This window comes from Streptomyces sp. PL-25 (assembly GCF_058344915.1).
This window is the reverse complement of sequence record NZ_CP136997.1, coordinates 7,408,468-7,465,469: the sequence shown is the minus strand read 5'-3', so window position 1 is coordinate 7,465,469 and position 57,002 is coordinate 7,408,468. Positions and strand designations below refer to the sequence as shown.

The 57,002-nt window shown below is 73.2% G+C and carries 46 protein-coding genes and 4 pseudogenes (2 of these 50 only partly in view); 17 read left to right on the top strand and 33 right to left on the bottom strand.

The window, feature by feature from the left end:
• From R4Z62_RS32915 to R4Z62_RS32900, 4 genes are all read right to left on the bottom strand, one after another.
• Positions 1-1,119, bottom strand: partial view of a RiPP maturation radical SAM C-methyltransferase gene (locus R4Z62_RS32915; protein ID WP_491521718.1) — the 5' portion only. It extends 795 nt beyond the left edge of the window; only the first 1,119 of its 1,914 coding nucleotides appear in the window; its start codon is at positions 1,117-1,119; the stop codon falls past the left edge of the window.
• 144 nt (positions 1,120-1,263) lie between these two features.
• Complete coding sequence (locus R4Z62_RS32910; RefSeq protein ID WP_385502353.1) at positions 1,264-3,138, bottom strand: alpha/beta hydrolase family protein; 1,875 nt, start codon at positions 3,136-3,138, stop codon at positions 1,264-1,266.
• Positions 3,135-3,962, bottom strand: coding sequence for an MFS transporter (locus R4Z62_RS32905; RefSeq protein ID WP_491521962.1), 828 nt, complete (start codon positions 3,960-3,962; stop codon positions 3,135-3,137). The genes R4Z62_RS32910 and R4Z62_RS32905 overlap by 4 nt, the downstream gene beginning before the upstream one ends.
• A gap of 814 nt (positions 3,963-4,776) precedes the next feature.
• The gene (locus tag R4Z62_RS32900) at positions 4,777-5,538 is read right to left on the bottom strand and encodes a CBS domain-containing protein (RefSeq protein ID WP_491521717.1); all 762 of its coding nucleotides are present in this window, start codon (positions 5,536-5,538) and stop codon (positions 4,777-4,779) included.
• A 228-nt stretch (positions 5,539-5,766) separates the two neighbouring features.
• On the opposite strand from R4Z62_RS32900, the gene R4Z62_RS32895 reads away from it, so the two are divergent.
• The 5 genes from R4Z62_RS32895 (at position 5,767) to R4Z62_RS32875 (ending at position 9,887) form a co-directional block, all read left to right on the top strand.
• Positions 5,767-6,363: an Rv1733c family protein gene (locus tag R4Z62_RS32895; protein ID WP_491521716.1), complete on the top strand. Its 597-nt coding sequence runs from the start codon at positions 5,767-5,769 to the stop codon at positions 6,361-6,363.
• 92 nt (positions 6,364-6,455) lie between these two features.
• Complete coding sequence (locus R4Z62_RS32890; protein ID WP_385502350.1) at positions 6,456-7,316, top strand: dienelactone hydrolase family protein; 861 nt, start codon at positions 6,456-6,458, stop codon at positions 7,314-7,316.
• Entirely contained in the window at positions 7,303-7,755 is a 453-nt protein-coding gene (locus tag R4Z62_RS32885) for a universal stress protein (RefSeq protein WP_064537014.1), read from the top strand. Before R4Z62_RS32890 ends, R4Z62_RS32885 begins: the two co-directional genes overlap by 14 nt.
• A gap of 71 nt (positions 7,756-7,826) precedes the next feature.
• Positions 7,827-8,492 carry a CBS domain-containing protein gene (locus tag R4Z62_RS32880; protein WP_385502347.1) on the top strand — a complete coding sequence of 222 codons (666 nt, stop codon included), beginning with the start codon at positions 7,827-7,829 and terminating at the stop codon, positions 8,490-8,492.
• Positions 8,493-8,663: 171 nt separating this feature from the next.
• Positions 8,664-9,887, top strand: a complete 1,224-nt coding sequence (locus R4Z62_RS32875; protein WP_491521715.1) for a serine hydrolase domain-containing protein — start codon at positions 8,664-8,666, stop codon at positions 9,885-9,887.
• Positions 9,888-9,938: 51 nt separating this feature from the next.
• On the opposite strand, the gene R4Z62_RS32870 is transcribed toward R4Z62_RS32875, so the two are convergent.
• The 6 genes from R4Z62_RS32870 to R4Z62_RS32845 form a co-directional block, all read right to left on the bottom strand.
• Positions 9,939-10,862 carry a class I SAM-dependent methyltransferase gene (locus R4Z62_RS32870; protein ID WP_491521714.1) on the bottom strand — a complete coding sequence of 308 codons (924 nt, stop codon included), beginning with the start codon at positions 10,860-10,862 and terminating at the stop codon, positions 9,939-9,941.
• A gap of 92 nt (positions 10,863-10,954) precedes the next feature.
• Positions 10,955-12,061: an NAD(P)-dependent alcohol dehydrogenase gene (locus R4Z62_RS32865; RefSeq protein ID WP_491521713.1), complete on the bottom strand. Its 1,107-nt coding sequence runs from the start codon at positions 12,059-12,061 to the stop codon at positions 10,955-10,957.
• Positions 12,058-13,467 carry an aldehyde dehydrogenase family protein gene (locus tag R4Z62_RS32860; RefSeq protein ID WP_491521712.1) on the bottom strand — a complete coding sequence of 470 codons (1,410 nt, stop codon included), beginning with the start codon at positions 13,465-13,467 and terminating at the stop codon, positions 12,058-12,060. The genes R4Z62_RS32865 and R4Z62_RS32860 overlap by 4 nt, the downstream gene beginning before the upstream one ends.
• 7 nt (positions 13,468-13,474) lie before the next feature.
• Complete coding sequence (locus tag R4Z62_RS32855) at positions 13,475-14,230, bottom strand: (5-formylfuran-3-yl)methyl phosphate synthase (RefSeq protein ID WP_385502340.1); 756 nt, start codon at positions 14,228-14,230, stop codon at positions 13,475-13,477.
• A gap of 231 nt (positions 14,231-14,461) precedes the next feature.
• Positions 14,462-17,185 (bottom strand): molybdopterin-dependent oxidoreductase, encoded by a 2,724-nt coding sequence (locus R4Z62_RS32850; RefSeq protein ID WP_064537009.1) that lies wholly within the window; start codon positions 17,183-17,185, stop codon positions 14,462-14,464.
• A complete protein-coding gene (locus R4Z62_RS32845) occupies positions 17,182-18,003 on the bottom strand; it encodes an FAD binding domain-containing protein (RefSeq protein ID WP_382850356.1) in 822 nt (273 codons plus the stop codon). Before R4Z62_RS32845 ends, R4Z62_RS32850 begins: the two co-directional genes overlap by 4 nt.
• Positions 18,004-18,216: 213 nt before the next feature.
• Between R4Z62_RS32845 and R4Z62_RS32840 the strand changes: the two genes are divergently transcribed.
• Positions 18,217-19,842: a helix-turn-helix domain-containing protein gene (locus R4Z62_RS32840; RefSeq protein WP_491521961.1), complete on the top strand. Its 1,626-nt coding sequence runs from the start codon at positions 18,217-18,219 to the stop codon at positions 19,840-19,842.
• On the opposite strand, the gene R4Z62_RS32835 is transcribed toward R4Z62_RS32840, so the two are convergent.
• The 3 genes from R4Z62_RS32835 to R4Z62_RS32825 all read right to left on the bottom strand — a co-directional run bounded on the left by R4Z62_RS32835 (position 19,790) and on the right by R4Z62_RS32825 (position 21,267).
• Positions 19,790-20,188, bottom strand: a complete 399-nt coding sequence (locus R4Z62_RS32835) for a TOBE domain-containing protein (RefSeq protein WP_491521711.1) — start codon at positions 20,186-20,188, stop codon at positions 19,790-19,792. The genes R4Z62_RS32840 and R4Z62_RS32835 overlap by 53 nt on opposite strands.
• Positions 20,189-20,297: 109 nt before the next feature.
• Positions 20,298-21,017, bottom strand: coding sequence for a type 1 glutamine amidotransferase (locus R4Z62_RS32830; RefSeq protein ID WP_064537006.1), 720 nt, complete (start codon positions 21,015-21,017; stop codon positions 20,298-20,300).
• Between the two features lie 64 nt (positions 21,018-21,081).
• Positions 21,082-21,267: a hypothetical protein gene (locus R4Z62_RS32825; protein WP_491521710.1), complete on the bottom strand. Its 186-nt coding sequence runs from the start codon at positions 21,265-21,267 to the stop codon at positions 21,082-21,084.
• Positions 21,268-21,545: 278 nt separating this feature from the next.
• On the opposite strand from R4Z62_RS32825, the gene R4Z62_RS32820 reads away from it, so the two are divergent.
• The gene (locus R4Z62_RS32820) at positions 21,546-25,583 is read left to right on the top strand and encodes an endo-alpha-N-acetylgalactosaminidase family protein (protein ID WP_491521960.1); all 4,038 of its coding nucleotides are present in this window, start codon (positions 21,546-21,548) and stop codon (positions 25,581-25,583) included.
• A 96-nt stretch (positions 25,584-25,679) separates the two neighbouring features.
• On the opposite strand, the gene R4Z62_RS32815 is transcribed toward R4Z62_RS32820, so the two are convergent.
• The 5 genes and pseudogenes from R4Z62_RS32815 to R4Z62_RS32795 form a co-directional block, all read right to left on the bottom strand.
• Positions 25,680-27,158: an eCIS core domain-containing protein gene (locus R4Z62_RS32815; RefSeq protein ID WP_491521709.1), complete on the bottom strand. Its 1,479-nt coding sequence runs from the start codon at positions 27,156-27,158 to the stop codon at positions 25,680-25,682.
• Positions 27,159-27,385: 227 nt separating this feature from the next.
• A complete protein-coding gene (locus R4Z62_RS32810; protein WP_107440745.1) occupies positions 27,386-28,657 on the bottom strand; it encodes a phosphatase PAP2 family protein in 1,272 nt (423 codons plus the stop codon).
• Positions 28,658-28,864: 207 nt separating this feature from the next.
• Entirely contained in the window at positions 28,865-30,094 is a 1,230-nt protein-coding gene (locus R4Z62_RS32805) for a UbiD family decarboxylase (RefSeq protein WP_491521959.1), read from the bottom strand.
• A 133-nt stretch (positions 30,095-30,227) separates the two neighbouring features.
• Positions 30,228-30,356 (bottom strand): annotated as a pseudogene (locus R4Z62_RS32800) (hypothetical protein); the annotation flags it as partial.
• A 27-nt stretch (positions 30,357-30,383) separates the two neighbouring features.
• Positions 30,384-31,052: a UbiX family flavin prenyltransferase gene (locus R4Z62_RS32795; protein WP_491521958.1), complete on the bottom strand. Its 669-nt coding sequence runs from the start codon at positions 31,050-31,052 to the stop codon at positions 30,384-30,386.
• Positions 31,053-31,126: 74 nt separating this feature from the next.
• Here R4Z62_RS32795 and R4Z62_RS32790 point away from each other — a divergent pair, with 74 nt between their 5' ends.
• Together R4Z62_RS32790 and R4Z62_RS32785 are read left to right on the top strand one after the other, a co-directional pair.
• Positions 31,127-31,594 carry a MarR family winged helix-turn-helix transcriptional regulator gene (locus R4Z62_RS32790; RefSeq protein ID WP_491521708.1) on the top strand — a complete coding sequence of 156 codons (468 nt, stop codon included), beginning with the start codon at positions 31,127-31,129 and terminating at the stop codon, positions 31,592-31,594.
• A 70-nt stretch (positions 31,595-31,664) separates the two neighbouring features.
• Positions 31,665-32,309, top strand: a complete 645-nt coding sequence (locus tag R4Z62_RS32785) for a dihydrofolate reductase family protein (protein ID WP_355481863.1) — start codon at positions 31,665-31,667, stop codon at positions 32,307-32,309.
• Positions 32,310-32,414: 105 nt separating this feature from the next.
• Here R4Z62_RS32785 and R4Z62_RS32780 read toward each other — a convergent pair whose 3' ends face one another.
• The 4 genes from R4Z62_RS32780 to R4Z62_RS32765 form a co-directional block, all read right to left on the bottom strand.
• Positions 32,415-33,005: a TetR/AcrR family transcriptional regulator gene (locus R4Z62_RS32780; RefSeq protein WP_385502323.1), complete on the bottom strand. Its 591-nt coding sequence runs from the start codon at positions 33,003-33,005 to the stop codon at positions 32,415-32,417.
• A gap of 153 nt (positions 33,006-33,158) precedes the next feature.
• Complete coding sequence (locus tag R4Z62_RS32775; RefSeq protein ID WP_491521707.1) at positions 33,159-33,575, bottom strand: hypothetical protein; 417 nt, start codon at positions 33,573-33,575, stop codon at positions 33,159-33,161.
• Between the two features lie 183 nt (positions 33,576-33,758).
• Positions 33,759-34,979, bottom strand: coding sequence for a PP2C family protein-serine/threonine phosphatase (locus tag R4Z62_RS32770; protein WP_491521706.1), 1,221 nt, complete (start codon positions 34,977-34,979; stop codon positions 33,759-33,761).
• Positions 34,976-36,607 carry a sensor histidine kinase gene (locus R4Z62_RS32765; protein WP_491521705.1) on the bottom strand — a complete coding sequence of 544 codons (1,632 nt, stop codon included), beginning with the start codon at positions 36,605-36,607 and terminating at the stop codon, positions 34,976-34,978. The genes R4Z62_RS32770 and R4Z62_RS32765 overlap by 4 nt, the downstream gene beginning before the upstream one ends.
• A 205-nt stretch (positions 36,608-36,812) precedes the next feature.
• Here R4Z62_RS32765 and R4Z62_RS32760 point away from each other — a divergent pair, with 205 nt between their 5' ends.
• Positions 36,813-37,244, top strand: coding sequence for a response regulator (locus tag R4Z62_RS32760; protein ID WP_064536994.1), 432 nt, complete (start codon positions 36,813-36,815; stop codon positions 37,242-37,244).
• Positions 37,245-37,376: 132 nt separating this feature from the next.
• Positions 37,377-37,499, top strand: a complete 123-nt coding sequence (locus tag R4Z62_RS32755; protein ID WP_018569737.1) for a hypothetical protein — start codon at positions 37,377-37,379, stop codon at positions 37,497-37,499.
• 123 nt (positions 37,500-37,622) lie between these two features.
• Here the strand turns inward: R4Z62_RS32755 and R4Z62_RS32750 are convergent, their stop codons facing one another.
• Complete coding sequence (locus tag R4Z62_RS32750) at positions 37,623-37,808, bottom strand: hypothetical protein (protein ID WP_382848656.1); 186 nt, start codon at positions 37,806-37,808, stop codon at positions 37,623-37,625.
• Between the two features lie 252 nt (positions 37,809-38,060).
• Between R4Z62_RS32750 and R4Z62_RS32745 the strand changes: the two genes are divergently transcribed.
• The 3 genes from R4Z62_RS32745 to R4Z62_RS32735 all read left to right on the top strand — a co-directional run bounded on the left by R4Z62_RS32745 (position 38,061) and on the right by R4Z62_RS32735 (position 39,934).
• Positions 38,061-38,387, top strand: a complete 327-nt coding sequence (locus tag R4Z62_RS32745) for a hypothetical protein (RefSeq protein WP_491521704.1) — start codon at positions 38,061-38,063, stop codon at positions 38,385-38,387.
• Positions 38,388-38,467: 80 nt separating this feature from the next.
• A complete protein-coding gene (locus R4Z62_RS32740; protein WP_491521703.1) occupies positions 38,468-38,629 on the top strand; it encodes a hypothetical protein in 162 nt (53 codons plus the stop codon).
• Positions 38,630-38,723: 94 nt separating this feature from the next.
• Positions 38,724-39,934, top strand: a protein-coding gene (locus tag R4Z62_RS32735) for an IS3 family transposase (protein WP_491521702.1) whose coding sequence is annotated in 2 segments (ribosomal slippage) — positions 38,724-39,009 and positions 39,009-39,934 — 1,212 coding nt in all. Because the reading frame shifts where the segments join, the coding sequence is not laid out codon by codon here.
• Between the two features lie 276 nt (positions 39,935-40,210).
• Here R4Z62_RS32735 and R4Z62_RS32730 read toward each other — a convergent pair.
• Both R4Z62_RS32730 and R4Z62_RS32725 read right to left on the bottom strand, forming a co-directional pair.
• On the bottom strand, positions 40,211-41,674 hold the full coding sequence (locus tag R4Z62_RS32730; RefSeq protein ID WP_491521701.1) for an alpha/beta hydrolase: 1,464 nt from the start codon (positions 41,672-41,674) through the stop codon (positions 40,211-40,213).
• A 55-nt stretch (positions 41,675-41,729) separates the two neighbouring features.
• Positions 41,730-42,209, bottom strand: a complete 480-nt coding sequence (locus R4Z62_RS32725) for a hypothetical protein (protein ID WP_491521700.1) — start codon at positions 42,207-42,209, stop codon at positions 41,730-41,732.
• A gap of 77 nt (positions 42,210-42,286) precedes the next feature.
• Between R4Z62_RS32725 and R4Z62_RS32720 the strand changes: the two genes are divergently transcribed.
• Entirely contained in the window at positions 42,287-42,778 is a 492-nt protein-coding gene (locus R4Z62_RS32720; RefSeq protein ID WP_491521699.1) for a hypothetical protein, read from the top strand.
• Between the two features lie 597 nt (positions 42,779-43,375).
• Here R4Z62_RS32720 and R4Z62_RS32715 read toward each other — a convergent pair.
• Positions 43,376-44,548, bottom strand: a complete 1,173-nt coding sequence (locus R4Z62_RS32715; protein WP_491521698.1) for a permease — start codon at positions 44,546-44,548, stop codon at positions 43,376-43,378.
• A gap of 173 nt (positions 44,549-44,721) precedes the next feature.
• Positions 44,722-44,920, bottom strand: a pseudogene (locus R4Z62_RS32710) (hypothetical protein); the annotation flags it as partial.
• Between R4Z62_RS32710 and R4Z62_RS32705 the strand changes: the two are divergent.
• A pseudogene (locus tag R4Z62_RS32705) lies at positions 44,919-45,053 on the top strand (Tn3 family transposase); the annotation flags it as partial. The pseudogenes R4Z62_RS32710 and R4Z62_RS32705 sit on opposite strands and share 2 nt — an antisense overlap.
• On the opposite strand, the pseudogene R4Z62_RS32700 reads toward R4Z62_RS32705, so the two are convergent.
• Positions 45,049-45,420 (bottom strand): annotated as a pseudogene (locus R4Z62_RS32700) (Tn3 family transposase); the annotation flags it as partial. The pseudogenes R4Z62_RS32705 and R4Z62_RS32700 sit on opposite strands and share 5 nt — an antisense overlap.
• 459 nt (positions 45,421-45,879) lie before the next feature.
• On the opposite strand from R4Z62_RS32700, the gene R4Z62_RS32695 reads away from it, so the two are divergent.
• Positions 45,880-46,194, top strand: a complete 315-nt coding sequence (locus tag R4Z62_RS32695) for an STAS domain-containing protein (RefSeq protein WP_491521697.1) — start codon at positions 45,880-45,882, stop codon at positions 46,192-46,194.
• A gap of 1,022 nt (positions 46,195-47,216) precedes the next feature.
• Here R4Z62_RS32695 and R4Z62_RS32690 read toward each other — a convergent pair.
• The 5 genes from R4Z62_RS32690 to R4Z62_RS32670 all read right to left on the bottom strand — a co-directional run.
• Positions 47,217-48,413 carry an outer membrane protein assembly factor BamB family protein gene (locus R4Z62_RS32690; RefSeq protein WP_382848670.1) on the bottom strand — a complete coding sequence of 399 codons (1,197 nt, stop codon included), beginning with the start codon at positions 48,411-48,413 and terminating at the stop codon, positions 47,217-47,219.
• 780 nt (positions 48,414-49,193) lie between these two features.
• Positions 49,194-49,535 carry a hypothetical protein gene (locus tag R4Z62_RS32685; RefSeq protein WP_382848672.1) on the bottom strand — a complete coding sequence of 114 codons (342 nt, stop codon included), beginning with the start codon at positions 49,533-49,535 and terminating at the stop codon, positions 49,194-49,196.
• 329 nt (positions 49,536-49,864) lie between these two features.
• Positions 49,865-51,286: a M1 family metallopeptidase gene (locus R4Z62_RS32680; protein ID WP_491521696.1), complete on the bottom strand. Its 1,422-nt coding sequence runs from the start codon at positions 51,284-51,286 to the stop codon at positions 49,865-49,867.
• A complete protein-coding gene (locus tag R4Z62_RS32675) occupies positions 51,283-55,212 on the bottom strand; it encodes a Pls/PosA family non-ribosomal peptide synthetase (protein WP_491521695.1) in 3,930 nt (1,309 codons plus the stop codon). Before R4Z62_RS32675 ends, R4Z62_RS32680 begins: the two co-directional genes overlap by 4 nt.
• 710 nt (positions 55,213-55,922) lie before the next feature.
• Positions 55,923-57,002, bottom strand: the 3' portion of a protein-coding gene (locus tag R4Z62_RS32670) for a sensor histidine kinase (protein ID WP_491521694.1). The gene runs 297 nt beyond the window's last position; the window shows 1,080 of its 1,377 coding nt (coding positions 298-1,377); its start codon lies beyond the right edge, outside the window — the gene reads right to left on this strand; it ends in the stop codon at positions 55,923-55,925.

Here is a 57,002-nt window from a genome sequence, read left to right as displayed (position 1 = left end):
CTCGATGCCGGGCTGGACGTAGATCATGCCCGCGTCGGCGAGGGTGCGCAGTTGGGCGCGGCGCATGTTGGCCTTGATCTCGATGTGCAGCCGCAGGTCGTACTCGCTGTCGATGATCCGGGGCAGTACGGTCGTCAGGTAGCCCATGTCGAGGATGTTGTCGACGACGTACATGTCCAGCACCCGGTGGCGGCGGGCCAGGTCGATGATCTCCTCGTAGAAGGTGTCGGGGCTCTTCGAACGGAACTGCATGAACGAGCCGTTGAGGCCGCAGAAGGTGCAGTGGTGCTTCTCGCCCCACCAGCAGCCGCGGGCGCCCTCGACGACCAGCTTGGGCTCGACCCAGTTGCGGGCGGCGGAGGACGCGAGCCGTTCGAAGTAGCCGCTGTAGTCGGGCGGCAGGATCGCGGCGGGCGGCAGCGGGCGGGTGGCCATGGGGTTGGCCACGCTCTCGCCGCCGGGGCCGCGGTGGCACAGACCGGGCACGTCGGCGAGGTCCGTGCCGTCGGCGAGCGCGGTGAGCAGCTGCGGGAAGGCGGCCTCGCCCTCGCCGCGCACGACGTGGTCGACGAAGGGGAAGTTGCGGTGCACGGCGGCGCCCTGCGCGCCGTCGCAGTTGGCTCCGCCCATCACGGTGACCAGGTGCGGGGCGAGCTGCTTGACGCGGCGGGCGGCGGCGAGCGCGGCGGTGTTCTGCTGGAAGGTGGAGGTGAAGCCGACGACGTCGGGGGCGTGGGCGACGATCCGGCGGGCGATCTCGTCGACGAACTCGGGGACCACGCGGTGCAGTTCGCGGGTCATCTCCATCCGCTGCTTCTTGAGCTTGCCGCGCATGACCTCGGTGAACTCCTTCTCGCGCCAGCCCGGGTCGTCGTAGAGGGCGGAGGAGAACACCCAGTCGCCGCAGCCCATGAAGTAGGACGAGAGGGAGTAGTACTCGTAGTCGTCGCCGGTGAACTCGGTCCGGGCGGTGACCCAGTCGACGAATTCGAGGTTGGCGTGCAGGACTTCGGCTCGGGCGCCGGGCACGCGCTCGTCCACGCTGCGTTTGAGTATTCCCAGCGCGAGGGACGGCAGGTCGATGGGCGACCAGGGCATGTTGACCAGCAGGACACGCATGTCGGCTCCTCGGGGGTGAGGTGCCGGCCGGCCCGGCGGCGCGCCGCCGGGCCGGCCGGGCGGGGTCAGTCCTCTTCCGCGTCCTCGGCGTTGCGGAACGGAATGGTGACGGTGATGCCGATGCCCGGCTTGCGGTTCTCCTCGTCACCCGCGAGCGGGTCGTTGTTGATGATGTCCTTCTGCATGGGGTTCTCTCCTCTCGGTGGTGTGTGCGGTGGTGCGGTGCTCCCCGCTCCGGGCGGAGCGGGGCGTCGGGGGGCGGCGGGGCGGTGGGCCGCCCGGGGCGCGGCCGGGGCCGCGCAGATGGCGGTCGAGGAAGACCACGGCGCGGCGCAGCACGGTGACGTGGTCGCCGCCGTCGTAGCCGTCGTGGCCGGAGTCGAGCCACAGCGACTCGTGCGGGACCTCGGCGGCGCGCAGCGCGTCGAGGTAGCCGCGGACCTGGCCGGGCGGGCACTTGGCGTCGTGGGTGGCCGCGACGACCAGCAGCGGGGCGCGGACGGCGGCCGCGTAGCGGATCGGGGAGCTGCGCGCGTAGCGTTCGGGCACCTCGTCGGGGGTGCCGCCGAAGAGGCGTTCGTCCAGGGCGCGCAGCGCGGGTGTGGTGGTGCGGTGGGCGGCGGCGCAGTCGGCGACCGGTTTGACCGCGACGCCGGCCTGCCACAGGCCGGGGCGGGTGCCGAGGGCGAGCAGGACGAGGTAGCCGCCCCAGGAGGTGCCCCACAGTCCGGTGGCGTCCGCGCGGACGAGTCCGCGCGCGACGAGGTCGGCCCGTACGGATGCCAGGTCCTCGGCCTGGGTGAGGCCGACGCCGCCGCCGAAGGCGTGCCGCCAGCGGGGTCCGTATCCCGTGGAGCCGCGGTAGTTGACGCGGGCGACGGCGAAGCCGGAGGCGAGCAGGGAGTGGACGACGCCGTCGTAGGCGTCGCGGTCGTGGTCGGCGGGGCCGCCGTGTACCAGGAACACCGCGGGGACCGGGCCGTGTGCGGTGTCGGGCAGGCTGAGCAGGGTGTGCACGGGTCCGTCGGGGCCGGTGGTCCACACGTCCCGGTGGGTGCCGGGGATCCGGTCGGTGACGGTGGGCTGCGGGGGCAGCGGGGTGTGCCGGGTGGAGGTCAGCCGGGGCGGGTGGGCGGTGTCGGTCCACAGGCAGTGCAGGTCGCCGCCGGGGCGGGTGGCGGCGTCCAGGACGGTGCCCGGCGGGGTGGGGACCGGGGTGAGGGTACGCCGGGTGAGGTCGGCGCGGTGCAGGGCGGAGCGGCCGTGGCGGTCCTGGCGTATCAGGACGGAGCGGCCGTCCGCGTCCCAGCGGGCGGTGATCTCGGTGTCGAAGGCGCACCAGGTGTGGGTGGCAAGGCCGGTGCCGGGACGCCAGGTCGCCAGGACGTACCGGTCGTCGTGTTCGCGGACGAGCAGAAGCTCCTCGCTGTCGGCGCCGGGGGCGAAGCCGAGGGACCACAGCCGGCCGCTCGCGCCGCCGGGCAGGACGGCGCGTACGGCTCCCGTGCCGGTGGTGAGGACGGTGACGGCCGCGGCGTCCGCGACGGCGAGGAGTCCGCCCGCGGGGGTGATGCCGGTGAGTGTGGCGTGGCCGTCGAAGCGGGCGAGGGTGCGGGCGGCGCCGCCGCGCGGGCCCGTGCGGACGGTGGTGGTACGGCCCTCGCCGACGGCGACGGCGACGGCGGCGTGGTCGCTCACCGCGAGGCCGCGCGGCAGGCCGGAGGGCACGTTCGTCAGTCCGGGCCGGTCGGGGCCGCCGGTGAAGGGCTGGAAGCGCCACTGCCCCGCCCCGCGCTCGTCCTCGTCGAACCACCACACGTGTGCGTCGCGGTCGACGGCGCAGTGCAGGGTGCCTCGCGGCCGGTGGGTGACCTGGCGGGCGCTGCGGCTGACGGCGTCCCAGGTGAACACCTCGCAGCGGCCCTCGGCGTCCGCGGTGAACACCATCTTCGCGGGGTCGGCCGCGCACACCTCGGGCAGGGCGGCCCGGTACACCTGGTATCCGCCGCCGCCCGTCATCCGGCGGCCCGCGCGGTGAGGGCCGCGCGCACGGGGCGCCGGCAGGTGTGGACGGCCAGGAGCGCCAGCAGGACGCCGCAGGCCACGGCGGGCGCGGCGGTGGACAGGCGCCCGGCGAGGGCGCCGGACAGGACGGGGGCCAGGGCCGCGGCGCCCGTGGCGGCGGTGGCCAGGACCGCTCCGGTACGGGCCTGGAGCGCGAGCGCGGTCGCCTGGAGGGCGCGGGCCTGGAGCACCACCGAGGCCAGCGGCATCAGCAGGCACACGAGGCTGAACAGCGCTCCGTACGCCCACGCGTCGGTGGTCAGGGCGAGCGCGGCGGCAAGGGGGACGAGCAGCCAGGTCACGCCGGTCACGGCCCGTACGGCGCCCAGGCGTCCGGCGACCCTGGGCGCGGCCAGCGCCCCGGCCAGGCCGGCGGCGCCCGAGGCGGCGAGCACGGCCCCGAGGACCGCGCCGCCGTGTCCGGCCCGCTGGAGGGAGAAGACGGCTCCGTAGTACAGCGCCACCACGACCAGGTTGACCGTGGTGCACCACACCAGGACCAGCCGCAGCAGCGGCGAGGAGCGCACCAGGCGCAGTCCCGCCGCGCTCTCGCGCAGCAGTCCCCCGCCGGGCTCGCGCGGCGGTGGTGCGGTGAGGTCGGCGCGCATGGCGGCCACGCACAGGGCGCTGACAAGGTAGGAGAGCGCGTCGGCGAGGAAGGGCAGCGCGCGGGCGGCCTGGTACAGCAGTCCGCCGAGGGCCGGGCCGGTGATCAGGGCCCCCTGGTCGGCGGCGGCGAGCCGGGCAAGGGCCCGCGGCTGCTCGGGGCCGGGGCAGATCAGTGCGACCGTCCCGCGGGACGCCGCCTCGAAGCAGGCGGTGGCGATCCGCTCGACCCAGGACGGCGGCGAGGATCAGCCACAGGGACGGCCGGCCGCCGGTCAGGGCGAGGGTCGCCGCTCCCATGGCGAGGGCGGCGACGAGAGCCGAGCCGAGCATGACGCGTTTGCGCGCGCCCCGGTCGGCGGGGACGGCGACGACCGGGCCGAGCAGGAGTCCGAGGGCGGTGGAGACTCCGGCGACCAGACCGACGGTCTGGGGCGGGTTGCCCAGTCCCAGCAGGAGCAGCGGGAGGACGGCACCGGATGCCTGGCTGCCGGCTCCGTCGGCGGCGTTGGCCCACCACAGAAGTCGGTAGTCCCGTGGGCCCGTCCGCTCGCGGGACGGTCGTGCGGTCGACACCGGCCGTTCCACTGACCACCTCACCGACGTGGCGAAACCATGGAGAAAGTGTGGAGAGAACGAAGCGAGCGGGAGCCTAATCCGGCCCGGACGAACGCGACAAGGGTGCGGCGGGGCTGGCCGGATCCGTCCGCCGGGGCGGCGTCAGGAGGGGTGCGGGGACCGGTCGTCCGCGCGGCGGAAGAGAAGGCGGGCATTCCGCGGGCGGAGCAGCGGAACGCCGCTTCTCCGGGCGGGGTGGGCGGGGTTCCGCGCACCGGGACGCGGTGGCGCGCGGGGGTCCGCCGGGAGCGGGGCGCCTTCCGCCGGGGCGGAGGGCGCGCGGGGCGTATTCGGCCGAGAACGTTCGCCCGCGCCGGTGCCGTGGAGTGGCCCGGGGGGTGTTTTCGGGCGGGAGCGTGAGTCGTGCGCTCAGGTGCGCGTGCCGTGCGCCGAGGGGTCCGTCCGTACGGTGCGGCCGGGCCCCGGATCCGGGCCGGACCGTGCCGGGGCGGCGTCGGGCCTCATCGGGTCGGCGCCGGTTCTCGGCGGGTCGGCGCCGGACGGTGGCGGGCCGGCGCCGGGCTCCGGCGGGTGCACGCCGGACGGAGGCGAGTCGGCGCCGGGCTCCGGCGGTGCACGCCGGATCGCGCCGGGACCGGTGCAGGGCCCCGGCGGGTTCGCTCCGGACCGCGCGGCAGCGGCGCCGGGCCCCGGCAGGTTCGCTCCGGACCGCCCAGGAGCGGCGCCGTGCCGCCCGGGTGCCGTGATCGCGGCCCGTACGTCCACCACGCTCTCCACCGAGCGGGCCAGGCGCAGCACGAGCGGCAGCGAGGAGGCGTCCGGCGTGTGGCCGGTGAGGAAGACCTCCACGAACACGGTGTCGAGCGGCACGGGGAACCGTCCGGCGACCAGCCGCCGGACCTCCTCCGCGATGTCCTCGTCGCTGCGCAGGAACACCTTGAGCAGGTCGGAGCGGCCGACGATGCCGATGAGCCGGCCCGCGTCGTCGACGACGGGGAGGTGTTCGACGCCGCGGCGTGCCATGAGCCGGGCGGCCCCGGCCACGGTGGCGCCGGCGCGGACGGTGACCGCCGGGGCGGTCGCCCGGCCGGGCGGCTCCGCCGCGCCCCCGGCCAGGGCGACGACGCTGCTGGTCATGACGTCGCTGACGGTGTACTGGACGCCTCGCATGACGTGCTCCTCGCGACCGCCGTGGCCGTCCTGGTCACGGGCACGTACCCGAGCCTGCACGGCGCGCGGGCGTCGGCGCGCGGGCCGGGCGGCCCCGTCCGCACGCCGACCGGCTCGTCCGCGCCCCGGCAGAAGGTCCCCGGGAAATGAGGGCTGTCCGGCCCAAGCGTCACGGCGGCCCGCCTGGCACCTTCGGAAGCGAGAGGCCGGGCAGGGAGGTGGCGCCCGATGAGCGGCATGACACATCCGAGGCACACCCGGCGTGCGAGGCGGCTGCTGTGGCGGTGGCACGGCAACCCGCTGCGGCGCCGCGAGGACGTCGCCGAGGGCTGGATCGCACTGCTGACATGGGTGCTGGTCCTGGTGGGCGGCGCGCTCGTGTGGACGGTCACGGCGCGGGCGGCCGGGCAGGAGTTCGCGGGTCAGCGTGCCGACCGGCAGGCCGCGGCGGCGGTGCTGCTCACCGACGCACCCCGCAGTCTGTCCCCGTCGACCGACGGCTCCGAGACACCGGCCCGGGTCCGCTGGACCGCCCCGGACGGCACGACGCGCACCGCGCGCACCCTGGTGCCGAGCGGGCTGCCCGCCGGGACGGCGATCACCGTCTGGCAGAACGGCCGGGGCGCCCTGACCACCGAGCCGCCCGGACCGGCCGAGGCGCACACCCAGGCCGCCCTGTTCGGCGGGGCGGCGGCCCTCTCCTTCGCCGGTCTCACCTACGGCACGGCCGCCCTCGCGCGCTGGTGCCTGGACCGGCGCCTGTACGAACGGTGGGGAACGGAGTGGGAGGTCGTCGGTCCGAAGTGGGACCAGAAGACGGGCTGACGGGCCGGGGACATGCTGAAGACGTGGTGCGCACACCGGGCCCGGCCCACCGCGGTCGGGTGTCCGCCGGAACGAGCGCCAGGAGGCGGCACATGCGCCACAGCGACCACACGGACACGGGACAGCGCCCCGCCCGGCGACCGGCGAAGGCACCGGTGCCCGGCAACGGGCCGCAACCGGGCAAGGGGCCGCAACCGGGCAGCGGATCGGCGCCGGGCAGGGCTGTGGAGGTGCCCGCGCGGCAGACACGTATGACCGGGTTCCTCGCGCTGCCCCCGCGGGCCCCCGCCGTGGTGGCCCTCGCGCACGCGGGCACCGGCGCGGCGCGCGATCCCCGCTACCGGCAGGTCGCCGCGGCGCTGCGGCGCGCGGGTCTGGGCACCCTGCTGCTCGACCTGCTGACCGAGGACGAGGGGCGCAGTCCGCACTGCGTCTTCGACGTCACGCTGCTGGCCCGGCGGCTGCGCGCCGCGACGGACTGGCTGCGCCGGGAGACCGGCCTGCCCGTGGGCTACTGGGCGACGGACACCGGCGCCGGGGCCGCCCTGGAGGCGGCGGCGGCCGACGACGGCGTCCGCGGTGTGGTCAGTGCCGGCGGCCGCCCCGAGCTGGCCGGCCCTGCGGCCCTGGCCCGCGTGCGCGCCCCCACGCTGTTCGTCGTCGGGGCGCTGGACACCCGGCTGATCGGCCCGACCCGGCTGGCGGCGGACTGGATGGGCTGCGCCCCGCGCGTCGACGTCGTACCGGACGCCGGGCATCGGTTCGCCGAACCGGGCGCGCTGGAACACCTCGCGGAGCGCAGCCGCGCCTGGTTCACCGCCCACCTGGCCGCGCCCGCCGCCCCGGCTGCCGTGCCCGGCGGCGCTCCCCGGCCGGCCGCCGGGCAGGAGGACTGGCAGCGTGGGGACGGGGAGCGCGACGTTCGAGCGGAGGGCGCTCATGGCATCGGCTGAGTCACGTCCCACGGTGGTCGTCGGGGTGGACGGTTCCCCCTCGTCCCGTGCGGCACTGCACTGGGCGGTCCGGTACGCGCGGCTGGTGGACGGTGCCGTGGAGGCGGTCCACGCCTGGAGCACGCCCACGGAGTTCAGCTGGAGCGGACTGGTCATCGACCCCGACTTCGACATGGACCACGCCCGCGAGCGCTTCGCCCGGGAACTGCGCACCGTCTTCGGCGACGAGCGCCCGGAGCGGCTGCGAGAGCGCCTCGTCGAGGGCGACCCCTCGGAGGTACTGATCCGTGCCTCGCAGGGGGCGGACGTCCTCGTCGTCGGCCGGCGCGGACACGGCGGTTTCGGCCGCGCGATGCTGGGCTCGGTCAGCCAGCGCTGCGCCCAGTACGCGGCCTGCCCGGTCGTCGTGGTGCGGGAGGAGCACGACGGGAGCACCTGACCCGCCGGGCGACAGCGGCGTACCGCCGGGAGCGGACCGAAGAGCCCGGAGAGGATCCGAGGAGAGAGAACATGCAGCACCGAACGGTCGAAGACCTCATGACGCAGGACGTCGTCCGGGTACGGCGGGACACCTCGTTCAAGGACGTGGCGCGGACGCTGGCCGAGCACGACGTGAGCGCCGTCCCCGTCGTCGACGACCTCGGCCACCCGCTGGGCGTGGTGTCGGAGGCCGATCTGCTGCACCGGGTGGCCTGCCGCCCCGACCCGGCGGGACTGCTCCCGCAGCGCGCCTCCGACCTCACTGACGAGGCATCGGAGGGGGCCGTCGCGGCGGAGGTGATGACCGCTCCCCCGGTGTGCGCCCGTCCCGGGTGGAGCGTGGTCGAGGCCGCGCGCACGATGGACGCCCACCGGGCCAAACGGCTGCCCGTGGTGGACGAGAGGGGCGTCCTGACCGGGATCGTCAGCCGGGGCGACCTCCTGCGGATCTTCCTGCGCCGCGACGAGGCGATCCGTGAGGAGATCGCCTCGGACGTCCTCGTGCGCACGCTGGGGCTCGCACCGGACGACTTCACGGTCACGGTGGAGGACGGCCGGGCCGCGCTCACGGGGTCCGTGCCGGAGCGAAGCCTCGTACCGGTGATCGAGCGGCTGTGCCGGGGTGTCGACGGGGTCGTCTCCGTCACCGTGGACGCCGGCGCCCCGAGCGGTACGGGTCCGGCCGGTCCGCGCTGAGGACGGCCGACGCGGCGCGGGCGGAAGAGCGGGAGCGGAGAACGGGAGAGCGGGAGAACGGCACGACGGGGCGTACGGCGGCGCGACGGCCCCGGCCTGTGGACAACCCGACCTCCGAACCTCCCGCTGGCAGGATGGCCCGGCCGCTCCGGCCGCTCCTAGGCTGCCCGCATGCCGACCGCCCGCCCCAGAGCCCCCTTCCGTACCTTTCGCCCCAGGGCCGCCTCACGTATCGCGGCCGTCCTCGCTCTGCTGTCCCTCGCCCCGCTGGTGCCGGCACAGGCGGGAGCGGCGGCCGCCGCGCGCACGTCCGTGCTGCAAGAGGACACCGACGCGCTGCGCGCCGATGGTGTCACAGGGGTGTCGGTCCGGCTGGAGACACCGCGAGGGACCACCACCGCACGCAGCGGGGTGGGTGATCTCCGCACGGGGCGGCCCGTGCCTCCGGACGGGTATGTGCGGATCGGCAGCACCACGAAGACGTTCGTGGCGACCGTGCTGCTCCAACTCGTCGGCGAGGGGCGGGTGTCGCTGGACGATCCGGTGGAGCGGTGGCTGCCGGGCGTGGTCCGCGGCCACGGCAACGACGGGCGCCGGATCACCCTGCGCGAGCTGCTCCAGCACACCAGCGGGCTGCCCGACTACGTCGGTGACGTGGTGCCGGAGCTGAGCGCCGCCGGGTACCGCGCGCACCGCTGGACCACGTACACCTCCGCGGAGCGCGTCGCGTTCGCCCTGCGGCACCCGCCGCTCTTCGCGCCCGGCCGGGGCTGGGCGTACTCCAACACGAACTACGTCCTCGCGGGGATGGTGATCGCGGCGGTCACGGGCCGGTCCTGGGAGCAGGAGGTGCGGGCCAGGATCGTGCGTCCGCTGCGGCTCGGGCACACCTTCGCCCCCGGCGACCGGCCGTTCCTGCCCGCTCCGCACGCCCGCGACTACCAGCAGTTCGAGCCGGGCGGGGCGCTGACCGACACCACCGTCGCCTATCTGCCCTTCGACGGGGACGCCGACGGGTCGATGGTGAGCACGGCGGCGGACACCGGCCGGTTCTTCGGGGCGCTGGCGCGCGGCGAGCTGCTGGCGCCCGCGCAACTGGCCGAGATGCGGCGCACGGTCGAGGTGCCGCCCGGTCACGGCTCGCCGCCCGGTACGCGCTACGGTCTCGGTCTGGAACGGATTCCGCTGTCCTGCGGCGGCGGCTCCTGGGGGCACAGCGGCGACGGGTTCGGCTATCTGGTGTGGCCCGCCGCGACCGCCGACGGGCGGGCCTCCGTCACCGTGGCGCTGCACAGCCGGCCCGGTGACGAGGAGAGCGCCGTGCGGCAGATCCAGGACGTCACCCGTCTCGTCGACCACGCGTTGTGCGCCGCGGGCCGCGGCGGGCAGCGGTGACCGCCACCGGGGGCGCACCGGGCCGCACCTCGACGGCCCGCCCGGTGGAGGTCACTCCCGCGTCCTGTGCGCGAACACCCAGCGGTTGCCCTCCAGCGCGTCGTTCGGCTCGGGGAGCGGGCCGCGGCCGTGCCTGCGGGTGAAGTCGAAGGGGGTGTGCGTCGCGGTGGACCAGCCCGTGGCGGCGAGGCGGCCCGCGGAGTCGGGGCGCTGTCCCTTGTCGAAGAGCTGGAGCAGGTCGATGCCGATCTGCTGCCTCGTCGCCGTGTAGATGGCGCTGTCGCGGTAGACCAGCAGGTCCTTCTCCAGCTTGGCCTCGAAGGCCAGTGCGCTGCCCCGGGCGCTCAGCCGGTCCACCGTGTCGACGAGATAGGTCTCGGCGGGGGCCGGCAGGTAGAACAGCAGGCCCTCGGCGAGCCAGGCGGTCGGTGCGGCCGGGTCGAAGCCGGCGCCGGTCAGCGCGGTGACCCAGTCGCCGCGCAGGTCGACCGGCACGGGGACGCGCTTGACCCGCGGGGTGGCCGAGAGTTCCGCCAGCACCCGGTGTTTGAAGGCCAGGACGCCGTCCCGGTCGACCTCGTAGACCGCGCAGTCGGACGGCCAGTCCAGCCGGTAGGCGCGGGTGTCCAGGCCCGCGCCGAGCAGGACCACTTGGCGGACGCCGGTGCGGACCGCGTCGAGGAGGAAGTCGTCGAGGACCCGGGTGCGCAGCCCGAAGTAGCGGGCGAAGCGGCCCCAGAGAGGGTTGCCGTCGCCGTCCGGGACCTGGTGGATGCGTACCGGCCAGTCGGCGCACGCGGGTGCGGCGCGCACGAAGTGCTCCGCGTAGACGTCCTGGGCCAGGCTGTCGTCGCGGTGGGTCTCGATGGCCCGTGCGGCGGCGACCAGGAGGGCGGTCAGACCCACTCCCCCGTCCACGCCCTCGGTCTCCCGGGTGTTCTCCGGTTCGGTGTGCTGCGGCGCCGTGCCGGTCATGTCGCCTCCGTGGGCGGGAGCGGCGCCCGTGAGGCGCCGGCCGGTCGGATACGGGCGCGGACCGGGTGAGTCCGCGGTGCTGCGTGCCTGGCTCATCGGCCTCTTCCCTCGGGGAGCAGGACGGGTTTGACCACCCGGCCCGCCTCGCAGTCGCGTTCGGCGTCGTTGACGGCGGCCAGCGGGTAGGTGCGGATCAGCTGGTCGAAGGGGAACCGCCCGGCCTGCCACAGTGTGGTGAGCCGGGGGATCAGCAGCCCCGGTACGGCGTCCCCCTCGCAGATGTGCCGGACGGAGCGGCCTCGGTCCAGCGTGCCCGTCTCCAGCGGCAGCGCGGTGCGCAGCCGCGCCACCAGGCCGAGGACGCCGGTGGGGCGCAGCGCCCGGAGCGCGTCGTTGATGAGCGGGGGCGAGGCCGTGGTGTCCAGCGCGTACCGCGCGCCGCCGTCGGTGAGCCGCCCGATCCGCTCGGGCAGGCCGGGTGTGTCGGCGTGCAGCGCGAGCGCGCCGAACCGCTCGGCGAGGGCCAGCCGCCCGGGGTGCCGGTCGAGGGCCACGGTCAGCGCGCCGGCGGCGGTGGCCGCCATCACCGCGGCCAGGCCGACCGCTCCGGCGCCGTACACCGCGAGGGTGTCGCCGGGGCCGGCGCGGAAGGTGTTCAGCACGGCTCCGGCGCCGGTGAGGAAGCCGCAGCCGAGCGGGCCGAGCAGTTCGAGGGGGAGCGCGGGGTCGACCCGGACGGCGTTGCGGGCCGACACGAGCGCGTACCGGGCGAACGAGGACTGGCCGAACCAGCGCGGGGCCAGCGCTCCCCCGGCCGCGTCGGTGAGCCGGGGGGTGTCCTCCTTGCGTCCGCCGAAGAGGTTGAGGGCGGCGAAGGAGTCGCAGTAGGCGGGGGCGGCGGCCCGGCAGTTGCGGCAGTGCCCGCAGGAGTCGAAGCTCAGGACGACGTGGTCGCCGACCCCGATCTCGGTGTCCGGACCGCCGCCGGTACGGACCACGACCCCGGCCCCCTCGTGGCCGAGAACCGCGGGCAGCGGGCTGCGCCCGGCCGAGCGGCGGACCGCCAGATCGGTCCGGCACATGCCGCTGCCCGCGATCTCGACCAGGATCTCGCCCGCGCCGGGCTCCTCCCGCAGGTCGACCTCCTCGACGGTGAACGGGCTGTCGCAGGAGCGCAGTACGGCCGCCTGGATCCTCATCGGCCGTCCTCGCGCGGGCGGTGGACGACGAACGGCCGGAGGTTTCCGTACAGCCCCCACGGTCCGCCGGCGACGCCGACGCCGCTGTCCTTGATGCCCGCGAAGGGCTGGGCGAGGGAGAGTTCGGCGTGGTGGTTGATCCAGGCGGTGCCGCATTCGAGGCGGTCGGCCACCGCCTCGGCGCGGTCGAGGTCGGTGCCCCACACCGAGCCGCCCAGTCCGTAGCCGGTGGAGTTGGCCGCCTCGACGGCCTCGTCCAGGTCGCGGTACGGCAGCACCGGCAGGACCGGGCCGAACTGCTCCTCGGTGACGACCGGGCTGCCGGGCGGGACGTCGGTGAGGACGGTGGGGGCGAAGAAGTGCCCCGGGCCCTCCAGCCGGTGGCCGCCCGCCGCGGCTCGGGCGCCGTCCGCCAGGGCCTGCCGGGTGACCTGCTCGACGCGGGCCAGTTGCGGGGCGTTGTTGACCGGGCCCAGCCGGGTGTCCGGGTCGAGGCCGGGGCCGACGGCGACGCTCTTCGCGCGCTCGGCGAGGGCCTCGACCACCCGGGAGTGGATGCGGGCCGGTGCGTAGACGCGCTTGACGGCCATGCAGACCTGCCCGCAGTTGCGGAACGCGGCCCAGAACAGCCGGTCGGCGAGGGCGTCCACGTCGGCGTCGTCGAGCAGGACGGCGGCGTCGTTGCCGCCCAGTTCCAGGGTGACCCGGGCCAGGGAGGCCGCCGCGCCCTGGGCGACGGCCCGTCCGGTGGGCACCGAACCGGTGAAGGTGACGTGGCGGATGCCCGGGTGGGAGACGAGGCGGGCGCCGAGGGGTTCGCGTCCGGTGACGACGGTCAGGACGTCCTCGGGCAGCACACCGGCGAGGACGGAGCCCAGCAGCGAGGTGGCGAGCGGGGTGAACGGGGAGGGCTTGAGGACGACGGTGTTCCCGGCGGCCAGCGCGGGCGCGAACTTCGCCGCCGCGAGCTGGAGCGGGAAGTTCCACGGCACGATCGCGGCGACCGGTCCCAGCGGGCGCCAGCGGAGCTCGCTGTGCACCGGCCGGCCGTCGGTGATCCGCCGGGTCCTGGGGGCCAGGCCGGCGAAGTAGCGCAGGCGGGCCGCGGTGCGGGCGGTCTCCGCGTACGACTCGGCCAGGGGCTTGCCCTGTTCGCGGGTGAGCAGCCGGGCGAGGTCGTCGGCCGCCCCTTCGACGGCGTCGGCCGCCGCGTGCAGCGCGGTGGTGCGGGCCGCGGCGTCGGAGCGCCAGCCGTGCCAGGCCCGGTGGGCGCGGCCGACGACGGCGTCCAGCTCGTCGGGGTGCTGGTCGGGGGCTTCGTCGACCGTCTCGCCGGTGGCGGGGTCGAGGACGGCGAAACGCTCGGCTCGGCGTCCCGGCGCGGTGTCGGCTCGGAGGTCCGGCATACCGGGGTCAGTTCGCGGCGGGGACGGCGGCGGCGTGCTCCCGGGCCTGCTGCTCCATCTCCGCCCGGAAGGCGGCCACCAGATGCGGCTGAATCCTTCCTGCGGTGCGGTCGCCGCCCTCGCAGACCGCGCCGCGCACCCCCACGATGTCCGTGCCGATCCGGGTGAGCGGACCGAGGTCGGCCTGTTTCACGCTGCCCGCGAGGGCGGCGAGCAGACCCATGTCGTGGGCGAGCCGTACGAACTCGGCGCAGACGTCCGGCGGGACGTGGTCGAACAGCCTGCTGCCGTCCTTGATCGCGGTGTCCAGCATGGCCGCGTCGGCGCCGGAGCGGGCGGCGATGTCGGGCAGGGCGAGCGGGTTGACGCAGCCGATGCGGTGGGCGTCCGCGTAGCCCGAGGCGACGACGAGTGCGTCGGGACGGTGGTCCTTCACCGCCCGGACCACGCCGCGCATCACCTCGACGGCCTGCTGGGGCGTGGTGCAGCCGTAGAGCCCGACCTTGATGTACGTGGCTCCGGAGACGACCGCGCCGAGCGCGGCCTGGGCCACCGTGCCGGGCTTGTAGGGGACGTCACCCACCGTGGCGGAGACCGGCTTGTCCGCCGGGACCGCCTCGCGGATCTCTCTGATGACCCAGGGGTAGTTGGCGCCGAGCGAGCCCTCGTCGGGCTTCTTGACGTCGACGATGTCGAGGTGTTCGGCGGCCTTCGCACAGTCGAGGGCCTCCTCGACGCTGTCCGGGGAGATGAGAAGCAACACCTTGGGCTCCTTCCGCCGCAGGTCCGCCTGCCGTGCGGGCAGGGGTGCGGATCGCCTGGTTCGTGCGCGGTGTGCTCATCATTTACTCCGTCCGTGAGCGCCGGTAGAGCGTGCGGAGTCCTCATGGGGCGCCTGTGACCACCCCCAGTGCGCCGTGCGCACCGGCGTGAACCGGGCCCGCCGGCGCGCACCCGGCAGGCCGGAGTGCGGCCGCCGGTCACAGACGGACCGTCAGCGCACACCCCGGTGGTGCAGCGCCAGCCACACCCGGTCGCGGGTCAGCGGGAGTTCGGTGAAGCGGACGCCGGTGGCGTCGCGCAGGGCGTTGGCGAAGGCGGGGGCGACCGGGTTGAACGGGCTCTCGCTCATCGACTTGGCGCCCAGCGGGCCGATGGTGTCGGCGGTCTCCATGAAGTGCACCTCGGTGCGCGGCACATCGGCGTACTGGGGCAGCCGGTAGCGGCGGAAGGCGGCCGTCTCCACCGCGCCGCGTCCGTCGATGCGGACGTTCTCGAAGAGGGTGGCGCCGAGCGCCTGGGCGACGCCGCCCTCGACCTGGCCGCGGCACTGCATCGGGTTCATGACCTGCCCGGCGTCGGCCGCGTGCACGCTGCGCAGGATGCGGATCTCACCGGTGCCGGGATCGACGGCCACCTTGAACCACTGCGCGTTGAAGGCGACCGAGCGCGGGGTGCCGCCGAAGTGGCCGTCGGCGGCGCACTCGACGCCGACCGCGCGGGCGCTCTCGTACAGTTCCTTGAGCGGGAGCCGCCCGCCGGGGTGGACCACGGCCTCCTCGGTGAGCCGGCAGTCGGCCCGCGGCACGCGCAGTTGGGCGGCGGCGAAGTCGAGGAGCACGTCGGCGAGGGCGCGGGCGGCGCGCAGGGTGGCCTTGCCCGCGACCACGGTGCCGGTGGAGGCGAAGGCGCCGGTGTCGTGGCGTACGACGTCCGTGTCGGACTGGCGGACGGTGATGCGCTCGACGGTGGTGCCCAGTTCGCCCGCGGCGATCTGCCGGTGCACGGTCGTGGTGCCGTTGCCGAACTCCGCCGTGCCCACGGCCAGGTCGAAGGTGCCGTCGGGGAGCAGGCGGGCGCGGGCGTCGGCGAGGTGGCCGCCGGGCGGACCGGTGGCGATCATCGCCAGGGCGGTGCCCTCGCCGACGAGCCAGCCGTCGGGGGCGGGCTGTCCCGCCCCGGTCTCCGCCTGGGCCCGCCGGACGACGGCGACGCACTGGTCGAGGCCGTAGCTGGCGATGTGCAGGTCCTCCTCGTGGCCGCCGGGGGTGACCATGGCCTCGCCGGGTCCGATGATGTTGCGGGCCTTGAACTCCAGCGGGTCGATGCCGAGCAGCCGGGCGAGTTCGTCCAGGGCCGACTCGACGGCGAACATCACCTGGCCGAGTCCGTAGCCGCGGAAGGCGCCCGCCGGGACGGTGTGCGTGTACACCGAATAGGCGTCGACCTTCTTGTGCGGGGCGCGGTAGACCGCCAGGGACTCGCCGACGCTGTGGAACATCACGGCCGGGCCGTGGTTGCCGTACGCGCCGGTGTCGGCCACGACGCGCAGCCGCAGCGCGGTGAGGGTGCCGTCGCGCCGGGCGCCCGCCTTGACGTGGACGGTGAACGGGTGCCGGGTGGTGGCGCCGTGGAACTGCTCGGCGCGGGTGTACTCCAGTTTCACCGGGCGGCGCAGCCGGAGCACGGCCAGGGCGACGATGTCCTCGACGAGCATCTCCTGCTTGCCGCCGAAGCCGCCGCCGACCCGGCCCGCGACGACCCGCACCTGTTCGGGCGGCAGGTCGTACAGGGCGCACAGGGCGCGGCGGGTGAGGAAGGGGGTCTGGGAGCTGGTGCGGACGGTGAGCCGGCCGTCCTCGTCGATCCAGGCGACGGCGCCGTGGGTCTCCAGGCTGGCGTGCTGGGCGCGCTGGGTGCGGTAGGTGGCCTCGTGGACGGCGTCGGCCGCGGCGAAGCCCGCCTCGACGTCGCCGATCTCGCCGTGCGCCTCGCCGACCACGTTGTCGCGGGGGCGGGCGATGCGTGCCGTCGCGGCGTCCTTGTCGTGCACGACGGGTGCGCCCGGCCGCATGGCCTCCTCCGGGTCGAGGACGGCCGGGAGGACCTCGTAGGTCACCTCCACCCGGCGGCAGCCCTCCTCGGCGGCGGCCTCGCTGTCGGCGACGACGGCGGCGACCCGCTGGCCGATGTACCGGACGGTGTCGTCCAGGACGCGGGTGTCGTCCGGGTCCTCCTCGGGGTGTTCGTGGCGGGCGGTGGAGAAGTGCCGTCCGGGGGCGTCGTGGTGGGTGAGCACGGCGTGGACGCCGGGCACGCGCAGCGCGGCGGAGGTGTCGATCGCGGTGATGCGGGCGTGGGCGTGCGGGGAGCGCAGCAGCTTCATGTGCAGCATTCCGGGCACCGTGATGTCGAAGGTGTAGCGGGCGGTGCCCGTCACGACCTGCGGTCCGGCGGGGGCGGGCAGGTTGCGCCCGACGGCCTCGCCGGGCGCCGGGGCCTCCACGTTCCGTACGCCGCGTACGGCGTCCTCGATGGCGCGGTAGCCGGTGCAGCGGCACAGGTTGCCCTTGAAGGCGCGGGGCAGGTCGGCGAGCTTGTCCTCGTCCAGGGCGGCCGTGGTCATCAGGAATCCGGCGGTGCAGAAGCCGCACTGGAAGCCCTGGGCGTCCAGGAACCGCTGCTGCACGGGATGGAGGTCGCCCTCGGGCGAGGCGAGGCCCTCGACGGTGGTGACGGCGGCGCCGTCGGCGCGGAAGGCCGGGTACAGACAGCTGTGGACCGGCCTGCCGTCGACGTGGACGGTGCAGGCGCCGCAGTCCCCGGCGTCGCAGCCCTTCTTGACACCGAACCAGCCCCGCTCGCGCAGATAGGTGCGCAGGCACTGGCCGGGCCGGGGTTCCTCCTCGTGGTGCCGTCCGTTGACGTCGATCCTCATCGTGCCGCCTCTCCCAGTTCCCGGCGGATCTCCTCCGCGTACCGGAACGTCATGTGGCGCCGCCACGCGGGCAGCCCGTGGATGTCGTCGAACCACTGGTCGTCGGCGACGGCCGAGCCGATCGCCTCGCGCAGGGCCGCCGCGGTCGGCGGCAGCGGGAACCACAGCCGCACCGGGCGGACGGTGGACGCGGTGACGGTGACGGCGAGGGAGCCGTCCAGCGGGTCCAGGGCGCCGATGACCAGGACGCCGGAGCGGCCGAGGCCGTACAGGGACGCCTGCCGGAAGGCCGTGCGGCAGGCCAGGGCGCGGGCGGGCAGGGTGACCGAGCGCAGCAGTTCGCCCTCGGCGAGGTCCTTGCGTCCCGCGCCGGTCACGAAGCCGGTGACGCGGCGCCTGCGCCGGGTGCCGTCCTGGGCGAGCAGCAGGCACTCGCCGTCGAGCGCGGCGGTGAGGGAGGTCATCGGGCCGGCCGGCAGGGCGTTGCACAGGTTGCCGCCGACGGTGGCCATGTTCCAGATCTTGAAGGAGGCGAGGAACGCCCGGCAGCACTGCTCGAACAGGGGCGCCGCCGGGTCCGTGAGCGTCTTCGCGTACTGCGAGAGCGTGGCGATGGTGCAGGTGGCGGCGATCTCCAGGGCGCCGTCCGGGTGCCGGTGGACTGGGGTCCAGCCGGTGCGGCCGAGGTCGACCAGGCGGCGCAGGTGCGGCTGCGGTTCGGAGAACAGGTAGGTGCCGCCGCCCAGCCAGGCGTCGCCCGGCCGCCAGGGCGCCGGGTGCCGGGCGTCGCGTATCTCCGTCACCGTGTTGAGGTCCATGGCGGCAGTGAAGCAAGCCACAGGGGCCTGGGACGACTGGTCCGGAGCACGGAAAACACCGCGGTGCCGCCGTGTTGTCTAGGTGATCCTCCAAGAGGCATTCCGCTGGTGTCGTCTGGCATTTACCATGCGATGACTCGCAGGCACCTGGTGAATGTGAGATGCCGGGTGTCAGGCACCCCCATCCGGCAGGCGGACGAGGAGCAGGAGCACATGCACGTCGAACACCTCCTGGAGGACGAGTCCCTCGGTCTGCGCCTGCTCTGGGCCGAGGACCCGCTGCTGCGGCGGGAGATCAGCGGGGTCACCGTCACGGATCTGGAGGACCCCGCCCGTTTCGTGCGGCCCGACGAGGTGGTGCTCAGCGGGCTCGTCTGGTGGAGCGCGGACGGCGGCACGGGCAAGGCAGAGCGTTTCGTCTCCGGGCTGAAGGACGCGGGCGCCGCGGCGCTGCTGGCCGGTGAGGAGACCCACGGGCTGGTCCCCGGCGAGCTGGTGGAGGCGTGCGCGCGGCACGGGCTGCCGGTCGCCGGGGTGCCGGCGCATGTGATGTTCCGTGCGATCACCGACACGGTGTACCTGCGGCAGTGGGGCGAACTGGGCCGCCACCGGGCCCTGCCCGAGCATGTGCGCGACCGGCTGGACCGGCTCGTCGCGCGGGGCGAGGGTCCCGCCGCGGTGCTCGCGGCCGCCTTCGCGCAGTGGGACGCGGCCCCGGCGTACGTCCTCACCGCTGCGGGCCGGACCGTGGCCGCCACGCCGGGCGCCGTCCCGCTCCCGCCGCGCGAGGCCGCCGCCCTGCCCGGGAGCGGCAGCGGCGCGACGGTGCCGGTGGAGGCGGACGCCGACGCGGTCGGCGGGTACGAGGGCTGGTGGCTGCATCTGCCGGACGCGGGCGCCGCGCCGCCGCGGCTGCTGCACGAGATCACCACGGTCCTGGGCCGCTGCCAGGAGGCGCTGGCCGCCCGCCGGGCCGCGGAGCGGGACGCGGCGGCCGGGCTCGGCCGGGTGCTGGCCGCGCCGGAGTCCGGGGATCTGCCCGCCGCCCTGCGGGCCTGCGGGCTGCCGGGGCGCGGACCGTACCGCCTGGTCGTGGCCGGCACCGGCACCCGGCACCCGGGGGCGGCCGAGAGCGCGCTGTCGGAGGCGGTGGCCGGAGCGCATGAGGCGGCGGGGCGGCCCGCGCCCGCGTGCGCCGCCGTGGGCCCGCTGCCCGACGGGGGCGCCTTCGCGGTGCTGCCCGAGGAGACAGCCGCCGCGCTGGCGGAGGTCTGGCCGCGGGTGGCCGGATGCGATCCGGGCCTCCTGCACGGCGGGCTCGCCGCGCCCACCGCCGAGGCGGCCGGGCTGCCCGGAGCCCTGGCCGAGGCCCGCTACGCCCTGGCGTCCGCCCGCACGAGCGCACCGGACGCCTCCGGGCTGACCGACGCCCGCGCCCTGACCACGCTCGGCTCGCTCCTGACCGGCATACCGGCCGAGGTGCGCACCGCCTACAGCCGTACGGTCCTCGGGCCGCTGCTCGGCCCGGCGGACGCCTCCGTCGCGCTGCTGCGCACGCTGGAGGTGTTCCTCGCCCACGACGGTTCCTGGGCGCGTACCGCCGAGGCCCTGCACCTGCACGTCAACACGGTGCACTACCGCATCGGGCGCATCGAGCACTTCACCGGCCGCGACCTGTCCAGCCTGCGCGACCGGCTGGACCTGTGGGCGGCGCTGCTGTGCCGCACGGGTCCGGACGGGGCGCCGGCCGCCCGGACCGCCGGGGCGCCGAAGGAGACCGAAGCGGCTAGGTCCGGTCGACGTGCACGCTCGTCGACTTCACGCGCGCGACGACCGTGACCCCGACCGCCAGGTCCAGTTCGTCCACCGCCTCCCGGGTCACCAGGGACACGACCTGGTGCGGGCCCGCCTGGACCACCACGCGGGCCACGACGTCGTCGGCGACGAGCGCGGTGACGATGCCGGTGAAGGCGTTGCGCACGGAGGTCGGCGGGCCGGACGCCGCCTCCCGGGCGTCCTCGGCGGCGCGCTCCTCGGCCAGCCGGGCGAGGCCCACGCCGTCGATCACCCGGTTGCCCGCGCCGTCCCGGCCCATCGGCAGCCGGCCCGCGTCCGCCCACCGCCGCACGGTCTCCGGGCTCACCCTCAGCAGGCGCGCGGCCTGGCCAATGCTGTACGTCGGCACCGTAGAACCCTAGCCCGTCGCCGGGCCGGTCACGGAACCGCGTCCGCGGGGCAGCTCCCGGTCCGGCGGTGCCGTCCGGCCCCGGTTGGGACCGCTCGTACGGCGCCGGTCAGGCGCGGCACACCTGCGCGAACCGCCGGGTGAACACGGACCAGGCGGCGGCCGACGCCGTCTCGTCGGCCACGGCCCGCGCGTGCAGCCGGTCCGCGTCGAGGCCGCGCTCGGCCAGGTACGCCCGGTCCCACGCGGCGACGGCGGCGGCGTCCGCCTCCGGGTGGAACTGCACGCCCCAGGCCCGCTCCCCCACCCGGAACGCCTGATGGGGGCAGTCCTCACTGGCCGCCAGCCAGACCGCCCGGGGCGGGAGTTCAGCGATGGCGTCGACATGCCGCTCGATCGCGGGCACGGTCTCGCCGAGCCCCGCGAGGAGCGGGTCGGCGGCGGCCTCGGGGCGCAGCCGGATGGTGGTGCTGCCGTACTCGGGCGTGCCGTGCGCGGCGCGCACCGTGCCGCCCGCGACCTGGGCCAGCATCTGCCCGCCGAGGCAGATCCCCAGCATCGGTGTGCCGTCGGCCAGGGCCTCGGCCACCAGATGCCGGGTCGCCGGGAGCCAGGGGGCGCGCTCGTCGTCGTCCGGGAGACAGCCGCCGCCGAGCACCAGCAGCGGACGTCCGTCCAGGGTCCCGGGCAGAGCCTCCCCGGCCCAGGGGTGCCGGATCTCCAGGCCGAGTCCGGCCGCGCGCAGCCAGGCACCGACACGGCCCGGACCGCCCCGCTCGGTGTGCTGCACGACCAGCACGGAGCCGGGACGCCGTCCTGCGAGTGCCATGCGCGACTCCCCTGCCGTACGGGTGCGGTGACCGCGTCAGCAGACCAGGGCGCGGTGCGCGGCGTCAACAGGGCGCGGGCGGGGCGACCGTGCGCCAGGTGACGCCGTGGTCGCCGCTGTAGGCGCTCACCGCGTGGCCCGCCCCGCCCGAGCGCAGCGCGTACCGCTGGAGCAGACGGCCCTTGTCGGTGCCGGGCCGCGGTCGGACGCCCTCGCCGGAGGCGGCGAACAGGGCGCGTGCTCGGCCCACTTGGGCCCGCCGGGGGTGCGCGCCGCCGCCCTCTGCCCGTTGAACCCGTGGACGCGCGGGTCCCTTGGCGCGCCGCCTGCTGCCGGCGGCGCCGAGCTTGCCGGAGCGGCCCGGACGCCACCATCTGTTATCGATAGCACCCACCTCATCTTCCCCACATCTCCCCCACTCCCCAAGGCGATTGGTCCGTGCCGAGACCTATTGTTATCGATAACTTTCCCTTACTGTCTTCCTCACCCCCCGTCTCAGAGTCACGAGGAAGCTCCCAGGTGGATCCCATGCCCCTGCACCACTCCCGGCGCTCCCGGCGCACCGGCCGGCCCAGATCCGGTGCCGCCGCCGCGACCGCCGCGCTCATCGCCCTGGGCACGCTGTCGGCCGGCGCCCTGCCGGCCCACGCGGGCCCGGACCGGCCGCCGGCCCCGGCCGCCCCCGCGTCCCCCGAGAACCCGGCCACCCCGGTCGCCCTGAGCGCCGGGGGCCTGACCGTCCGGGTGGCCAAGGAGTTCCCGCAGGTCATCTCGTACACGATGGACGGCAGGACGCTCGGCGGCCAGGCGCGGGTGCTGGACACCTTCACGGTCAACGGCACGGCGCACACCGCCACCACGACCATGAAGGCGTACCGCGCCCAGGCCGTCTACACCTCCACCTTCGCCGACCTGCCCGGCCTCACCATCACCTCGACGATCACCGTCACCGACCGGAAGACGGTCGTCTTCGCGGTCAAGAGCATCACCGGCCCCGCCGCGTCCACCGTCGACCAGCTGGCGATCCCCGACCAGTCGCTCGTCTCGGTCGACTCCTCCTCGGCGCACGCCACCCTGGCGCGCACCAGGATCTCGACGGACTCGACCACCACGGCTGACCAGTTCCTGCCGATCACCGCGGACACCGCCCCGGACAAGGCGGCCGTCGGCACCCCCTACGGCTTCGTCAGCAACGGCGCCCTGTCCGCCGGCATCCTCACCAACGCCACCGACGACTCCGCGCAGGACAACAACGACAACGGCAACAACCGCTTGAAGTCGCGGATCGTGGACGCCGGGAACGGCGCCCGCCGCGCGGAACTGTCCGTCGGCACCTACACCTACGCCCCCCGGGGCGCCACCGACGCGCGGGTGAAGACGTACGCGCTGCCGCAGGCCACCGTCGTGCTCGCCGCCGACGCCAACGGCGACGGACAGGTGGACTGGCAGGACGGCGCCATCGCCTACCGCGCCCGCATGACCCGGCCGCTCGGCGCGGAGCGGGTGCCCGAACGGGTCGTGCAGCACATCCCGTTCAACTTCGCCAGCCAGGCCACCAATCCGTTCCTGAAGACGCTCGACAACGTCAAGCGGATCTCCATGGCCACGGACGACCTCGGCCAGTGGGTGCTGGAGAAGGGCTACGCCGACGAGGGCCACGACTCGGCGCACCCCGACTACGGCGGCAACTACAACGACCGGGCGGGCGGCCTCACCGACCTGAACAAGCTCACCCGCACCGGCGCCGGCTACAACGCCGACATCGCCGTGCACGTGAACGCCACCGAGGCCTACCCGCAGGCCAAGACCTTCAGCGAGGCCCTGGTCAAGGGCCAGGTCAACGGCTGGGACTGGCTGAACCAGTCGTACCACATCGACCAGCGCACCGACCTGGGCAGCGGCGCGATCCTCGACCGGTTCAAGCAGCTCCGCAAGGAGGCGCCCGGCATCAGGACCGTCTACATCGACGCCTACTACTCCAGCGGCTGGCTGGCCGACGGACTCGCCGCGCAGCTGCGGAAGATGGGCTTCGAGGTCGCCACCGAGTGGGCGTACAAGTTCGAGGGCGACTCGGTGTGGTCGCACTGGGCGAGCGACAAGAACTACGGCGGCGTCACCAACAAGGGCATCAACTCCAACATCGTCCGGTTCCTCTCCAACACCGACCGCGACGTGTGGAACGTGGACCCGCTGCTCGGCGGCAGCAGCGTCAAGGAGTTCGAGGGCTGGACCGGCCACGACGACTACGACGCCTTCTACCGCAACATCTGGACCGACAACCTGCCGACCAAGTTCCTCCAGCACTACCAGGTCATGGACTGGGACTTCGGCAGGTCCGCCACGCTGAGCGGCGGGGTGCGGGTGGCGCTCCAGGACGGCCGGCGCCAGGTGTCGATGAACGGCGCCGTCGTGCTCGACGGCGACACCTACCTGCTGCCCTGGGGCGAGGCGAAGGGCGGCGACGGGACGTCCTCGCCGAGCCGCGCCGACAAGATGTACTACTACAGCGGCTCGGGCGGTACGCACACCTTCACGCTCACCGGGCAGTTCGCCTCCACCCGCTCCTTCACCCTCTACAAGCTGACCGACCAGGGCCGGGTGAAGGCCGGGCGGATCACCGCGCACGGCGGGAAGGTGACACTGACCGGCGACAAGGACCAGCCCTACGTCCTCGCGCCGAACGGCGACCGGGCCCCGCACACCGACGCCCGCTACGGCGAGGGCGGCCCGCTGGCCGACCCCGGTTTCAACTCCGGAAACCTGAAGGCGTGGAGCCCGCGCGGCGGCGCCGCCCTCGCCCGCACCGACACCGGTGACAACGTGCTGCGGCTCGGCACCGGCGGTGCCTCCGGCGTCTCCCAGCGCGTCAAGGGCCTCACCCCGGGCAAGCGCTACACGCTGAGCGCCGACGTCGAGGTCGCGGCCGGACAGCGCCGCACCGTCACCCTGGAGGCGAGCGGCCACCGCGTACAGGCGCGCAACGCGTTCGACACCACGCCGCTGCGCAACACCGTGGCGGCCGACGCCAAGCAGGGCACCTACGCGCAGCGCGCCTCGGTCGCCTTCACCGCCCCGGCGGACGGACAGGTCACCGTCGCGCTGGGCGCGGCGGCCGGGACCGCGGCCGTCACCCTGGACGACGTACGGGTCATGGCCGACACCTCGGCGCCCGCGCCCGGCGGTGCCGTCGTCGCCCAGGACGACTTCGAGGGCAACCAGCCCGGCTGGGGCCCCTTCGTGAAGGGCGACGCGGGCGGGGTCACCGACCCGCGCACCAGCATCAGCCGGCTGCACGCGCCGTACAGCCAGAAGAGCTGGAAGAACACCTACTCGCCGTACAACTCCGGCGCCCTGAAGGGCAAGGCGGTGGACGACGTCCTCGACGGCGGCCACTCGCTCAAGGCCCACGAGGAGAACACCGGTCTGGTGTACCGGACCGTGCCCGCGACGGTGCCGTTCGTCGCCGGTCACCGCTACAAGGTCTCCTTCGACTACCAGACCAACCTCGACGGCCAGTGGGCCTGGGTGACCGGCGCCGACCGGATCGCGGGCGGGAAGACCACGGCCCGGGACATCGGCCGGGACACACTCGCCCCCGCCCTGGACACCACGGCGTACTCCAAGGAGATCGTCGCCGGGTGCGGCGACACCTGGGTGGGGCTGCGCAAGCTCGGCGGCGCGGCCGGAGCTGACCTGGTCCTCGACGACTTCCGCGTCACCGACCTCGGCCCGGTCACCGGCGGCGCGGCCTGCGCGAGCGTGACCACCCCCGCGGGCACCGATCTGAGCCCCGGCGTGGCGGGCGAGTACGTCACCTCCTTCACCAACAGCGAGGAGGGCGACGCCACGAACGTCGTCACCCGTTTCGAGGGGCTGCCCTCGGGCTGGACGGTGCAGGTCAAGGAGCGCGACGGCAACCGCTTCGAGCGGGTGAGGCCGGGCGCGACCGTCAGCACCACCTGGGTGCTGACGCCTCCGGCGGGCGCCGCGGGCACCCCGGCGGCGTGGAAGGCCACGGCCGTCTACGACGAAGCGGGCGCCACCAAGACGGTCTCGGCGGACGCGCGGGCCGCGGTCGCGAGCGAGCCGGTCCTCTCGCCGGGCTCGATGACGGCGAGCGCGGACTCGGAGAACCTGTCCTCGGGGGCCGCGGAGGGCCCGGTGTCCAATGTGCTGGACGGTGACCCGGGCACCATCTGGCACACCGACTACACCGAGTCCGAGGCGCCCTACCCGCACTGGGTGACGCTGAAGCTGGGCGGTCCGGCCGACGTGGACGGCTTCGGCTATCTGGGCCGGCAGAGCGGCGGCCAGAACGGCCGGGTCGCGGGCTACCGGGTGGACGTCTCCGACGACGGCACCACGTGGCGGACCGTCGCCGACGGCACGCTCACCGACTCGCCGCAGACACAGCGGATCTCGTTCTCCCCGGTGCGCGCCTCCTCTGTGCGCTTCACCGCGCTGAACGCGCTCAACGGCCAGCCCTTCGCCGCGGCCGCCGAGATGCGCGTGTACGGGGCTCCGGTGGACGCGCCGACGGGGTATCCGCCGGCCGAGCGGTCGTAGCACCGCACGCACCACACGCACCGCATGCGGGGCCTGCCGCGACCGGCTGTTCCATGGCCGGTCGCGGCGGGCCCCTCCGTGCGTCCGGGCCGGTGGTCAGCGGCCGCGGTCGACCTGGGGGCGGTTGTCGTGGAACAGTTCGATGCCCGCGCGCAGCCCGGCCGCCTCGACGGCGGGGGCCGACCGCAGCCACTCCAGCGCCGTCCGGCACGTCGGGGTCTCCTCGACCAGCCCGTAGACGCGCAGATATCCGGCGAGGCGGTTCAGCAGCGCGCTGTCGTCGACGGAGAGCACGGAACCGAAGGCGCCCAGGGGCTCCTTGGCGGCCCGCAGATAGCTGTCCATCTGGTGGAACTCCAGGGCGAGCTGCTTGCGCTCGCTGGAGAGCCTGCTGTCGGGGAGCGCCCGGATGATCGCGCTGGGCTTGCCCTCACTGGCCGGGTAGCTGTCCCCCACGGCCAGTTTGAAGGCGGCCGCCGCCTCCGTGCCGAACGCGCGCAGCTCGGAGGAGATCCACCGCTCCTTCATCGTCTGCTTCGGCGTCTGGGCCTTGAAGGCGCGGGTGACGGAGTCCAGGGCGTGCTGCATCTCGTGCGCCACCGTCGCGGCGAACTCGCGCAGCGCGGAGGCCGGGGCGTCGGCGGGCGGCGGCTTGATGTGCAGGACGCCGCCCTGGGCGGTCAGGTCGTCGATGACGAACTTGGCGCGTGCTCCCTGGTAGGACGTCTGGTCGTCGATCTCCACGGTGACGGAGGACTGTTCCAGGGCGCGCAGCAGCTGTGCGTAGGGGACGGCGAAGGTGGCGCCGCGCTGTTCGCCGGGGGCCGCCTTCTCCAGCAGTTCGGCGAAGCGGTCCGGCGGGAGGTTCTCCTGGGACCAGCGGCCCTTGGAGTAGTCGACCGAGCGCTGGAGCGCCGGGGCGGCGCCGGGATGGGCGGCCGTCGTGTCCTCGGCCGGGCGGTGGGCGGGGGCCGGGCCGCCGAGCACCCGGGTCGCGTTGGCCTCGGCCTCCTGTTCGAAGCGGTCCGAGGGCGAGGAGACCTTCAGCCCCTGGCCGTTGTCGGTGCCCGCGACCGGGCCCCGGCGCTGCTGGACCACATGGGTCAGTTCGTGCGCGAGGGTGTGCCGGTCGCCGCCGCCGTCACCGATGACCACATGGCTGCCCATGGTGTAGGCGCGGGCGCCGAGCGCCTCGGCGGAGCGCCGGGCGTCGGCTCCGGTGTGCAGCCGCACATCGGAGAAGTCCGCGCCCATCCGGGCTTCCATGTCCTTCCTGACCGGCTCGGCCAGGGGCGTGCCGGAACCGCGCAGGACCTCGTCGACGGCGGAGCGCTGGACGGCCGCCTCGTCGGGGGCGGAGCGGTGGCCGCAGTGATCGGAGTGCTGGTGCCGGGCCTCCTCCAGCATCCGGGCCACGGCGGCGTTGCCCGCGGCGCGCTGGAGGGCCAGCAGGGCGGGCCGCTCCCCCGTGCCGGGGCGGGCGGCGGCCGAGGGGGCGGCGGGCGACGGCGCGCGCCGGGTCCTCGGGGAGCGCTCGGCGGGATCCGGCGTCTTGTCATGGGCGTGGGCGGGCATGGGCGAGTCCCTTGTCGCGGCGCGGACGGGCGGTTCCAGAGGTACTGGACGCGGCGCCGTCGCGCCAGAGCCGCGGGGGCACAGTGTGCTGCCCCGGCGGCTCACCCGCGGGCGCGCCGAGGTCGTCCGGCCCGTCGCTCCCGTACGGAAAAGGGCGGGGCCGGGGACGCCGTACGCGTCCCCGGCCCCGCCCTCTCGGTGCTCGGCCCCCCGGCCGGCCCGGGGGGTCACACGGGTTCGGGCTGCGGTTCCGGGCGGGGCACCAGGGCCGGTTCCGGGTCCCAGAGCCTCATGGTCCGGACGTAGCCGAGGATCACCGAGCCCATCGCGAGCAGGAGCAGGGGCCCGAACAGCCACGGCTGTCCGGCCAGCTCGGTCGCCAGATAGCGGTAGGCGACCAGGAGCGCGGCGAAGACCACCGTGCCGTGGACGACGAACCGGGTGGCCGGCCGGTCCCAGCCGCGGGCGAGCGAGCGCATCGTGGCCTCGATGGTCAGCGCGAACACCACACCGGCGACGAGGTCCGCGCCGTAGTGGTAGCCGAAGCCCAGCGTGGCGGTGAGGGTGGCGACCAGCCAGAAGGTGCCCGCCCAGCGCATGGCCCGCGAGCCCTTGCGGGAGTGGATGAAGAGCGTGGTGGCCCACGCGGTGTGCAGGCTCGGCATGCAGTTGCGCGGGGTGATTTCGTCGAACGGCATCGCGTGCGGGGTGCCGAGCGGCGCGAGGGTGTCCGGCCACAGGTCGGCCGTCGCCCAGTGGCCGCCGTCGGGGCCGTAGGCGAAGACCGGTCCGACGACCGGGAAGATCATGTAGATGGCCGGTCCGACCAGGCCGATGGCCAGGAAGGTGCGGACCAGGTGGTGGCTGGGGAAGCGGCGCTCGGCGGCGACGTTGCGCAGCTGGTAGAGGCCGACGAGGGCGGCCGCCAGCGGGAGCTGGCCGTAGACGAGGTGCAGGAGGTGGGAGCCGACCGGTCCGGTGGCCTCCAGGGCGCGGCCGACCAGCCAGGAGGGGTTGCCCAGCGCGTGGTCGGTGGTCGCCACGTACTGGTCGAGCACCGACGGGCGGGTCTTGGAGGTGATGAGCAGCCAGGTGTCACCCGTCTTGTGGCCCGCCACCAGCAGCAGGGCCAGTCCGACGCCCTTGAGCAGCAGCGCGCGCTCCTGGCCGGTGCGCCGGGTGAACGCGAGGACCGCGCAGCCCAGGACCACCCACAGCGCGCCGTTGCCGAAGGCCGGTCCGGCACCGGCCGCCCAGCGCACCAGCAGGAAGACGACGTCGATGCCGAGGGCCGCGCACGCGGCGACGAGCCGCTGCCGCCAGGTCAGCACCACCATCAGCAGCGCGAGCCCCGCGTACAGCAGCGGGCCCGAGCGCGGCGCGAAGACGATCTCCCGGGCCTGGTTGGTGATCGGCCCCGGAACGCCGTATCCGCGTGCGGCGATCTCCAGCGCGACGAGGAATCCGACGACCGCCACGCCCGCGGCGGTCCACAGCACCGCTCGGGCGGATATTCGCTTCGATGTGTTCTTCAATTGTTTAGCCCATTGAGTAGGTTGTGGACGTATTGCTGGCTAATGATGCTGGTTGGCATGGTTTTCCGGTGAAGAACGGGTGATCAGGCCGATGGTCATGAGTTCGAACATGCTAACCGGTGGCCGTTCGCGCCCTTCTCCGGGAGGCGTTCGCGGCAGGTGCCGCCGCGCTCAGGCCGCCGGGTGCGGTGCCTCGGGCGGGGCGGGGAATCCGTACGCGGCCCACCTGCCGGTCACCCGGCGGCGCACGTCCTCGGGGAAGGAGTTCCGGAAGGACGCGGTGACGCCCCTGGTCACGCCCTCGAAGTCGGCGGGGAGCAGACAGCTGACGACGGACTTGCCGCCCCGGCCGCCGCGCACCTCGTCGTCGGTGAGGTAGGGGACCATGGGGATGCCCGGCGCCTCGGGGTAGACGTAGTGGCCGGTGGCGGGGTGGTGGCGGGTGGCCAGGGCCCACACCACCTGGTCGATGTCGGTGATGTCGATGTCGTCGGCCACCAGCAGCACCTTGGGCACCAGCCAGCCGGTGTGGGAGCCGAAGAGCGCCTCGGCGACGGCGTCGGCGAGCCGCCGTTCGGTCAGGCTCGTCGCGGCCAGCTTCCGGGTGTCCACGGCGACCACGATCCAGCAGGTCGCGGCCTCGTAGGAGCACCAGGCCAGCGAGACGGGCAGGCCCTGGGCGCGCAGCCGGTGCAGGCTCGCGGCCGAGATCATGGTTCCCCACACGGTGTGGTTCTCCTCCGGGGGGACGCCCGCCACGCAGAAGGGCAGGATCGGGCGGTCCCGGTGGGTGACGGCCTCGACGTGGAAGACGGGCTGCGGCCTGCCCTCGCTGAAGGCGTACCCGTGGTACTCCCCCATCGGTCCTTCGGGGGCCGTCTCGTCGGGGCTGATGTACCCCTCCAGCACGATCTCGGCGTTGGCCGGGACGTACAGGCCGTTGGTCTCGGTGCGCACGACGTCGACGGGGGTGCCGGTCAGGGCGCCGACGTAGCCGTCCTCGTCCACCTCGGCGGGCAGCGGCATGCCGGCCGCGGCCAGGGCGGCGGGCGGGGCGCCGAGCACCATGGCCCAGGGGGTGCGTTCGCCGCGCTCGCGCCACATCCGGTGGATCATGCCGAGGTGCTGCTGCGGCATGGCCGGGCCGACCAGGGTGGTGGGGCCGTGCAGCATCGCGCGGCTGACCGACCAGCTGGTCCAGCTCCCGTCCGGGGTGCGCACCACATGGAAGCCGTACGTCCCGAAGTACCGCCCGCCGTCCTGCTGGTGCAGCAGCGGCACCGGGAAGCGCGTCAGGTCGACGGCGTCGCCGGTGAGGACGTTCTCCTTGCACGGGCCGGTCGGCACGACCCGCGGGGGTACGGGGGCCGCGTCCATGGCGCCGACGAGGTGTTCGAGCAGGTCGCGCGGGCTGGTGTCGCGCCCCAGGCCGAAGTGGGCGGCGAGGCGCCCGTAGGTCTGCCCCCGGGCACGAGCCGAGTCCTGCGGGGGCGCCGAGGAGGCGGAATCCCTCGTCGCCCTCGGTCAGTCGGCTGAACAGCGGGGCGGGGCTCCTGGTGTCGTAGACGCGCCGGGTGACGGCCGCGGCCTCCAGGGTGGGGCTGACCCGGCTCGCGGATGTCGACCGCGTCGCCGGCGGCGAGCAGTTCGGACACGAAGTCACGGAAGTTGAGCGCGCTGCCGCGTTGGGTCATGAGAGGTCCTTTGCCGGGGACGAGATGGGGGCGGGGGCCGGAGCGGGGGCGGCGCCGGGGGCGGGGTGCGGGGCCGTCTTCATGCCCTGCCAGCGCCGCGCGGTGGGCAGATCCAGGCCGAACTGGTCGAGGACGCGCACGACGATGTGCTCGACGAGGTCGGCGATGGTCTCCGGACCGTTGTAGAACGCGGGGACGGGCGGCATGACGACGGCGCCCATCCGGGTCAGCTCCAGCATGTTCTCCAGGTGCACGGCCGACAGCGGGGTCTCCCGGGCCACCAGGACGAGCCTGCGCCGCTCCTTGAGCATCACGTCGGCGCACCGGCTGATCAGATCGGCGCCGTAGCCCGTGCGGACGGAGGCCAGGGTCTTCATGCTGCACGGTGCGACGACCATGCCGTCGACCCGGAAGGACCCGCTGGAGACCGGCGCGGCCTGGTCGTCCGGCCCGTGGCACACCGAGGCCAGCTCCCGCAGGTCCCGCATCGAGTACGGGGTCTCCCGCGCCAGGGTGGCCCTGGCCCAGCGGCTGACCACGAGGTGCGTCTCGACGCCGAGTTCTCCCAGCGCCTGGAGCAGGCGCACGCCGATGGGCGCCCCGGTGGCCCCGGTCATCGCGACGACGATTCTCACTTCGCCATCCTTCCTGTCACGGTCAGTTATGACGTACACGTCCTACTGCCTCGGACGGTATAGTACGTACACGTCCTGAATCAAATGCGGCGGAGGCGGCACCCATGACCGACGAGAGCGCACCCGGGCCCACTCCCCTGGAGGCGCTCGACGGGCCGGGGCCGCTGGCCCGCCGGCTGAACCAGGTCCACACCCGGCTGTGGTACGAGACGGTGCACCAGGACCTGACGGGGCCGCAGTTCACCGTGCTGAGCCTGCTGGACGCCCACGGCGACATGGACCAGGGCACGCTCGGCGCGCGCGCCCATCTCGACAAGTCGACCGCGGCGCCGCTGCTGCGGCGGCTGCGGCAGCGGGGCCTGGTGGACATCGCCCAGGACGCGGACGACCGCAGGCGCAAGGTGGTGCGCCTCACCGAGGAGGGCCGCGGTCTGGCCGTCGCCCTCGCCCCCCGGGTCACGGCCGTGAGCGAGCGGATCCTCGCGCCGTTCACCCCGAAGGAGCGGGAGCAGTTCCTCGCGCTGCTGCGGCGGGCGGTCGAGCGGTCACCGGACCAGGGCGGCGACACCTAGGGCCCACGGCGATGAGTTCCACCGGTTCGCGGAGTCTCATCCGTGACATCACCGCCCCGGGGAGGACCCCATGGCCCAGTTGCTGAGAGTGCAGAACTTCAACGTGTCGAGCGACGGTGTCGCCGCCGGCGAGGACCAGACCCTGGAGAGGCCGTTCGGGCATGTCGACCCCGAGCGGCTGTTCGCCTGGGCCGGTGCCACGGCGAGCTGGCCCCGGCGCACCGAACCCGGCGGCAGCCGGGGGCTCGACGACTACATGACGCGGGACTTCGGGAACAACATCGGCGCCGAGATCATGGGCCGCAACAAGTTCGGGCCCCAGCGCGGGCCCTGGCAGGACCACGAGTGGCAGGGCTGGTGGGGCGACGAACCCCCGTTCCACACACCGGTGTTCGTCATGACCCACCACGAGCGGCCGTCGATCACCCTGTCCGACACCACCTTCCACTTCGTGGGCGGCGAACCGGCCTCGGTGCTGGAGCGGGCCCGGGAGGCGGCGCGGGGCAAGGACGTGCGGCTGGGCGGCGGGGTGACCACCGTCCGGGAGTTCCTGGACGCCGGCCTCGTCGACACCCTGCACGTGGCGGTCTCGCCGGTGAAGCTCGGCTCCGGGCTGCGGCTGTGGGACTCGCCCGACGACCTGCTCGACCGGTTCCATCTGGACGTCGTGCCCAGCCCGAGCGGCGTCACGCACCACCTGTTCTGGCGCAGGTAGCCCGGACGGCCCGCGCGGCCGGACGGTCCGGGACCGGCCGCGCGGGTGCCGTACCGCCCGGCCACGGCCCCGCTCCCCCGCTCCCGGGCGGTCCCTGGGCCGGGGTCAGTCGTCGAGGTTGCGCATCCACCGGTCGACGTAGGCGCGGTGCTCGGGTACGAGCGCTCCGGCGGGGAACATCAGCGAGGTGACGTTGGCGCCGACGGCCATGCCGATGATCTCGCCCGCGAGCATGTGCACGGCGGGCGCGTCGGGTGCCTCGCCCCGGCCGCGCGCCTCGGCGATCCGCGCGGCGAGCCTGCGGCGCCACTCCATGAGGTGTTCGCGGTAGAGCGTGGCGAGGTCCTCGTTGTCCAGCGAGTGCTCCCACAGCGCGAGCAGCACCCGGGCGGAGTCGATGCGGTACTGGTCCAGCGGCAGGGTGGCCTCCAGGTCGCGCCGCAGCGCCTCCCTGGGGTCGGGCGCCGGTTCGCTCGCGACCATCCGCTCGTTCATCTCCGCGAGCACGCTCTCGAAGGTGGCGGCGACGATGCTGTCCTTGCTGGGGAAGTAGCGCTTGAGCGCGCCGTTGGCGAAACCCGCCTCGGCGACGATGCTCCTCATCGTCGCGGCCTCGAACCCGCCCTGGATGATGAGCTTCTTCGCGACCGCGACGATTTCCCGGCGTCGCTGATCGTGGTCGATAATCTTCGGCATAGTTGTTCCTACGGTACTGGCGATCGGCTCGCCGTACGTAGTACCGGCACAACGAAGATCGGCGTCCGGGCCTCCGGGCCGCCGTGGCACGACACCGGCACCGGGCGTGGGCGGCCCGGTGCCGGTGTCAGGGTGTGCTCGTCGGGGCGGGGGTCAGCGGACGGTCACCTGGAAGACCGGGGAGGCCGTCGCGCCGCTGACGATGCGGAGGTCGTTCCTGCCCTTCAGGCCGAGCTTGACGCCGAGCGAGTAGGAACCGGTCCGCGAGGTGTTCATGGACGCGGGCAGGCTGACCCACGTGCCGTGCTGCTTCTGCTGGAGGGTCACCTTGCTGCCCGCCTTGAGCCCGGTGGTCCGGCCCGTGACCCGGAACAGCTCCCAGGCGCGGACGGAGGTCGCCGACGGCGTGGCCGTGATGCCGGCCTTGGCGGCCACGGACTTCTGTGCGACGACTCCGGAGGCCGCGACGGGAGCCGCGGTGGCTGCCGTCGCGGTGCCCGCGAGGGCGAGGGAGGCCGCGCCGAGAACACCGACGACGGCCGTGCGCAGGGAGCGCCGCTTCGAGACCATCACAGATCTGCCCCTTTTCTGATCAGAACCGCGTTTCGCACCGACCGTCACGATCGTGCCGAACGGCGCACTCATCAGTTACGACGACGCCCCGGGCGCGGGCGTTCATCGGCGCTTTGTCCTGGTCTTGTAACAGCGTGTGCGACAGCGACAGCGACAGCCGCGGCGGGCGCGGCTCCGGCTCTACCGCTCGGGGCTCCGCTCCGCGGCCGTGACACGGCCGGTGTCCCAGTCCAGGCGCAGCACGGCGAGGTCGTCGGTGTGCCGGTCGGCGTTGAGCGTGCGGGTGCGGGCGATCAGCCGGTCGAGGTGGGTGCCGGGGTCGGGATCGTCGATGGTGTCGATGATGCGCAGCAGGCCCTCCACCCCGAGCCGGGCCTCGGTGCTGTCCGCGAACCCCTCGATCAGGCCGTCGGTGTAGACGATGAGCCCGCCGCGGGGCGGGAGTTCGAGGGTGGTGGGGGTCCACTTGCCCAGTCCGGGGGCGATCCCGAGGGCGATGCCGTGCGCGGCGGTGACCTGGCGGGTGCCGTCCGGGGTGACGAGCAGCGGTTCGTGGTGGCCGGCCAGGTGCAGGGTGAGGGTGGCCGCGTCCGGGTCGAGGGTGATGAGGGTGCAGGTGGCGAACAGGTCGCTGCCGGTGCGCTCGGCGATGTGGATCTGTTCCAGCAGGGTGAGCAGGTGCTGGTCCCGGTGGCCGCCGAGGGTCAGGGCGCGCCAGGCTATGCGCAGGCAGACCCCGAGGGCGGCCGCGTCGGGGCCGTGCCCGCTGACGTCGCCGATGACGGCGTGGACCTGTCCGTCGCCGGTCTGGACGACGTCGAGGAAGTCGCCGCCGAGCAGGGCCTGCGCCCGGCCCGGGTAGTAGCGGCTGGAGGTGGTGACGACGGTGGAGGACAGCAGCGGTTCGGGCAGCAGCCCGCGTTCCAGGCGGGCGTTCTCCTCGGCGCGCAGGCGTCCGATCTGGAGGGCGGCGTTGGCGCGTTCGGCCTGCTTTCGCTGGATGGCGTAGCGGACGGCGCGCTGCATCAGGTCGGGTTCGACCTTGCCCTTGACCAGGTAGTCCTGGGCGCCCGCGGCCAACGCGTCGACGCCGGCGCGGGGTTCGTCGAGTCCGGTCAGGACGATGATGGCGGCCTGGGTGTCCGGCTCGATCGCCTGGACCGTCTCCATTCCTGACGCGTCGGGCAGATGGAGGTCGAGCAGGACGCAGTCGACGGGGTGCGCGGCGAGCGCGCCGCGCGCCTCGGCGGCCGTGCGGCAGCGGGTGAGGGTGTGCGGCAGGTCGGTGTCGTAGAGGAGTTCCTCGACCAGGAGCGCGTCCCCGTCGTCGTCCTCCACCAGCAGGATGCGGAACCGGTCCACGCGGCCGGCGGCTCGGTCGGTCACGGCGGGATCGGTCACGGCTGGGGCGTTCCCTCCGGGGACTCCGGGCGCCCCGGGGACGGAACGGTGGGCGGGGGCTCCGGTCTCTGCTCGGACGCCGTGTCCGCGGCGGCGACGGGGAGGGTGAAGATCACGCGGGTGCCCAGTTTGTAGTCGGGGTCGATCCGGATCCTTCCGCCGTGGAACTCCACGACCTTCTTGCACATGGCCAGTCCGATGCCGGTGCCCGGGTAGGCGTCCTTGGTGTGCAGCCGCTGGAAGATGACGAAGACCTTCTCGCGGAACTCCGGGGCGATGCCGATGCCGTTGTCGCTGACGGCGAACTCCCAGGTGCCGTCGTCCTCGGAGGCGCTGACGTGGACGTGCGGCGGGTGGTCGGGGCTGCGGAACTTGATGGCGTTGGACAGCAGGTTCTGCCAGAGGATGCCCAGCTGGGTGGCGTCCCCGACGACGGTGGGCAGCGGGTCGTGGGTGATCTCGGCGCCGGTCTCCTCGACGGCCACGCCGAGGTCGTCGAGGGTGCGGCCGAAGACCGACTCCAGGTCGACGGAGCGGTGGTCGTTGTGCACCCGACCGACCCGGGAGAAGGCCAGCAGGTCGTTGATGAGGGTCTGCATGCGGTTGGCGCCGTCGACGGCGAACGAGATGTACTGGTCGGCTCTGTCGTCCAGTTGGCCGCCGTAGCGCCGTTGCAGCAGCTGTGTGAAGCTCGACACCTTGCGCAGCGGTTCCTGGAGGTCGTGCGAGGCGACGTAGGCGAACTGCTCCAGTTCCGTGTTGGAGCGGCGCAGGTCCTCCGCCTGTTCGTCCAGCAGGGTGCGGGACTCCTCGCTGAACTGGAGCTCCTTCACCAGGCGCAGCCGCATGGACTCCACGTCCTCGGCCAGCCGGCGCAGGTCGGCGGGCCCGGTGCCGGTCAGGGCGTGGTCGAAGCGGCCGCCGGCGACGTCCCGGGCGTCCGCGCTCAGCCGGCTGAGCGGACCGGTGATGCCGCGGCGCAGTCCCTCGAAGACCAGCGCGGCCACCAGCACGATGACGACGGCGATGCCCGCGAACGTCCAGTTGCGCAGGGTCACCGCCTGCCTCAGGTCGTGGACGGCCGCGGCGTTCTCGCTCTGGAGATGGGACTGCTGGCGGGACATCGCGGAGCGCAGCGCGTCGAAGGCGCCCTTGCCGTCCCTCGCCCGCTGGGTGGCGAGCCGCACGGCCTCCTCGGCGGAGGCGGCGGCGACGGGACGGGCCACGCGCCGCTGCCAGTCCTCGGCCAGCCGCTCGACCTCGGCCAGGTCGGCACGGGCGCGGTCGTCGTCCGCGACCAGGGCGCGCAGCCGCCCGAGCGCGGCCTGCTCGTCGCGCACGCCCTGGGCGTAGGGCTGGAGGAAGTCGGTGCGGCCCGACAGCCCGTAGCCCCGGATCCCGGTCTCCTGGTTGACCAGGCCCTGTTCCACCCGCAGGGCCTGGACCAGCGCGGGCGAGCGCCGGTCGACCAGGTCGGCGGTGAGCTGTGAGGTGCGCCACGTGGCCCAGCCGCCCAGCGATCCGAGGACCGCGAGGGCGGCCAGGGTGGTGAGGACCCCCGTGCGCAGCCAGCGGCGGGTGGTCCAGCCGGAGAAGGCACCCGCGGTGTCCGACGGCTTGCTCTGCATTCCGGCTCGTGTCTCTCCCTCAGCGGTTGCGGCCGCGGTCAGGCGCGGGCCAAGCACACTGTACCCACCGTCCGCCAACACATGTTGTCCACGGTGAGATCGACGCCTTAGCCTTGCCGGTGCCCGGTCCGGTTCGGTCCGCGACCGGGCGGAACAGCTACGACGCATCTCTCATCCGCCGCCCACCCCCCGGAGCCCGTGACTCATGGCCGCCGCCACCATCCGCCCCCACGACGTGCTGCTGGTCGAGGACGACATCGCCGACGCGATGCTCATCCAGGACGCCCTCGCCGAGCGGGGCACCCGCAACCTCACCCAGGTCTCCGACGGGATCGCGGCCCTGGACTACCTGCGCGACACGGCCAACGAGCGGCCCGATCTGATCGTGCTCGATCTCAACATGCCGCGCATGAACGGCCGGGAGTTCCTGGCCGTCGTCAAGGAGGACCCCGATCTGCGGACCATCCCGGTCGTCGTCCTCACCACGTCGGCCGCGCCCGACGACGTCACCGGCGCCTACCACCATCACGCCAACGCCTATGTCACCAAGCCGGTGAACCTGGAGGAGTTCGAGGCGGCGGTCCGCAGCATCGACTCCTTCTATCTGGACATCGCGGTCAAGCCTCCGAAGGAGTAGTGAGGACGGGCGGCCGCCGGCCGCCCTCCGACGTGCGCGTTACCCCATTCGGCCGCAGACTGGAGGAGCCTTGCCGCGTGCCGTCGGCCGGGCCGGGTGAAGGGTCCGCTGGTGCTCCCCTCGGGAGGCTCCATGGTTCTGGTAGCGCTGTGCACGCCGATCGCGATGTTGCTGCTCCTGCTGGGGATGGACGCTTTCGAGGAGCTGCTGTCCAAGTGGCCGACCGAGTCCGACGACGAACCCCCGGCGCCCTGACCGACCGCCTCCCGGCCGGTCCGCCGCCGCGCCCCGGCGGGCGGCTCCGCCTTGCGGTCCCCGTCCTCGCAGCTCCGCCTTGCGGTCCCCGTCCTCGCGTGCCTTCGGCGCGGGAGGGCGGGGTCAGGCCCGCGGCGGGTTGCGGCGCGGGGTGAGGGTGGCGTGGGGCAGGGCCGGGGCGGGCAGGCGCGCTCCGGGACAGCCCTCGACGGCGCCGAACCGGTCGGACGCCTCCTCCCACTCCTGCCGGGCCCGGACGATGTCCGCGTGGCTGCGCCCGACGAAGTTCCACCACATAGCGAACTGCATCAGCATTTCCGCACGTCAACGGCGTGTTTGGTGCCTGACGGTCAGCAAACTGTCAGCATCAGTCACGGGAGTCGGTCGGCCGTGGGGCAAGCTGCGTTGGTTCGTGGGATGGGGTCGTTTCTCAAGGAGTGTGAGCATGCGCGGTCGCGGTGGTCGAAGTGTCCGCACGCTTACAAGATCCGTTACCGGTCGGCGGCCGGGCGTCAGGTGGAGGAATCCGGGTTCGCGACCCACGAGAAGGCCGTCGGGCGTTTGACCGAGGTCTACAACGCCAGGAAGCAGGCCGGCCCGCGGAGCAGGACGAAGGCGGAGCGGGTCTCGGGCTCCCTGCTGGAGCACCACATGCTGCCGCTGCTGGGCAGCCGGCGGATGGACACCTTCGACCACGAGGTCGTCGAGGGCTTCGTCCGGGCGATGGAACGCGGTGGTGTCGGCCTGGCCACCCAGGCCAATGCCTTCGACAAGCTCAAGGCGACCCTCCTGGACGCCCATCGTCTGGGCCTGTGCGAGGAGCACCCCCCTGACGGGGGTGAAACCGCCCCAGTACGACCCGAAGCGTGCGGTCATCCCCTCACCTGAGCAACTGCGGCAGATACGCACCGCCGGTGACGATCGTTTCCTGCTGATCGCTGATCGCTGATCTGATGAGCGGCTGCGGCATGCGCAACGGCGAGGCCGCCGCCGTCAACCTGCGCGGCATCGTCGCTGACGACGTCTATCGGGTCACCGAGCAGGTCAACCAGACCACCGGCCATTACGCCCGCCTCAAACACCGCAAGAACGGTGAATACCGCGACGTGTCCCTACCCGCCCGCGTCTAGGACACGATCGAGTGGTATGCCGACAAGCGGGCTTTGCCCCTTGATCCTGGACACACGAGACACTGGATCCTGAGGATCTGAGAATGGACATCTCGTGGTCATGAAGAAATATCCGCCGCAGTTCAAGGCGGACGCGGTCGCGCTGTACCAGTCGCGGCCCGAGGCGACGATCCGGCAGGTCGCCGCCGATCTGGGCATCAACCCCGAGACCCTGCGGAACTGGGTGCGGGCAGCCGGCGCGAGCCGTCCTCGGGGACGCCGGGCGGAGGTGTCGACCGAGCCACCGACGCCGTTGGAAGCGGAGAATGCCGCTCTGCGCAAGAAGGTCCGCGAGTTGGAGGAAGAACGCGAGATCCTGCGCAAGGCGGCGAAGTATTTCGCCGGGGAGACGCGCTGGTGAACCGCTTCCAGTTCGTTGCCGACCACCACCGCCGCTACGGCGTGAAGCGGCTGTGCACCATCCTCGGCATCGCCCGCTCCAGCTTCTACTACTGGCGTCGGACGGCCGCGGACCGGGCCGCCCGGCAGGCGGCCGACGCTCGCCTCGCCGCCCGGATACGGGTCGTGCACCGCGAGTCGGACGGCACCTATGGCGTTCCGAGGATCACAGCCGAGCTCCGCGAAGCGGGTGAGCACGTCAATCACAAGCGGATCGCGCGTGTGATGCGGGGCGCCGGTCTGGCGGGCGTGCGCTTGCGCCGCAGGCACCGCACCACTGTTGCGGACCCGGCCGCGGCGAAGGCCCCGGACCTCGTCGGCCGCGACTTCACGGCAAGCGAGCCGAACACGAAGTACGTCGGCGACATTACCTATCTCCCGCTGGACGGCGGGAAGTTCCTCTACCTGGCCACCGTCATCGACCTCGCCTCACGCCGCCTGGCCGGCTGGGCCATTGCGGACCACATGCGCGCTGACCTCGTCACTGACGCCACTGACGCACTGGCCGCCGCCGAACGGACCCGCGGCAGCCTCGCCGGAGCGGTCATGCACACCGACCACGGGGCCCAGTACACCAGCCGGGTCTTCGCCGACGCCTGCCGCCAAGCCGGCGTCCGCCAGTCCATGAGCGCAATCGGCAGCTCCGCGGACAACGCCCTCGCCGAGTCCTTCAACGCAACGTTCAAACGCGAGACGCTTCAGGGCCGCAAGCACTGGTCCAGCGAACGTGAGGCCCGCCTCGACGCATTCCGCTGGCTCAACCGTTACAACACCCGACGCCGTCACTCCCGCCTCGGGCAACGCAGCCCGATCGCTTACGAGACAGCGTCCGAAACAACATCAACTACGCTGACACCAGCCGCATAACCCGTGTCCAGGATTCGGGGTCAAGGCCCAGCACGGCACCGTCGACGGCTACCTGTTGCGCCACCCCAGGATCCGTCCCGGCCGTTCCCGCACTACTACCTCGGCAACCAATGGCAGCGGATCAAGAAGGCCGGCGAAGTCGACATCCCTGTCGGCATGGTGATCTACAGCTACCGGCACCGATACGCGGGTGATACGGCGAGGCTCCCGCCTCGGTGGCTGTCGTTTGGATCACGCCGACCCGACAGCCGGCCTAAGGCACCGGTGCCGGCTCCGTCATCGAACCGGCTGTGCGGCGGGGCAGTACGTGTCGTGCGCAGGTCGCCTCCCGACGACCAGATAGTCGTTCACGGCGTCGTTCCCGCAGGCGTTCGCGCCCGACAGGTAGGCCACGTGGCCGCCCTGGTCGATCGTGACCATCCGGGCCCGTTCACCGAGGGCCCGACGCGTGCGGAGCGCCCCGGGCAGCGGGGTCGCCGGATCGCGGAGGTTTTGCACCATGAGCACGTCGGAGGGTCCCCGATCGGTGATCCTCACCTTCGGCTCCGAGGGGGCGGCCCAGAAGGCGCACGGCCGGATGTTGGCGGTGAACGCGCCGTACATCGGGTGGCGCACGCGGTCGACCGTGACGTTGTGCCGATAGGTCGCGAGGTCCTTCGGCCAGTGGGAGTCGCCGCAGATCACCCCGAGGTAGGCGGCGGGGTAGTTGTCGCTGTACGCGCCGCCGCCGGGGTCGGCGGAGCCCGGCGGCGGCTGGTTCGTGTCCAGGGCGTGCCAGATGGCGGCCAGGCCGGCGAGGTCGCTGTCCGCGCGGATCATCGCTGCGGTGACGACGCGGAACGTCGTGCCGTCGTATCCCCGTACGGGCTTGTCGTCGAGGCGCGCGGCGAGCCGGAAGTACTTCTCGCGCACCGCGGCCGGTGTGCTGCCCAGGTGGTATCGCCGGTGTGCGGCGGCGGCGAACTCCGCGAAGTCGGGGAAGCGCGTCTCGAAGCCCGCGCCCTGGCCGCGCAGGGCCTCGACGTCGTAGCCCTCGGGCGGCAGGCTGCTGTCGAGCACGACGCGGTCACCGTGGCCGGGGAAGAGGGTGGTGTACACGGCGCCGAGGTAGGTGCCGTAGGACTCGCCGTAGTACGAGATCCTCGGCACGCCCAGGGCCGCTCGGATCCGGTCCATGTCCCGCGCGGTGTTCGCGGTGGTGATGTACGGCAGCAGGTTCGCAGTCCTCGCCGTGGTGCACTGTGCCGCAAGGCTCTTCGCGGCCGCGGCCTGCCTCGACACGTCAGCCGCGCTGCCCGGGTCGGGCGGGTTAACCGCCGCCTCACCCTGGGCCCTGGTGAAGCCACAGCTCAGAGGGGTGCTGTGGCCGACACCGCGTGGGTCGAACCCGATCACGTCGTAGCGGTCGCGCACCTTCTCGGGCAGCTTCATCAGGACGGGGACGTGGAGCCCGGGCAGGCCGGGGCCCCCGGGGTTGAGCAGGAGCACGCCGCGCTTCTCAGCCGGCTTTCCGCTCGGCAGGCGGGACACCTCGACGTCGATCGTCCGCCCGTGAGGGTGGCGGTAGTCGAGCGGCACCGCGAGCTTCGCGCACTCCAGCGCCGCCTCCGCCGGGCCGGGGCACTCGCCCCACCGCAGCGGTGGCCGGGACGGCGTGTCCGCCGCGGTCGTCCGCGACGTGCACGAGGTCGCCGCCGCCGCCATCATAATGGCGAGCACCGTCGGCCAGGTCCTGCGCATGATCATTCCCCTCGCTTTGCCGGGACAGTGGGTGTGGGCACGCTCCGACCTGGCGTCAGCCACCCGAGAGGGAGGCCGCCCGGACGGCTGCCGCTGCGCGCTTGCGCCGCCCGCGCAGCAGCACGACGATGACCGCGAAGACCTGGAGCCCGGGATCCAGGCCCGGCAGGTCGGCGGTCGCCTCGGAGCGGAGATGTCCGGTGCGGCGGATGGTGCCGGCGGGCTCACCATCGCCGTCGAGCATGGCGTTCTCCCGGTCCGCCGCTGCGGTCCGGGAGAACGGGATGACCCGCCCGGAGCACGTCATGTGCCAGCTTCGGCGTACCCGGCCCGTGGTCGCGACGACCGTCCCGTCTGCGCCGAGCAGTTCGTAGGAACCGTTGAAGCGGTGCGTGCGGACGAGGTAGTCGACCCCGTGCAGGGTGAAGCGCGCACCGACGCGGCCTCTGCGCAGCGCGAACGTCGTCAGCGCCCGGCTGTCCTCGGTGACCTCGTACTCCTGTCCCGACGGATCGCTCCTCTTCGCGTGCAACATGACCTCATCCCACACCAACCCGCCCGCCGGACCCATGCCATCTGTCATGCATGACCGGGCGACCGTCCCCGAGTACGATGGCCGACGCGGGGGCACGCGAACCGGACGAGTTCTCCGTTGGCCAATGGCCGGACTGGAGTTTTGGGAAGGACCCGTCGAGCGGTTACTCCGGCCGGGCCCGGGGCAGCGTGGCCGTCGCCGCGGTCATGGCGTCCCTCGCCCTGATCGCACGGGCCGTAGGCATCGCACACCACACCGGCTCCGGCCCGCTCACCTCGCTCGCGATTGGTCTGCTCGCCTGCTACGGCATCGGCTGTGTCCTGGCGCCGTGGTACGGGCCGACGGCGCTGCGCCGGGGGCGCGTCGCCATCGTGGCCGTGGTGTTCCTGCTCGGGGCGGCACCGGCCGTGTTTCTCGCCTCGCCGTCCTACCTGACCGACCTGACGCCCGCCGCCGAGGGCGGGCCCGCGTTCGAGGGTGCCCGACACGGCGGCCAGCAGCAGCCACGACCGGCTGACGACCTTGTGGCGCCAGACCGGGAGCTGCTGGTTGATGACGCTGACCTCTGACCTCAGCTTTCTCAGGGCATCAGGGATCAGGCAGCCTTGGTCGTAGAGAGGGTCCGCCCAGTTGCCGAGCAAGGCGGTGGAGACCGGCTCTTGCCACCCGCTCCACATCCCCAGCATCTCCGACCTGAAGGAGCGGACCGTGGACCCGTCACCGGCGAGGGCGGCCTCGCGGGCGCTCAGTGCATGGATCACGCCGGGCACCGGGATGTTCAGGGACCGGAAACCTGACTCGATGGTTTGGTTGGCCGGGTGATCGGCCTTGAGTACCGCCATGCCGGTGGTGAGACCACCGGCCAGGATCACCGCCTGACGCACCACACCGAGGCCGGCACCCTCACCATCCACACTCCCTGTGAGTAACGACACAACTCCGCAGGGTACAAGACTTGTGGGCTTTGCCGACCTGAGCCCCGAACGGCTCATGAAAGTCCCTCCCGGAACAGGCCCCGCGCGTACCGCAACAGAACTGGCCCGCTGCGGAAGTGGGACGCCCGTAGATACTCAGCGCGCCCTCACCGTTTCGAAGGCACACATCTCCGATCACGGGGAGGGTTTCCTGCACGGCTGAAGCTGTCCCCGGGGTATGGCCACTGACTGTTAGTGAGGGGACTCGTCTGGCCTGGTGCGGTCGTGGCTGGAGCCGGGTGCTCCGCCCATCATGCCCAGCATGTCCTTGCCGCCGGTGCGTAGGAATCGGGTGATCAGGATGACGGCCAGCACAATGAAGGCGATGTTCAGCCAGGCGGTGTAGTTCCAACTGACTCCGCTGTCGGGAACGTTGGCGTCCGCGCGGTCGGGAACCAGGCCGAGGCCGCCGAAGGCGAACTCGACGGTGTATCCCGCCAGGACCATGGCCGTGTAGAAGGTGCCAAGGATGAAGAGGGCCATGCGGATGCCGTAGTACTTCCGGTAGATGTTCAGGATCGGCAGGATCAGCAGGTCGGCGAAGAGGAATGCCACGACGCCGCCGAAGCTGATGCCGCCCTTCCACAGCACGACCGCGAGGGGCACATTGCCGACCGAGCACACGAACGAGGCGATGGCCACCAGCGGCCCGATCAGCGGCCCCCACAGCTTCGACGCCAGCGGATGGCCGTCGAAGAAGAAGGCGCTCCAGAACGAGTCCGGTACCCAGGCGGCGATCGCGCCCGCGATGAGCAGGCCGATCACGAGGTCCCGCACGATGGCCGCCCACTCCATCACGAAGACGCGGGAGACGGAGGTGAGTCCGGCGCCGGAGAACAGCCTGCGGGCGAAGGAGCCCTCACGTTGGACGGACATGTCCATCGCGGCATGGCCCTCCATGGAGCCGGCCAGCCCGCGTTCGGCCTGCTCGCGGGCTCCGCGCAGCAGTTGGTCGTGCAAGAAGAGACGGAACAACACCACCAGGGCGGTGATCATGATCGCGCCTCCAGTGAACTCGGCAGCGGTGAACTGCCAGCCCATGAGCAGAGCCAGGATGACACCGAGTTCGACCACCAGGTTGGTGGAGGCGATCTCGAAGGACATCGCCGCGGTGAAGTCCGCGCCTTTGCGGAACAGGGAACGCGCCAGGGCAACAGCGGCATAGGAACAAGACGAGGAGGCGATGCCCAGTCCCGTCGCGGTGGCCACGGTGCGCGGATGATCGTCGCCCAGCAGAGAGACCACCGTGGACTTGCGGACCACGGCCTGAACCACGGCGGACAGGGTGAAGCCCAGGATCAGAGCCCAGGCGATCTCCCACGCCATGGATCCGGTGATCGACAAGGCGTGCCAGATTGCATGCATATGTGTGCTCCTGCCCCGGACGGGCCCGGAGCACCGCCCGATCGGTGTTCCCCTCACGGTGCAGTGTCAACGACTCCGCGATACGGGCCGCCACGCCGCCTTGGTCCGGTAATGCCACCTTGGGCGGTCAAGCGGTACGACCCTGCGCGGGTGCCCCGGCTGACGCCGCTGCTTCAGTCCGCTGCCGTCTCGTCCTCGTCCTCGTCTTCGTCCAGCTCCGGCGCGGCCGGGTCGCGCAGTGGGCGCAGGGCACCATGCCGGAACACTGGCGGTGAAGCTGTAGCGACCGAGCAGGCCCAGGTTGCGGTGCTTGAGCGGGGACAGGCGGGCGATGACCTCGTCCCGGATCTCGTGACCCTCGGCGCGGAGCCGTCAGATGAACCGCCAGCTCACCGTGCAGGAGTCCCGCCACGAGCTGGCCCGGGACCGTACCACGGCGAGCACGGCACTATCCGCCAGGCGTACCGCGACGGGTTGGAAGGACCAGCTCAGCGCGCTCGGCCTACGGCGGTAGGTGTCGTCGACCGGACCACCCGCAGCAGGTGCTCGGTCTTCGCGATCCGCCCATACTCGGCGAACGCCGCCCCGAGCAGGGTCGGGCGGCCGTCGCGGCCGAACATGCGCAGCAGGCCGTAGGCGCGGATCTGGTTGGTGACCAGGAAACCGGCGACCTTGAGCATGTCCAGTCAGTGCGTGATCACCCTGTTCAGGTTCACGCGGCTGCGGGCCAGGTTCTCCACCGCGCCGTACGTGCCGGTCTCGACGGCGGGCATGGTGCCTCTCCAGAACCGCTCGTCCTCCAGGTCTCGGAAGCGGGGGCTGAAGTTGTATCCGAGGGTCTTGAACAGGACGAGCACCATGTCGAAGTACGAGGGTCGGGCGCAGGTTGCGCGCCACCACGTCCAGCGAGGCCACCGGCGCCATATTCTCCGCTGCGGCCAGCACCTCCGCCAGCCCGGTCCGCTCACGTGTCACGGCAGCCTCCCTGGCGTCACAGGGGTTCTTCCCCGACGACATCCCCAACATCACTGCATACCCAGTTCCGGTCGTCCTCCCGGCAGCACTCCCATGGGCAGCACCCGACCGGGCGACACGGCCGCGTGGAAAGCGGGTAGGCAACATCACATGGCACACCGGCTGAGCGATGCCGACGGCGTGGAACCATCGAAGTGACCACGAGCCTGCCGCTCCCTCAGGACATAGGGATACTGGCATGGGCATCATCTGTCGTCCCGGCCCGGGACGGATGGAAGCCCCCCGTTGCCGACCAGCCCCACACACCGGGCTGCGCCGTCCTCGGGCTCTCACCCCCCTCGAAGGGGGCCACGCCCGTGACGACCAGCACCATCATCCTCAACGACGCCGCCGCGATCTGCCCGCACGGCGACATCGACCACGACGCCCTGCCCGCCCTCCGCGCGGCCTCCGCCGCCCTGCCGGACTCCGTACGGTCGGCGACCTGGACCCTGGACCAGGTCGCCATCACGGACGTCGCCGCACTCCACCTGCTGCACGAACAACAGGCCAGCACCCGCCAGCACTCCCGGACCCTGTTCGTCCGAGGGCCGCGTCCTCAGCACCACCGGCTCCTCGCCCTGCCGGCCTCGCTCTTCCCGGCCGTGAATCTCGAAGCACTGAGAAATTAGCCTGGGCTGGGCGTCGGTCAGGACTCCGGCCACCACCAGAGGCGAGCACACCGACATCCTGAGGAACTACGTCGTGTCCACCGCAGGTGGTCTGCCAGCCCCGCGCCCGCAGCGCGGACACGGCATCGACGTCGGCCTCGTTCATGTCCCGGCCGCTCACCATCACCACAGCGTATAGCGCCATATCCAGCGTTCTGCTGTGGCGGGTGTTCACGGCTACTCACGGTTGCGCGGCGGGCGTCGCCAACATCCCGATGCTCCGTCGGCGCGCGCCGTACCGGTGTCCTGCTGGCGGCGGCGAATATGCGGCGCATGGCTATAGCCATCCCCGCTTGGGTGGTGAAGCCACCGGTTCGTGCCGGTCTTCGGCCGCCATGACCGGCTGCGGACGGACTGCGCCCACAGCCGCCTTCCACATCAGGTTGGCTTCGGTCACTTCCGCGGCAGCCCCCGGGCGAAGGCCAGAACGGCGGGCCGCCCGGGCAGCCCGCCGTCCGAGGCCAGAGATCGCCGCAGGGTCTTCTCTGTTCGGTTGCGACCGTGCGCGAGAGGCTGCCGGAGGTGGGCTCGGCCTACGCCCTCCCTCTGTACTCGGCGACTACGACCTTGGCTCGGTCGGCTTGCTGGCGCACCGCGCGTACGCGCTCGGCGCGGACGAACCGGAGCAGGTGCGCCCGTCGCACCCGACACGGTGACGGCCGCACTCGTAGCCACCCGGGACATTCTGCTCGCTCGCCGGGCAGTCGGACCCGGTCTCGAAACCGCAACACACGCTCCGTGTCAGCCGGTTCGACACGGCACGAGCAGCTCAGACGCTGGTCGATCGTCGCCGCGTCAATCGTGAGGAAGCCCTCGCGCTCATGCGCGCCAAGACCTTCCATCCGGCCGGACGCGCGGCGACATCACCCGGGACATCTCACGCGCCCCGGCCTTCGCGGCGCGGTCTCCCGCTCCGGCTGGGGTGCGACCGCGGCCCGGCCCGGCACGGCGCCCACGTGCACCGTGCCGGGCCGCGGTCGGTCCTACGCCTTGCCGAAGGCGACCAGTGCGCCCTCCGCGGCCGGAACGAAGAGGCGGGACCCGGACGTGGCGATGCCGGGGACGACGAAGCCGCGCCAGTCCTCCTCGGCCGGGTTCGGCGACATGGGCGGCGGCTCCGGGTAACGCCGGTACGTCCACACCACGGAGCCGGTCCGCTCGTCGAGCACGACGAGGCGTCCGTCGCCGTCCTCCACATACACGTAACCGCCCGCGACCAGCCGCACGGTGGCCGCCCGCACACTGCTGGTGTAGGTCCAGGCCGTTCGGTACGTACTGGTGTCGAGCGCGCGCACCTCGCCGCGGTGGGCGACGTAGACGCGGCCCGGACCGAACACCGGGGTCGCGTCGGCCGGCAGTGTCCGTACGGCCGCGCCTGTCTTCTGGTCGTAGGCGGTGACCGTCTCGTCGTTGTCGCCGGAGCTGCTGCGCATCCAGGCGGCTCCGGCGCCGAGGGCCACCGGGTTGCCGTAGGCGCCCGAACGGTCGGGCACCTGGAAGTGGTGCAGTTGCGCGCCGGCCTTGAGGTCGAGGTGGTTCCAGGCGATGCCGTCGAAGCCGATCCACACGCCGGTGGAGTCGACGACGGTAGGCGCCCAGGAGTACTCGGCGAGCGGTGCCGTCCACACCCTGGCCCCGGTGTCGGCGCGCAGCGCCAGGGCGGTGCCGCGGCCGTCCTGGAGGTAGAGCAGGCCGTCGTACCAGACGGGCGGGTACTGCATGGAGGCCGAGTTCAGCGTCAGGGACCACTCGCGGTGTCCGGTGGCGGGGTCCCAGGCGGCGATCGTGCCACGTGCCGTCTCGGTGTAGAGCAGGCCGCCGCCGTAGGACACCCCGGCCTGCGGTTCGTTCTGTGTGAGGGAGACCGCCGGCCACAGGTCCCTGCCAGTGGCGGCGTCGAGGCCGACGAGCATCATGCGCGGGCCGCCGCTGGTGCCGTCGTCCGCGTTGACGACGGCGTACACGCGGTCGCCGACCGCGACCGGCGCCGACACGACCGTCCCGAAATCCCGTGACCACAGTGTGCGGTAGGGCGGTGCCGCCGTCGCGCCCGCGACGAAGCCGTCCGCGTGGCTGTCGGCGCGGTAGCCGAGCGTGGCGTCGGCCAGCTCCGCCGCGGTGGCGGTCCGGCCCGGCACGACCGTGGCCGCACGGGGCGAGCCCGTGACGGTCAGCAGCATGACGGCGGCAACGCAGACGACGCCGACTCTCGTGCGTATGCGGCGTGTTGTTGCTTTCAAGAGATACCCCCTGTACGGAAGTCACCCGGACGGACGACCACGCGCCCTACTACCCCCACTGGACGTTCACATCCATGGAATGATGGCCAGTTCGGTACTGCGGGTTTGCTGCGCGGCTGGATTGCAGCAGGACACCGACCGTGCAGGGGCGGCCCCCCCCTGGGGCCGCCCCTCGATCGTGCGACAACGCCGCAGGTAGTGACAGCTGCGGAGCAGCCTCCGTGGGTGATCAGAGAGTACCCGCCACACCACGCAATGGGACCTCGAACTGGATGATCTTCCTGGCGTCGGGCATCGCTTCGGCCGAGTCGAGCTCCGCTGGCGCATACGTGACTGCGTACGCGAACTGCGCCCCGGTTACCCGCGAGAACAGCTGACAGCTGGCCGAACAGGCCAGCCATCCCACGCCCAACGGCTTGCAGCACCTCCTCGCCGGATCGAAATGAGAGGCCGGCGACGTCCGCGACGACCTGCAGGAGTACGTCGCCGACAAGCTCGGCGAGACCAGCCGCAATCCAGCGCCAGTACTCCGAACCGCCGGCCGGACCGAGAACTGCCAGACCGGCGTCTTACATCCACAAAGTCCTCCTCGCCCTCGGATGCGCACTCATCTGCTGGCGATGCCTGTAGTCATTCCGATAGGAGTTCTAAAGCGGGACTCTTCGGAGCGGAAACGCGCGTCCGGGAGCCCCGCCGTTTCACCTATCGGGGTGTATCTGCTTACTCGGCCTTCCGACGCCGCTTGTTCTTGCGACGCAACTCGTTCCTCAGGGCGTATGCCTCAAGCACACTCCGGACGTACTCCTCCGCCGTCGCTCCGTGCTGCGGAGGAGCGTTCGTCGTCCATGCATGGAAGAAGGAGTCCATGTGCTCTTGCAGTTGTTGTAGACGGGAGGTCCCGTCAGCGACGACCACGTGGGCGGAGTTCTCGGGCCACGTGATCAGCAGCGGGCGTGCTGATCCGTCGAAGGCGCCCACGATGTCGTCGGCGAAGGCCGGCTCGACGTCGTGTGCGAGGTCTTCCACGGTGGAGTAGACGTACACCCACTGGTCGTCATCCACGATGATCAGCGGACCGCGCGGGGCGTCCGTGCTGCTGACGGAGCGAGGTGCTTCTACCACTTGCCCTGCCAAGGTCGGTGATTGCCGATCCCGCCGGGACCGCGCCGATGGTAACAGCAGACGGCATACCGCGGGGATCACGAAACGTCGCTCCCTACGACATCAAGCCGACAAGGTCAGTAACCACGTCCTGATTGATCCCCGAAGCCGATGTCGGGGAGCCGGCTGATCACGGCGAACAGCCCCCTGGCGTCGGCGGGGCCACGACGGGCAGGCTGTCGTGGGCGAAGCCGACGGCCACAGAAGGTGATGTCCGTGCTGGGCCGTCTTCAGGTCCGGCCGGCGCCCGGCCGCGGCAGGGGCGGGAGCGGCTCGTCGTAGAGCCAGGCGTGCAGGAGCGGTCCGGTGGTGTGGGGGGCGTGGCGGGCGGCGTGAGCGATGAAGGCGCGGGTGTCGGCGCTGCGGCCGCGGTGGGCGTGGTGCCAGGTGCGCAGCAGGGTGAAGAAGCGCTCGTCGCCCATGGTCAGACGCAGGGCGTGCAGGGTGCAGGCGCCGCGGGTGTAGACGCGGTCGTCGAAGATGCGGTCCCGGCCCGGGTCGCCGAGCCGGAGGTTCTGCGGCCGGCTGTGCAGCGCGGCCCACTCGCGCCGGGCGATCGCGTCGGCCGGGTCCTCGCCGATGTGCTCGGACCACAGCCACTCGCAGTAGGTGGCGAAGCCCTCGTTCAGCCAGATGTCGCGCCAGTCGCGCAGGCTCAGGCTGTTGCCGTACCACTGGTGTGCCAGCTCGTGCGCGACGAGTGTCTCCCAGGTGCGTCCGCCGTCGATGTGGTTGCGTCCGAAGACGGGGAGGGTCTGGTTCTCCACGGGTTCGTCGAGGTCGGCGTCCACGACGACGGCGCCGTACGTCTCGAAGGGGTAGGGGCCGAACCAGCCGGTGAACGCCTCGATCATGGCGGGCTGGCGGGCGAGGTCGTGGCGGGCGTGGTGGGAGAGGTGGGCGGGGTAGGCGTCGCGTCCGGTGACGGTCCGGCCGGTCGCGCTGTCGCGGGCCCGCCAGGTGTCGTGGGCGAAGCGGCCGGTGTAGAGGGTGGCGAGGTAGGGAGCCATGGGACCGCTGTGGTGATACGTCCAGCATTCGCCGGCGGCGTCCGCACGGTGTTCGGCGAGCGTGCCGTTGGCGAGCGCGTGGTGGCCCCGGGGCACGGTGATCCGGAAGACGAACTCGGCCTTGTCGTCCGGGCGGTCGTTGCAGGGGAACCAGGTGGGGGCACCGAGCGGCTGGGCGGCCACGAGCGTTCCGCCGTGTGCGTCGCCGGTGCGGTCCCAGCCGATCGCACCGAACGGGCTGCGTACGGGGCCGGGTTGGCCGCCGTAGGCGATGTCCAGGGCGAAGGGGGCTCCTGCGGCGAAGAGGTGCGGGGTGGGCAGGAGCAGCTTGTTCCGCTTCTTCCTGGCGGGGACGCCGATGCCGTCCACGCGGGCGCTGCGCACCGTGAGCCGTGCGAGGTCGAGTTCGACCTCGCGCAGCGGCCGGGCGGCCACGGCCCGGATGAGCGCGCGGCCCTCCAGGAGGCCGGCCGCCGGGTCGTAGGTGAGGCGCAGCTCGTAGGAGGTGGTGTGGTGGCCGTACGATCCGTGGCCGGGGAAGTACCGTTCGGCGACGGGCTGCGAGAGGCGGTCGGCGGCGGTCGCCGCGAGCGGGGCGAGGGCGGCGCCGCGGATCAGGGCACGCCGGGTGCACCGGGTCATGCCGCCTCCTCCTTCGGGAGGACGCCGTCGGCGCGGAGCGGGGTCGCGCCGGCGATGGGGTTGCCGGCCCATCGGGTGCCGCCGGGCACGGTTTCGCCGCGCATCACGAGCGAGGACGCGGCGATGGAGGCCCCGGCGCCGATCGTGGTGCCGGGCAGGGCGATGCTGTGCGGGCCGAGGGACGCTCCGTCGGCCACGCGCACCGTGTCCATCCGCATGATCCGGTCGTGGAAGAGGTGGGTCTGCAGGACACACCCTCGGTTGACGCTGACCCCGTCGCCGAGGCTGATCAGATCGGTCTCGGGCAGCCAGTACGTCTCGCACCACACCCCGCGTCCCACGCGGGCGCCCAGGCTGCGCAGCCACCAGTTGAGCGCGGGGGTGCCGAGGTGGGCTCCGGCTCCCCACGGCACGGCCAGCACCTCCACGAAGGTGTCGAAGAGCTCGTTGCGCCACACGAACGACGACCACAGGGGGCGTTCACCGGGCCGGAACCGGCCCACGAGCAGCCACTTGGCGAGGGTGGTCAGCAGACAGGCCGCCAGGCCGGCGGCCAGCAGGAGCGGAGCTCCGGCGAGCACCGCCAACGGCAGTCCGCCCGCGACCAGTGCGTCCTGCTCACCCAGCAGCACGCACTCGGCGAGCAGCGTGCCGAGGACGACCGGCAGCAGGCGGCAGGTCTCCACGGCCGCGCGGGCGGCCACCAGCCGCCGGGGCGGGGCGAACGTCCGTGCCGGATCGGAGTGTTCGGCGGCCCGGGGCAGTGGCATCGCCGGGCGGCCGATCCACGACGTGCCCGCCCGGCCGTGGGCCGGTGCGTCGGACAGTACGCCGATCAGCGCGCGGTCGGGGACCTCGCGGCCGGCCCCGACGATGCCGGAGTTGCCGACGAACGCGCGCGTCCCGATGCGCACAGGTCCCAACCGCATCCAGCCGCCGTGCAGTTCGTACGGTGCGACGAGCGTGTCGTCGGCGAGGAACGCGCCGTCCCGCACGTCCAGCAGGGACGGCAGGGGCAGCACGGTCGAGATCTCGGTACCGCGTCCGACGCGCGCGCCGAGCAGGCGCAGCCAGTGCGGTGTGGCGAGGCTCGCGTAGAGGGGGAACAGACGGGCCCGGGCACCGTCCAGGAGCCGGGTGACCAGCCAGGCCCGCCAGGCCACGGCCCCGTCCGCCCGGTGCAGGCCGGGGGTGATGGCGCGGCTCAGCAGGCGCACGGTCAGGGCCGTGATCAGCATGCCGCACACCGTGGTGGTGACCGCGAAGAGCGGTGCGGCGACGAGCAGGCGCGGCGCAGCCTCGGACAGGACCGGTGTGTGACGTACCAGGAGGTAGGCCGCGAACAGGGCGGGCGCGGAGGCCGCCAGCGTCAGCAGGGGCCATCCGGCGAGGGTCAGCGCGTAGGCGAGGTGGCGGCGCCCGCGCCGCCCCTGAGGCGGCGCGGGCCATCCGGTGCCCGCCCCACGCTCGGCCGCCTCGGCGGGCCGGGCGGGGGAACCGGTCCACACCTGTCCGTCGGGGACATGTGTGTTCAGGCAGCTTCCGGCTGTGAGTTCGGCGCCGTCGCCGACCGCGGCGCCGGGCAGCAGCATGCTGCGGTGTCCCACCCGTGCGCCGGCGCCGACGCTGACGCGTCCGACGTGCAGGGTGTCACCGTCGAGCCACCAGCCCGAGAGGTCGGTCTCCGGCTCGACGCTGCATCCGTCACCCAGGTCGGCCAGGCCGGTCACGGGCGGCATGGCGTGCAGCCGGACGTCCCGGCCCGTCGTGCAGCCCAGGACCCGTGCGTACCGGGCGGCCCAGGGGGTGCCGAGCAGAGACGGCACACCGAAGACGGCCACGGCCCGCTCGGCGCTCCACAGCCGCAGATGGACGGTTCCGCCGCGCGGGTGGGCGCCGATGGTGACCGAGCGGGTCAGCGTGCGGGCGAGGGCCGCTCCGATCAGGCAGCGCGCCGGTGCGCTGAACAGCACCAGCCAGCCGAGGAGGACCAGCCACCACGACGTGTGCGGTGTCCACTCGTGCGGGGCGAACCAGCCGAGGACGTCGTCGGCCGCAGCCAGTCCGACCAGCACGCGTAGTCCGGCGACACCGTAGGCGGCCGTCTGGACGCAGAACTGGATCACCGAGGTACGCCGCGGGACCGGGCGGGCGGGCCGTACGGCGGCCGTGGTGGTGGCCAGGGAGTCGAGGTGGTCGGCCAGGTGCCGGAGCACGGGGTGCCGGTAGACGTCGGCGACGGAGAGGCCCGGGTGCCGCTCCCTGAGCATCGATGTCATCCGGGCCGCCGTGAGGCTGGCCCCGCCCAGGGCCGTGAAGTCGCTGTCCGGGCCGGGCCGCCGGCCGAGCAGTTGCTCCCAGAGGTCGGCCAGCCGTGCGGACGTCCCGCGCAGATCGTGCTCCGGGCCGCCGGTCCCGCACTCGTCCCCGTCGAGGGGCACGGGCCAGGGCAGGGCCGAGCGGTCGATCTTCCCGGAGGGACGGACGGGCAGGTCGGCCACCTCTGCCAGCACCGGTACGAGCGCTGCGGGCAGCCGCTCCGCCAGCAGTGCCCTGGCCCCGGCCGCGTCGAAGACCGGCCCTCCCCCGGTGGGCGGTGCGGGGACGACGTAGCCGACGAGCAGGTCCGTACCGCCCGCGGTCGTCCTGACGGCCGCTGCCGCCGCCCCTACCGCGGGCAGGGCGAGCAGGGCCGCGTCGATCTCCCCCAGTTCGACCCGGCGTCCGCCGAGTTTGACCTGGTCGTCGGCGCGTCCGACGAACACCAGACCTTCGGGGTCGGCACGCACGAGGTCGCCCGAGTGGTAGGCACGCGGTGCGCCCAGGGCGGGACAGGGCCGGAACCGTTCGGCGTCCTTGACCGGGTCGAGGTAGCGCCCTGTGCCCGCGCCCGCGATGACGAGTTCGCCCTCCTGCCCGTACGCGACCGGTTCGCCGGCCGCGTCGACGACGGCCAGCCGCCAGCCCCGCAGTGGCAGTCCGATCCGTACGGTGCGGCGTGGGGCGAGGAGTGCGGCGCAGGTGACGACGGTGGTCTCGGTGGGGCCGTACGTGTTCCACATCTCCCGGTCCGGCGCGGCGAACCGGTCGACGAGGCCGGGCGGGCACGCCTCACCGCCCAGGATCAGCAACCGGACACGCCGCAGCGCCTGTTCGGGCCACATGGCCAGCAGCGTCGGCACGGTGGAAACGGCGGTGATGCCCCGTGCGTCGAGCCAGGGGCCCAACTCGTGGCCCGCGCGCACCAGGGCGCGTTCGGCGGGTACGAGGCAGGCGCCGGAGCGCCAGGCCAGCCACATCTCCTCGCAGGAGGCGTCGAAGGCGACCGACAGCCCCGCCAGGACGCGGTCGCCCGGCCCCAGCGGACGTTCCCGGAGGAACAGGTCCGCCTCGGCGTCGACGAAGGCGGCGGCGGACCGGTGGGTGACGGCGACCCCTTTGGGCGCGCCGGTCGAGCCGGAGGTGAAGATGATCCACGCGTCGTCCTCAAGCGCGGGCGCGCGCAGCTCGCCCGCCGCCGCGCCGGTGGGCGACGGCAGGCCGGCCGGCTGCGGGCCGGCGGCCAGGACGGCGCACACCCCCGCCTCGCGGAAGACGGTGGCGGCCCGCTCGTCGGGATCGTCGGCGTCGACCGGTACATAGGCCGCGCCGCAGCTCAGCACCGCCAGGATTGACAGGTACAGCTCCGCCGTGCCCGACGGCAGCCGGACGCCCACTCTGTCGCCGGGTCCGATGCCCCGGCGGGCCAGGCGCCGGGCGCGGTCGCGGACCTCGGCGCACAGGTCGCCGTAGGAGAGTGTTTCGCCGCCGGTGTCCAGGGCGGGCGCCTGCGGATGGGCGCGGGCGGTGGTGTGCAGGACGTCGATCAGCGTGCGGGGGGACGGCGCGTCCGCGGTGCGGAAGAGAGCCCGGTCACCGGACGACATGTGCGGTCGGCCGAGCGGCTCGAATGCAGGCGAAGACAATGTGGTGCCTCTGTCCGTGGTGCCGGGTGGGCGTAATGCCCTTGTCAGCCCTTCAGATGCCGCGAGACACCAGGTGGTGCACCAATGAACGGCAAGTCATTCCGCACCGGCCCATGGGAAGGAATTGAGGAACCGTAGATGATTCGTTCTTCCGTGTTCGACTGCACGGAAATCACGAAGAGGGGTTTCGGTGACCCGGAAAGAAAGCGGCGAGAAAAAGGGGCGGAAACAGTTCTGTTCAGGTAAGGAATACCGTTGCGGTGCGGTCCCGGCACCGCACTCCGTGCACGCGTCATGAGGCGCGGTCGCCGTTCCAGGCATGGCCCGCAGTCCGCGCAGATGCCACGCGAGGCCGTGCGCCTGGCATCTCTCCACGCCGCCCTCACGGGTGTACGCGGGCCCGCAGCCGTACCCGGGGAATGCGCGCGACGGATCCAGACCCCGGTCAGCCACAGGCCGGTGCCGTCCGCAGCGGCACGTCGGCTGAACAGGAGGTTTCCGGTGGCCCGGCCGGTCGGCGTGGTGTTCATCCCCCGGGGCCGGTGCCGATGGGCTGGGCGACATGGACCGGTATGCCGCGGGCGGTGGGAGCCCGTCCCTGCCTCCCGCTCCGGGCAGGGGGTCGGCAGCCGACACGCAGCCGTCCCTACCCTCCGAACAGGGCCCTCGCTTCACGGGGGCTCCGTCGGCAGCAGGACGACCAGCCGGGCGCCGGGCCCGTTGTCCTCGACGCGGGTGCTGCCGTGGTGGGCCGTGACGGCGTCACGGACGATGGCGAGGCCGAGGCCGCTGCCGCCGGTGTCCCGGGCGCGGGCGTCGTCGAGGCGGGTGAAGCGTCCGAAGACACGTTCCCGGTCGGCTTCGGGGATGCCGGGGCCGTCGTCGGCGACGATCAGCCGCGCGGTTCCGTCGTCCGTGCGCAGGCTGACGTCGACACGTGTGGCGGCGTGCCGCAGCGCGTTGTCCAGCAGGTTGCGTACGACACGGGAGAGGGCGTCCGCGTCGCCCGTCACCCGTGCCGCGCCGACGGCGTGCTGGTCGACCAGGAGCCGGGTGCGCCGACGGGCGTCGCGCACCTCGGTGAAGACGATCTCGTCGAGATCGACGGGCCGGGCCCGCAGCCGGGGGCGGGCGTCCAGTTGCGCGAGCCCGAGCAGGTCGTCCACGAGCCGGCTGAGCCGTTCGGTCTCGTGCAGCAGGCCGCGCGCGAGGTTCTGCGCGTCGGTCGAGCCGGGATGGCGGGCGGCGATCTCCAGGCGGGTGCGCAGAGTGGTGAGGGGGCTGCGCAGTTCATGGGCCGCGTCCGCGACGAACCGGCGCTGGCGCCGGGTCGCGGCGTCGAGGCGGGCGAGCAGGTCGTTGAAGGTCGCCGCGAGCCGGCCGAGCGCGTCACCTGCGGACGGTACGTCGACGCGGCGGCTCAGGTCGGAGGCGCTGATCTCGGCGGTCTGGGCGCGCATGGCGTCCACCGGCCGCAGCGCGCGCCCGGTGAGCAGCCACACCACACCGGTGAGCAGCGCGACGACCGCGGGCACACCGGTGGCCAGGCCTGCGGCGAGCTGGCCGAGACTGTGGTCCACGCCCTCGGTGGGCACGGCCACGTACACGGTGAGGGGGGTGTGCCGCGTGCCCGCGGGGACGCCGACGGCGCGCCAGGCGCCGCCCTCGCCCACGGGGATGTCGTGGACGGTGTAGGCGTGTGGGGTGCCGGACCGGCTCGCGGGGAAGGTGAACGCCCGTGGCCGCCCCCG

Bases quoted from the DNA above. Each gene is read 5' to 3' on its own strand.
- R4Z62_RS32910 (WP_385502353.1), bottom strand. From the start codon at position 3,138: ATGACGGGCGGCGGCGGATACCAGGTGTACCGGGCCGCCCTGCCCGAG.
- R4Z62_RS32900 (WP_491521717.1), bottom strand. From the start codon at position 5,538: ATGCGAGGCGTCCAGTACACCGTCAGCGACGTCATGACCAGCAGCGTC.
- R4Z62_RS32895 (WP_491521716.1), top strand. From the start codon at position 5,767: ATGAGCGGCATGACACATCCGAGGCACACCCGGCGTGCGAGGCGGCTG.
- R4Z62_RS32890 (WP_385502350.1), top strand. From the start codon at position 6,456: ATGCGCCACAGCGACCACACGGACACGGGACAGCGCCCCGCCCGGCGA.
- R4Z62_RS32885 (WP_064537014.1), top strand. From the start codon at position 7,303: ATGGCATCGGCTGAGTCACGTCCCACGGTGGTCGTCGGGGTGGACGGT.
- R4Z62_RS32880 (WP_385502347.1), top strand. From the start codon at position 7,827: ATGCAGCACCGAACGGTCGAAGACCTCATGACGCAGGACGTCGTCCGG.
- R4Z62_RS32875 (WP_491521715.1), top strand. From the start codon at position 8,664: ATGCCGACCGCCCGCCCCAGAGCCCCCTTCCGTACCTTTCGCCCCAGG.
- R4Z62_RS32870 (WP_491521714.1), bottom strand. From the start codon at position 10,862: ATGACCGGCACGGCGCCGCAGCACACCGAACCGGAGAACACCCGGGAG.
- R4Z62_RS32865 (WP_491521713.1), bottom strand. From the start codon at position 12,061: ATGAGGATCCAGGCGGCCGTACTGCGCTCCTGCGACAGCCCGTTCACC.
- R4Z62_RS32860 (WP_491521712.1), bottom strand. From the start codon at position 13,467: ATGCCGGACCTCCGAGCCGACACCGCGCCGGGACGCCGAGCCGAGCGT.
- R4Z62_RS32850 (WP_064537009.1), bottom strand. From the start codon at position 17,185: ATGAGGATCGACGTCAACGGACGGCACCACGAGGAGGAACCCCGGCCC.
- R4Z62_RS32845 (WP_382850356.1), bottom strand. From the start codon at position 18,003: ATGGACCTCAACACGGTGACGGAGATACGCGACGCCCGGCACCCGGCG.
- R4Z62_RS32840 (WP_491521961.1), top strand. From the start codon at position 18,217: ATGCACGTCGAACACCTCCTGGAGGACGAGTCCCTCGGTCTGCGCCTG.
- R4Z62_RS32830 (WP_064537006.1), bottom strand. From the start codon at position 21,017: ATGGCACTCGCAGGACGGCGTCCCGGCTCCGTGCTGGTCGTGCAGCAC.
- R4Z62_RS32820 (WP_491521960.1), top strand. From the start codon at position 21,546: ATGCCCCTGCACCACTCCCGGCGCTCCCGGCGCACCGGCCGGCCCAGA.
- R4Z62_RS32815 (WP_491521709.1), bottom strand. From the start codon at position 27,158: ATGCCCGCCCACGCCCATGACAAGACGCCGGATCCCGCCGAGCGCTCC.
- R4Z62_RS32790 (WP_491521708.1), top strand. From the start codon at position 31,127: ATGACCGACGAGAGCGCACCCGGGCCCACTCCCCTGGAGGCGCTCGAC.
- R4Z62_RS32785 (WP_355481863.1), top strand. From the start codon at position 31,665: ATGGCCCAGTTGCTGAGAGTGCAGAACTTCAACGTGTCGAGCGACGGT.
- R4Z62_RS32780 (WP_385502323.1), bottom strand. From the start codon at position 33,005: ATGCCGAAGATTATCGACCACGATCAGCGACGCCGGGAAATCGTCGCG.
- R4Z62_RS32775 (WP_491521707.1), bottom strand. From the start codon at position 33,575: ATGGTCTCGAAGCGGCGCTCCCTGCGCACGGCCGTCGTCGGTGTTCTC.
- R4Z62_RS32765 (WP_491521705.1), bottom strand. From the start codon at position 36,607: ATGCAGAGCAAGCCGTCGGACACCGCGGGTGCCTTCTCCGGCTGGACC.
- R4Z62_RS32760 (WP_064536994.1), top strand. From the start codon at position 36,813: ATGGCCGCCGCCACCATCCGCCCCCACGACGTGCTGCTGGTCGAGGAC.
- R4Z62_RS32755 (WP_018569737.1), top strand. From the start codon at position 37,377: ATGGTTCTGGTAGCGCTGTGCACGCCGATCGCGATGTTGCTGCTCCTG.
- R4Z62_RS32750 (WP_382848656.1), bottom strand. From the start codon at position 37,808: ATGCAGTTCGCTATGTGGTGGAACTTCGTCGGGCGCAGCCACGCGGAC.
- R4Z62_RS32740 (WP_491521703.1), top strand. From the start codon at position 38,468: ATGCGCAACGGCGAGGCCGCCGCCGTCAACCTGCGCGGCATCGTCGCT.
- R4Z62_RS32730 (WP_491521701.1), bottom strand. From the start codon at position 41,674: ATGCGCAGGACCTGGCCGACGGTGCTCGCCATTATGATGGCGGCGGCG.
- R4Z62_RS32725 (WP_491521700.1), bottom strand. From the start codon at position 42,209: ATGTTGCACGCGAAGAGGAGCGATCCGTCGGGACAGGAGTACGAGGTC.
- R4Z62_RS32720 (WP_491521699.1), top strand. From the start codon at position 42,287: ATGGCCGACGCGGGGGCACGCGAACCGGACGAGTTCTCCGTTGGCCAA.
- R4Z62_RS32715 (WP_491521698.1), bottom strand. From the start codon at position 44,548: ATGCATGCAATCTGGCACGCCTTGTCGATCACCGGATCCATGGCGTGG.
- R4Z62_RS32690 (WP_382848670.1), bottom strand. From the start codon at position 48,413: ATGCTGCTGACCGTCACGGGCTCGCCCCGTGCGGCCACGGTCGTGCCG.
- R4Z62_RS32680 (WP_491521696.1), bottom strand. From the start codon at position 51,286: ATGACCCGGTGCACCCGGCGTGCCCTGATCCGCGGCGCCGCCCTCGCC.
- R4Z62_RS32675 (WP_491521695.1), bottom strand. From the start codon at position 55,212: ATGTCGTCCGGTGACCGGGCTCTCTTCCGCACCGCGGACGCGCCGTCC.